Source organism: Pontibacter pamirensis, assembly GCF_010015475.1.
Lineage (GTDB): Bacteria > Bacteroidota > Bacteroidia > Cytophagales > Hymenobacteraceae > Pontibacter > Pontibacter pamirensis.
In genome coordinates, this window is record NZ_SSNI01000008.1 from 1 (window position 1) to 57,671 (window position 57,671).

Consider the following 57,671-nt stretch of genomic DNA (forward strand, 5'->3'; position numbering starts at 1 on the left):
GAAGCGCTTTGACAGTTCCGCCAGGCTCTCCCGTTCTTTCAGTGCCTCTAGGACTACTTTGGCCTTGAAGACCGCGCTGAATTTCCTTCTTGTTCCTTTCATTGTTCCACTAAGTTAAATGTTATACGTCAATTAAAGTAGTGGCCCTAAATCAAGGGAGTATTATACTCTTCTTCCAGTTCAGCAACGGTACACTTCTTTGCTATGACTAAGGCTATACGTCTAGTTTCATCATTGACACCGTTGTCTGTGAAGTACGATTGTAACGTTGAGGCCATATTGTCATAGCAAAGCCTGTCCAAATATTTGTAGTCTTGGTACCCGTGGAGTAGTTCAAAACTAGAGGAAAGCTGGAGAATATGTTTTACAAACTCTCTTCTCTCGCATGAAGTAAAAGGTCTATATCCTTGTAGAAGAGTCAATGGGTCTGTCGGTAGCAGGATGTCAAAAGCTTCTTTGTTTAAGGTCGTAAACCAAAGCGCTGTTTCCCGAAGTTGGTTTTGAACCTTTCCTGTGGCTGCGGGAGAGGTAATGAGCTGTATAGCCTGCTTAATAGGGATGCCGAGTTCGTTTAAGTGCCATGCAGCTAAGTATTCAGCGTATGTCCTGTGTCTCCAAGTGAGTCTACTTTCAGTTGTACCAAGCGTAAATAAGCCTGTGTTTAGAACCTCCTGTAGCCGTTCCTGAGTTATTAAGTCTTTGTAGGTGCTAGATAAGGTGAATTCATTACTAACAAGGTGGTCAATCTGTAAATCATCCTCAAGAGGTATAGAAGTGAAAGAGGGTTTGAATATGTTAGGTAAATTAGAAAATACTGTATAAACGGCAATGCGGGATGCAATGCGAAGGCGTTGTTCAGGTGCCAAAGTTGCCCTACCGCTGTAAGTGGAATTTACCCCTCGGCACAAATGCAAGCAGCCTTGATAAAAAATGCTACTTCTGTTACTCTCCTCTTCATGTAACTGACCGCTCTTGTAGGCCTGTATTAAGAATTCCAGTGCTACTGGATCAGCGCAGAAAGCAGCCAATTCTGCTCTTATAACTGACGCAATGAAAGCATCCGCATCTATTTCATTCTCCCTTGCAGCTAACGCCACATCTTTCTTCTGAAGAGGTGCAAGCTCTAAGACTTGTAACTGCTTGCTGCCAAAGATGCTTTCTAGCTGCTCTTTGTATAATTCATGCCATATGGCAGAGCGGCAAGAGATGCGCAGGTAAAGTTTGCGGGAACTAACCTGTATATTTACTTCCTCACTTTCCTCAGGTTCAGCATTGTCGGGATAAATGTGGAACCTGTCACTGTTGTCATGCAGCCAATCTGTGACAGCTTCCAGAACAGTTCTTATATTCAAAAGAGCTTCATCAAGGCTATCCAGATAAAGATAAAAAGGGCCATCATTTTTTAACCATTGAGTGAATTCAGGTTTTCTTTCAAGGGAGGTGATAAGCGCTTCTTCTGATGAGCGCGAGTTAAGTGAAAAGTACAATTGATGAGTACTGTTCTCATTATCCTTATCCTTTGCTGAATCGGCTTCGAGTTTAAGTTCGGTTGTTTTCCCCATACCAGGCTCACCGAGAAGCACTAAACATCTGACATCTTTTAACTGAGCAAGTGTAAATGCTTGTCTATGTTCACTACCCCAGTGGATTTGGTCAAAGGTCGCAAATCCATTGACATCTTTTCTATAAGTAGTTCCTTGTTGTAACCAAAGTCGTTGCCAAGGATAGTTGTTAGCAGGCATATGTTAGTAGAATATTTCATAAAGATACTAAAGTTGCATTTTGGCTGCTAAACAGGTCTATGAACTTATAGTTATATATGGCTGTCTTCTCGCTATGTAAGATAGGAGCTATGCCTGTCTTGTTTACATGCTGGATAATTTAACTAACATAAAGTTAAATTTAGTTAAAAATGAATAGGTGGGACCTTTGTAAGTAATAAAGGGAGCTAGCGCATGTATGCAAGCTTTATGAATTTGCTATGATGATTAAGGGCCATCAAAGTAGATTTTAATACTAAAGTTCGGCTCAGATGAGATACTAATAAGCCTATTAGAAGGAAGTGTACAGCTTTTAGTGTCCGAATAGTGTCCGAAGGTCATTAAAAAAGGGCCTCAGCTGCTGCTGAGGCCCTTACATGTAGCCCGTAGGGGAATCGAACTATAGTTTTTTAAAAAAGAACCTTTTATTTGAAGTCTAAGGACTTTGGCAAATCATCAGTACCGTCTATACTTCTTACTTTTGATTATATGTTCCTGTGCTTCCAACCGCAGTTCATCCGCGGTTCTCTTTCTGCCTCCTTTGATCCATTCCTCCAGCTCAGATCTGTAAAAATAAAGCCGCTTGCCCCTTTTGTTTACCGGCAATTCCTGGTTACAGACCTTACTGTACATGGTGGCAACAGACACGTTGATAAATGCCGCGGCCTGGGCCGTGTTAAAAATTTCGTCTGGCTTTTGCTGCTCCTGCCGCTCCAGCAGGAGTCGCTCAATCTGGTTTAGTTTTTCATGCAGCAGGCTCACGGCCTGCGGCAATTGTTCAAATGTGTACGTTTCCATAACTGACTTAATTTAAAGTTAAAATTGCATTGGTAATATCCTTATTGCGATAGCTGCGGCTTTCTCACCCTTTCCAGCTGATGCTGTGGCATTTCCTGGCTTCCGGGAGTGTGACTGACAAAAATCTACATCGTGATAACTGAAGGTATTAGTTAAATTGGTGGCAGGATTTCTGGCTACAGCCAATCAGCCTGAACTTAACGAGCCGCCACTCATTCTTCCTGTTGCATATAATTACTGTTCTCATTAAATTTTTTCAAATGTCCAGCCTGATTTTGTCAGCCGCTTCCCGTTTCACTTTGTCTATGACTTTAGCATAAATTTGGGTCGTCTTCAGCTCCCGGTGCCCCAGGAGCTTTGATACCGTGTAAATGTCTGTCCCCAGGGATAGCTGCAGGGTGGCATAGGTGTGGCGGAAGCAGTGGAAGGTAATATACTTGGTGATTCCTGCTTCTTTCACCCATTCCCTTAGCAGGGTGTTGTTGTAAGCGGAGTATTCCAGTCCCTTGAATATTCTTTCTGTTGGTGCCCCCTTCTCGCCTAATAGGCGCACAGCCTGCTCCGGGATGGGCAGGACTTCTACGCCTTTTGTCTTTTGCTGCCTGAACTGCAGGTAGTGTCCTTCAGCCTTACTTTGCTGGAGCTCCCCCCATTTTAAATTTTGAATGTCTGAGAACCGCAGTCCTGTGAGGGCCGAGAAGACTGCGGCCTGCTTCAGGAGAGGAAGGGAGCATTCGGTATCACAAAGAGCCTGCAGCTCCTCCAGTGTCAGGTATTCCCGCTTCGTTTCGGCGGCCCTAATGGACGAAATCTTGAAGTTCAGGTCTGTCTTGAGCAGGTCATCTTTGTATGCCTGGCGCAGGGTAGCCTTGAACTTATTGAAATAGGAGAGGGCCGTATTCCGGGATAGGGTTCTTTTCCGGCTGCGCTGGCTTTTGGCGGTGAGCAGGTATTGTTTGTAATCATCGCAGGCGGCCACATTCAGTTCGGAGAGCTTGACCCCCTCATTGAAAAACTGCTCTACATAATAGATGGAGCTTTGCCAGTTGCCGCTGTTCGACCCTGTTCGCTTTTCAGCTTGCTCCCTATAGTAGTCCAGCAGCCTCCGGTTCCGCTGTTCGGCTGATAGGAAGCCATACTGCCTGTGCTGCACTTCCAGTTGCCGCTGGGCTCGCACATTCTCTGCTAAAAGCAGTGTTTCCTTGTTGTGCTGCTTGTCAAATGGGGCCTTTGGGTTCTCGTACACGTAAAGGCTCAGAAACTCACGGCGGGTCAGCTTGCCCGTGTCAGGGTGCGGGATGGGAGGGTAGAAGTCCAGGTAGAGCGTCTGGCGCCCCTGGGAGATGGGCTTGCGGCGTAGTTTTACTTTTGTCATGGCTCTCTTGTTTTTGTTTCCTTATCTGGTTGCGTTCCAAGCAAGCTCTTTACTTGAGCCTTGGGCACATAGGCATAAATCCCTTGCTTATACCTGGGGATACTGTTGCGTTTGATTAGTTCATGCAGGGCTTTCTCCGAAATGCGGTAAAGGGCCTGTACTTCCGACAGGCTGTAGCAGTCGTCCGGGTTGAAAGTATCCTGGTCAGGCGACTCGGCGGGAAGCTGGAGCGGGGTGAGCTGGAAGAGGCGGTCAATGTCAGACCGTTTTATAATTGTCTTTCTTTCTGAGAGATTCACGGCTTGCAGAATGTTTTTTCTGATGAGGTTATAGACAGTCTGCCTGCTGCAACTCAGGAGCGTAGCTGTGTCCCTGATTGTCAGAAACTCTTTGGCCTTCAGGTCCTCCATCGGCTTCTCTTTAATGGCCTTTGTCTGCCGGTTGCTGGTTTCCACCTTGGCTGCCTTTTGCCTTGCCTTATACGCCCGCTTAGCGCAGGCATCCCCGCAGTACTGCGTGACTGTGGTCCTGGCGGTGAACTCCTTTCCGCAAAGCTGGCATATCCGCTGTATCTTTATGTTCGAACTCATGTTCCGGTTAAGTGCTACTAAAGTTATTTTAGTAGCATTAGTGTTAATTATGTCAAGTAATTTCGCCTAATTGTTATTTTGAGGTACAAAATTCCTGTACCTGATACAAGCGAGGTACAGATGTAGTTGAAATATACGAAGATGGCAGGAATTCGGATATGTGTTTTAAGTACTAAAAAAGACCGAATACGAGCCGTATACGGTCTTTTTTAGGTAGTAGTGTTTTGGTATATTTTGAGGTCTTATTTGCCGATGCAGAACTTAGTAAAAATATTATCCAGCAAATCATCTGTTGTAATCTCGCCGGTTATCTCTCCTAAGGTATAAAGGGCGCGGCGGATATCGGCGGCTACGAGGTCATTGCTGACGCCGAGGGTGAGGCCGTTGAGTACATCATCGAGGGCAGCGTAGGTTTTGTTCAGGCTGTCTACGTGGCGGAGGTTGGTGACGATGGTCTGGCTTTGAGTGTTCAGCTTGCCTAGGTTCACTTTCTCCACCAGTGCCTGTTTCAGCTCTTCCAAATTGGCACTTTCTGAGGCGGAAATGGTAATTAGCCCTTCTATACTTTCAAAAGCAGCGACTTTATCCGCAGGGGCACGGTCTATCTTGTTGGCCACTGCTACTAAGGGCAACTTCTTCGGGTTGAGCCTTTCCAACTCTGCCTGTACTTCTTTGGCTGTTACTTCGGTGATGTCGAAAAGGTAAATTATCAGCGACGATTGGCTGAGCTTCTGCATGGTACGCTCTACCCCCATGGCTTCCACCTTATCAGTTGTTTCGCGGAGGCCGGCGGTGTCGATGAAGCGGAAGGTGATTCCTTCGATGTTAATTTCATCTTCTATAAAATCGCGTGTAGTGCCAGGTACATCTGACACGATAGCTTTCTCCTCATTCAGCAGCTTGTTCAGGAGCGTGGATTTTCCAGCATTCGGGTTGCCCACAATCACGGTTGGAACCCCGTTCTTGATGACATTGCCCAGTTCAAAAGATTTCAGCAGCTCGCGGATAATCGCCTGTATGTTCAAAATAAGTGAGCGCAGCTGGTCACGGTCGGCGAACTCCACGTCTTCTTCTCCAAAGTCAAGCTCCAATTCTATCATAGAGGCAAAATGCACCAGTTCCCCGCGCAACCGCTTAATTTCCTGCGAAAAGCCGCCACGCATCTGCTTCATGGCTACCTCATGGGAGAGGGCAGAGTCAGACGCAATTAAATCGGCTACGGCTTCGGCCTGTGCCAGGTCGAACTGCCCGTTCAGGAAAGCGCGTTTCGTAAATTCCCCGGCATTGGCCAGGCGGGCACCCTGTTTCAGCAGCAGCCGGACTATCTGCTGCACGATAAAGTCGGAGCCGTGGCACGAAATCTCCACCACGTTCTCTTTGGTATAGGAGTGAGGCGTCACAAACAGCGACACTAGTACTTCGTCCAGCACCTTGTCTTCGTCGCGTATGGTGCCGAAGTGGATTGTGTGGCTGGCCTGACTACTCAAATCCTTTCCTTTAAAGACCTTATTCGTAATGGAAATGGCCTCAGGACCGGAAAGCCGTATAACGGCTATAGCGCCCACTCCCGGCGCTGTGGCGACGGCTACTATTGTATCGCTGGAAAAATGTTGGTTTATCAAATCAGTGTATTAATCTTTGTTCAAAGTGCAAATTTACGATTTTAATAAGGGATATAATAGGGGAGCTATTACCTCTCCCCAACCCTCTCCTAAAAACAGTAGAGGGAGTCATTGCTAGTATTTTAGGCAAGGATGCGTTGTATAGGTGCCAATTGACAGATTTTAAGCATTCAAAAAAACTGCAAGCAAAAAAACACCCTCTCCTGTTATTAGGAGAGGGCCGGGGGGAGGTTAATTCTTTTTCTCATACTCCTGCCAGGTCATCTTCTTGTGATGATCTTCGCCGAAGTAGCGCAGGATGGGTGTGATGCTTTCGGCATCAAGGTAACCGGGGACTGGTGTGAGCATGTTCATCTGCTCGTCCAAGTATACCGTTGTCGGAAAGCTCATCTGGCCATTTAACAGCGCTACGGCCAGCTCGTGTGCTTTATACTCGGGCTTGAATTTGAAGGTGTGGCCTTTTAACTCAATCGGTTCCCTGCCTTCAGCGTCAAGCTTTACGGCATAGTAATATTTGTTGATGATAGCGGCCACTTTCGGATCGGTGAAGGTGTTCTTGTCCATTTTTTTGCACCAGCCACACCAGTCAGTATACACATCGACCAGGACTTTGCGCGGCTCCTGCTTCATTTTTTCAGCTGCCTGTTCTATCGTCAGCCACTGTATTTTTTCTGCTGCTGTACTGGCCTCAGCTGATGCAGTAAAGACAGCTGGTATAATTGTTTCATTTTCTGCACCTGCTAAACCTGCAGTTAACTGTGTTTGCTGCTGGCAAGCCGAAAAAAGGACGGTAGCTAAAATGGGAAGTAGAAATGACTTTATTAACATAAGTTTATAGTACGCTATAATATCTTCTTGATTTCTAAAACTAAACACGCCATGGTTGTAAATTGAGCTACTACAGTGATATAAAAATTCTATTTTTCAGCTCATACGGTAAAGGGTGCTTTAACCACAACCAATTACTTTTCCCTTTACTCATAAATCATGCCTGAAGCTATGAAAGAGTTTTGCTTACAGAATCTGCTTGATTGATGTTAACAGGCTGCACCTTTCTTCGTAGCAATATGCCTCTTGCTGGTGAAAATAAAAACGCCAGTAGAAACTCAAATCCAATAAATGTTGCAATTGCTCCTGCAATAGAGCCATCCATCCAGACGGCGAGGTAGTATCCTGCAAAGGAAGCCAAAATACCTGCTAACACAGAAAGCACCAGCATTGTTTTAAAGTTGTCGGTTAATAGGTAAGCTGTGGCAGGAGGGCCTACCAGCAGCGCCACCACCAGAATAGCACCCACTGACTCAAAAGATGCCACGGTCGTAAGGGACACAGCTGTCATGAGGGCATAGTACCAGGCAGAGGTAGAAATGCCAATAGCTGCGGCGTAGCCAGGGTCGAAGGCGGTCAGGAAAAGTTCTTTGTAACCTAGCACGATGAACAGCAGGATGAGTAGCGCTACCACCCCCAGTGTCCACACGGTGCGGGGACCGAAGCTCAGGCCGTTTTCTGTAATCCAGAGGTCGAGGGGCACGTAAGCAATCTCTCCATAGAGTACGCAGTCCTGGTCAAGGTCTACCTGGCCTGCAAAAACGGATAGCAGGATAATGCCGATGGCAAAGAGCCAGGTAAAGGTGACTCCAATGGAAGCATCTGCCTGCACACGGGCGTAGCGGTGAAAGAATTCTATCAGGAGGGTGGTGAGCACTCCTAGGAGGCCTGCGCCAATCAACATTGGCACAGTGTCTCTGGAACCAGTCAGCAGAAAGGCAATCACAATGCCTGGGAGTACGGCATGCGAAATAGCATCGCCCACCATTGCCATGCGGCGCAAAATTAAATAGCAACCTAGCAGGCTACAGCAGGTGGCTACTAAAGAACCGGTTAATATGATCCAAAATGCGTTCATGTTTCATTTATCAATTAACATGGGTCAATTATCAGTTTAAGGTTGTTTGTTCAGAGTCTGTTGTAGTTGTTTCTGTTTTACCGGATCCAACCACCCCTGACCCCTCCTGGGGGTGCAGGGGGCACTTTTAGAGTCTAAGGTGGGGAATCTGCTTGACTAGTTTGCCTATTGCCTTTTTCATTGTAATTCCTACTTCCTTACTGTGTCTTTTAACCAGCAAGCAAAACTTATTTAGTTAGCAAATCATTTTACACTTGCTGAAATTTACCTTTTGGAAGGGGTAGGGTGGGTTTTTATCTATTTATTATTTTTAAAAAAAAATCATCCTTTGTCTTTCCTCCTTTGTCCTTGCTCCTTCTTCTGTCATGGGATCCGTGAGCTGTGCGGGTCCAGCACCGGGAAGCTTAGCTCTTCCATAAGTTTTTGCTCCAGTTCCGGAGTGATAATATGTTCTATTGTTTCGGCGTCCTCGTGCACGTGGTCTGAGGCCAGGTGCAGGTACTGTGTGAGGTAGAGTTCCCAGAGGCGGTGCAGCCGGACTACGCGTTGGCCGCGCCGCTGGCCCTGTGTAGTGAGTTGCCAGCCTTCTGGTAATTTTTTTACATAGCCCTGGTTTCTGAGTTTATGTAGGCCTGCTCTGGCCTGTTTTTCTGGCATGGCCCGGCGTTGCAACAGCTCCTGTAACGTATGAACTGCAGTATAAGCCTGCTTTTGTTCTCCTAAGTGATAGAGCAGCTTCAGCAGGTTCTCTTCTAGCATCTGAGAACGATTACGGCGCTGCCGGATGATGCGTGCTACCCAGCCTTTGCTTGGAGCCAGCGCGAAAGAGAGAATGGCTATCATAGAAATGATGAGCACGATCCAGGGACCTGTAGGCATGGCCGGGGCAGTATACGAAACAAAGGCACCTGCTATACCGGAAAAAGCACCCATCAGCGCAGAGAGGACGAGCATGACCGGAAGCCTGTCTGTCCAGAAGCGAGCGGCGGCGGCAGGTGTAATGAGCATGGCGGCCATTAGTACCACGCCTACTGCCTGTATACCTACGACCACTGCAAACACAGTAAGCGTAGTGAGCAGCAGTTCGAGTGCCCGCACCGGAAAGCCGATGGTTCGGGCATAGGCCTGGTCAAAGCAAAGGAGTGTTAATTCTTTGTAAAACACGATGGTGGAAACAAGCAGCACCACAGCCACAACACTAAAGGCAATCAGGTCTTCCCCTACAAGGGAGGCTGCCTTACCGAACAGAAACTTATCCAGACCGCTTTGCGCCGCGTTTCCAGAATGCTGGATGGCGGTGAGCAGAAGTATGCCAATGCCGAAGAAAACCGATAGCACCAGGCCAATGGCCGTGTCTTCTTTAATGCGGGAGCGGGAGGTGATAAAGTCAATGCAGATAAGGGAGAGCCAGCCGGTGATGAAGGCACCGATGAGCAGAATGAAGGGGTTTTTAGTGCCGGAAAGTATAAAAGCTAGGCATACCCCTGGCAGCACGGCATGGGCAACGGCATCGCCTACCAATGCTCTTTTCCGGAGGTAGGTAAAGCAGCCTACTACAGCGGAACTGGCAGCCAGCAGCACAGAGCCAATCGTGACGTACCGCACATTGGCATCTGCAAAAGAAAAGAATTCCAAAAACGCATCCATGGCCGAATTAGCTTTTTACTTCTCTGGAAGGAAAATCCTGCTTCCGCAACAAATCCCCTACTTTAGACAGCACTGTAAGCTTTCCACCATACGTTTGCTCCAGCAGCTCCTGTGTAAGGGCAACCCCCGTGGGGCCAGAGGCTACAAGGCGCATGTTCAGGAGCACGACCCAGTCAAAATATTCAGCCGCGGACTGCAGGTCGTGGTGCACCACGATGACTGTTTTGCCCTGTTCCCGCATAATGCGGAGCAGCTCTATAATGGCTGTTTCAGTGGCGATGTCTACCCCTGCAAAAGGCTCATCCATAAAGTAGATGTCTGCGTTTTGGGCCAGGGCCCTGGCCAGGAAAACGCGCTGCTGTTGCCCACCGGAGAGCTGGGAAATTTGCCGTTTGGCAAAGGATTCCATCCCTACCTTTACAAGCGCCTCCATGGCAGCGTCTTTGTCTGCTTTGCGGGGGCGGCTGAAGAGTCCTAACTTGCCGTAGCGGCCCATCAGCACCACATCAAAAACAGAGGCCGGAAAGTCCCAGTCCACCGACTCCCGCTGCGGCACATAGCTGATACGCTTGCGTACCTCATTTATAGACTTTCCAAAAATGCGTACATAGCCACTGCCAGTTGGAAGCAGGTCCATCATGGCTTTCACCAAAGTGGACTTACCGGCGCCATTTGGACCGATAACACCTACCAGTGAACCGGCAGGCAGTGTCAGGTCAATACCCCAGAGCACCGGCTTGCGGTCGTAACTCACGGTGAGATCATGGACCTCTACTACCGGATTATCTACTTGAAGTATCATAATGCTATACTTTAATTTAAGGAAGATACAATCGTGTTCACGTTGTGCCGGACCATACCTGTGAATGTGCCTTCAGGTGTACCCCCCTCACCTAAAGCATCGGAGTATAAGGTGCCCCCGATTTTCAGCTGATGCCCTTTTTGTTCGCTCCCGATGACTACTGCTTCTATGGCTTTGGGAGATACAGAAGACTCCACAAATACGGCCTTCACCTTGTTGTCCACAATAAAATTCACGAGCGAGGAAACATCCTGAAGGCCAAACTCAGACACTGTAGAGATACCCTGCAGCCCCCGCACCTGGATGCCATAGGCATCGCCGAAATAGCCAAAGGCATCGTGAGCTGTAATAAGGATGCGCTGCTGCTCAGGAATATACTGTATCTGTTGTGTTACCCATGTATCCAGTTCCTCCAGTTCCTGTATATACGCCTGCGTGTTCTGCTGGTAGATTATGGCATTGGCGGTGTCCTTACGCTGTAGTTCCTGGCTCAGGTGCTTTACCACCTCCTGCCAGAGCTCCACATCAAACCACACATGCGGATCGTGGCTGCTCTGGAACTGCGCTGACTTGCGCAGCGAAGCTTCCGGTATGCCCGCGGTAGCTGTCACAATTGTTTTCTGGCGGCCCAGTTTCTCCATCACTTCCCCCATTTTGCCTTCCAGGTGCAAGCCATTGTATACGATGACATCGGCATCTGTCAGCTTTTGCAGGTCTCCCTGAGTCGCTTTATATAAATGCGGGTCTACGCCGCTCCCCATAATGGAAACCACATCGGCCGCATCTCCTGCAATATGTTGCACTGCATCTCCCAGAATACTGGTAGTGGTCACCACTTTCATGCGTGTACCAGCAGGAATAGGAGCTTTGCTGTCTGTTTGCATACAGGCACCACATAGCAGGCTGACGAGTAGCAGAAGGAGGTAAGTTGGTTTCATATTAGGTGCTGATATATGTCATTGTTGCCCTCCTTCAAAAGAGGACTTTTCTCTCGAATATTAACTGTTAAGATGTCAATCAATATTCCGTTTCCTTATGCTGATAAAAAAATGTTTTTTGTCACTTCGCTGGAAAGCAGCAGGTTTCTATCATCTTCCAGGATGATCTCGAAGGAGTTATCATAGGCAATCCGGTCAATTACCTTAATCCTGGAGCCGAGGGATATGCCCATCTTATCCAGGTACTGCAGGAAAAGCGGCTGCGAATCATTCACGCCCACTACTACGCCATCTTCGTTCACGTCCATTTCTGCTAACAGCCGCTGCTTTTTCTGTTTTATCTCCCCGTTTTCAGATGGGATGGGGTCCCCGTGCGGATCGAACCGGGGGTATCCCAGGAACTCATCGAGGCGTTGGGTGAGCAGGGGAGAGCCTATGTGTTCTAATTCTTCCGCCACCTCATGTACCTCATCCCAGTTAAACTTCAGTTTCTGCACCAGGAACACTTCCCAGAGCCGGTGCTTCCGAATCACCTGCAATGCCACCCGCTCGCCTTCCTTCGTCAGCGACACGCCCCGGTACTTTATATAGTGCACCAGATTTTTTGTGCTCAGTTTGCGGAGCATGTCCGTAACGGAAGCCGCTTTGGTGTCCAGCACCTCGGCTATGGCATTCGTATTCACCTCCTGCGTACCGTTGACAGAGAGCTTGTAAATAGCCTTGATATAATTCTCTTCTGTAAAGCTGTGCAAAGTTGCTGCAATTATGAATTATGAATTATGAACCATGAATGGCTCTTTTTTATAAGGAGGTACATCCACTATTCATAATTCTTAATTCGACATTCATCATTCTTTAAACTACCAGCGAATCAGAGCGGAGGCCCAGGTGAAGCCGCTACCGAAAGCGGCCAGACATACTAGGTCACCTTCTTTAATACGGCCTTCCTCTACAGCTTCGCTCAGGGCAATAGGCACAGAGGCAGCCGTGGTGTTGCCGTACTTGTGAATGTTACTCATCACCTTTTCGGATGGCAATCCCATTTTTTGCTGTATATAGGATGTGATGCGCAGGTTAGCTTGGTGCGGCACAAGCATATCAATATCCTCAGGCTTGTAACCGTTCTTCTTCAGCGCCTCTTCTATTACCTCCGGAAAGCGGGTAACTGCATGCTTGAATACTGTATTACCATTCATATAAGGATAAATGGCGCCGCTGTCGATCATTTCGTGTGTCAGTCGCTCTTTTTTATTTGTGTCCGGTGCTAATACGGCCAGTTCTTCTGCAAACTCGCCGTCCGCGTGCAGGTGCGTTGACAGGATTCCTTTGTCATTGCTTTCCGCTGGCGTCAGCACCACAGCTCCGGCACCGTCACCAAAGATTACGGAAACACCACGGCCACGTGTAGAAAAATCAAGCCCGCTGGAGTGGATTTCAGCGCCTACCACCAGCACCTTGTTGTACATACCAGTTTTGATAAACTGGTCACCAACTGACAAGGCATAGATAAAGCCGGAGCACTGATTGCGCACGTCCAGCGCCGGAATTTCTTTCAGCCCCAGCTCACGCTGCATGAGTACGCCGGAGCCCGGAAAAATATAGTCGGGGCTAAGGGTGGCGAAAATGATCATGTCAATATCCTCTGCCTCAACGCCAGCATTTTTTAAGGCTCTACGGGCAGCCTCGGCACCCATGTTGGCTGTTGTGTCTATTCCTTCCTGAAAATAACGTCGCTCGACAATGCCTGTTCGCTCCCGGATCCACTCATCTGAGGTATCCATGATTTTTTCTAAGTCCTTGTTGGTTACCACGTTTTCAGGTACATAGTGGCCTACACCTGCAATTTTAGAATTACGCATATGGGTCTTATTTATAAAACAAATATAATGGTTTAAATGAATTTAGACAAGTCTAAAAATAAAATTAAGTTATCACCTTTGTTAGGTTAAGATGCCTTTAATAAGCTGAAAGAGTTTTGTCTCTTCGCTCTCCCAAAATACGCCTGCAGGTACACCGGGTTCATAAAATTGAAGATTCCTAATTTTCTGGAGCAGCTGAAGTGAGTCCGGGCGTATATAATCAATGGAAACTCCAGCCTGATGTTGCTGTAGGAAAGCATGCCAAAGCGGGTTGTGTTGCACAAGCATGGGCAGGGCATGCGCGGCGTATTCATAGAGTTTTGTCGGGATACAGCGGAAGGTGCTCTCGTTGGGCTGATACGGCAGCAATCCAATATTGCTTTCTTCTATAGCTGCTATTATCTGCTCGTGGGGCACAAGCCGGCTGCCCCCAATCAATGAAATAAAAGGCTTGTGCTGCACCTGCTGCAGAACCTCCTGGTATGTTGCCTTATCGGCACAATAACCTATAATGGTGAGGGTAGTATGGGGCTGTAACTGGTGTAATTGCTCTGCTACGGCAATGGCTTCGAAAATGCCATACAGACGGCCAATGGTGCCTGAGTAGAGCAGGCGCAGGGAGTCGTGCTGCAGCATTACTGGAGTGGCGGGGGGAGTATATCCTGCTGCTGGCTTGTACTTATTTTCTATGACTGTATATCTGTTCCCCAAAAACGGTAGCTCCTCCGCATAACTGCGTTCAGCCAACAAAAAGTGGGAAATGTGGCCGGAAAGTCCTTTTTCAATGTTGCGAAGCCCAAAGGCCATGGCTTGCTTGAGCAGGGGCGGATAGTTGTCCTGAGCTCTGATATTCAGCGAAAAATTCTCCTGCACATCATACACCATTTTACAGTTATGTTGGCGGCAATAGAGGTGGCTTGCCAGCAACAATTCGTGTGTGCAGGCAATGACTAAATCAGGCTGGAGCTCCTGCAGTAGCTTGTAATAGGCTGCCTGTGCTTTTGCCCGACCAAAGCTGAGGCGGCTAAAGCGAAAGGCAGGATGAAATGAAACAGCCGCAGGGGCATTAGTGGGAGTAGGGGCTTCATAACCGCAGACATGCACCTGCACCCCCGGAAGCTTGCTCAGCGACACTGCCAGCTTTTCGTACATGCGGGTGTCGTTAATGGGCTTCAGCAGCGAAGCAATCAGGATTCTCTTTTCAGACATCGCTTAAATTTAATACTTTTGCCCTTATTCTTTATTAAAACAACCAGATATGGAGCTTAGACAAATTATAGAGCAAGCCTGGGACAACCGGGAGTTACTGAAAGAAAAGAATACAGTAGAGGCAATTCGGTCTGTCATAGAAGAACTTGACAGGGGCCGTTTACGTGTAGCCGAGCCAAAAGGCGAGGAGTGGCAGGTTAACGAGTGGGTGAAAAAGGCTGTGCTGCTTTACTTCCCTATCCAGCAGATGAAAACCATTGAAGTGGGTCCGTTTGAGTTTCATGACAAGATGGATCTGAAGCGCAACTATGAGCAGCTGGGTGTGCGTGTAGTGCCGCATGCGGTGGCACGCTATGGTGCTTTTCTGGCTAAAGGTGTCGTGATGATGCCTTCGTATGTAAACATCGGTGCTTATGTTGATTCAGGAACGATGGTAGATACCTGGGCTACGGTCGGTAGCTGTGCACAGGTAGGCAAGAACGTGCACCTGAGTGGTGGTGTGGGCCTTGGTGGTGTGTTGGAGCCAGTGCAGGCTGCCCCGGTTATTGTTGAAGATGGTGCCTTTATCGGTTCCAGAAGTATTTTGGTGGAAGGCTGCCACATTGGCAAAGAAGCGGTGATTGGCGCTGGTGTTACTATTACAGGAAGCTCCAAAATATTTGACGTGACAGGCACCGAGGAAAAAATATACAAAGGGTATGTGCCACCACGCTCTGTGGTTATTCCAGGTTCTTATACCAAGAAGTTCCCTGCAGGTGATTTCCAGGTGCCATGCGCCCTCATCATCGGCCAACGTAAAGAAAGCACAGACCTGAAAACATCGTTGAATGACGTGTTGCGCGACCATGCAGTAGCGGTATAGTTATTCGTTGTTCAAATCTAAATATATAAGAAGCCTCTGCTGGTGACCCGGCAGAGGCTTCTTATTTGTCTGAATCAGGATTTTCAGGATGAATAAAAATGTACTGGATTTAGGATTGAAAAATCCTCAGATTTGTTGCTGTTCGTCCTGCCAATCTAACATATCCTAGAATTTTAATCCTGAAAATCCTGACAAATCTTAAAATCCTGATTCAGATAATTATTTCTTAAACCTGTCTGCCACCACAAGTTCTTTTGTGCCGTGGGACCAGGAATAGAAGCCATTGCCTGACTTGATGCCTTTGTGGCCGGCTTGTACCATGTTTACCAGCAGCGGGCATGGTGCGTATTTCGGGTTGCCAAAACCATCGTGCAGCACGTTCAGGATAGACAGGCACACATCCAGGCCAATAAAGTCAGCCAACTGGAGCGGGCCCATCGGGTGTGCCATACCTAACTTCATGATGGTATCTATCTCCTCTACACCAGCCACACCTTCATATAAACTGTAGATAGCCTCGTTAATCATTGGCATCAGGATACGGTTTGCCACAAAGCCAGGATAGTCGTTTGCCTCTGCAGGAACTTTGCCCAGCTTTTTCGACAATTCAATAATTCTTTCAGTTACCTCATCAGAAGTAGAGTAGCCGCGAATTACCTCGACCAGCTTCATCACTGGTACCGGGTTCATGAAATGCATTCCAATCACCTTATCAGGGCGATCCGTTACTGATGCTATTTTGGTGATAGAGATAGAGGAAGTATTGGAGGCAAGTATGGCCTCTGGCTTGGTGAAGCTGTTGAGGTCGCGGAATATTTTTAGCTTCAGGTCAACGTTTTCGGTGGCGGCTTCCACCACTAGGTCCACGTCCTGCACGCCTTCCTGCATGTTAGTATAGGTGGTGATGTTTTGTAGCGTCTGCTCTTTTTGTTCCTCCGTCAGGTTGCCTTTGGAGATAATGCGGTCGAGGTTTTTTGAAATAGTTCCGATGGCCTTTTGCAGTGCTTCTTCAGAAATATCTATAAGTGAAACAGGAAAACCATTCTGCGCAAACACATGTGCGATGCCGTTTCCCATGGTTCCAGATCCAATAACTGCAATTTTCTTCATATTGCTCTATATAATTAGGTTTGGTTAGGTATACAAAGCTAATAGAAATAGAGGTATTTTGAGGACAAGGCTAAGGCATCTTTGAAATCTTAAATTTAAGATTTAGCCAAGCAATTGATAAAATTGTTTCAATAGAAGTGCAGGAATAGCATTATTTATTATTTATAAGAAAGTAGTAGCTAGTCTGTAAATGTTTAACTTGTTGTAAATCAATTTGTTTAAGGTCATTATAACCTCGATTATTCTCAATTGATTTTAAATGTTCTATAAAGTAATTGAAAATTACAAATCTTTTATATAGGAGCCTCGTAAAAAGCCTTATTAATTTAAAGTACAAGAGATGCTGCCTGTTATTTTGACGAAAACGTGGGAAAGCAAGTAGTTAATCTGAACAAAAACTAAAATAGAACAATGGGAAATTTACTTTATTTAATAGCTGTAGTACTAGTGATTTTCTGGCTGATCGGGTTCTTAGGATTTCCGAGCGCTGTTGGTGGTATTATTCATGTACTTCTGGTGCTAGCCGTTATCGCAGTATTGCTTCGTCTTATTCGGGGTTAACTTCAATAAGCGAATTTCGTAATATCTTTTGAACACACTAAACAAATAAAACTATGGGAAATTTATTGTATATTATAGCAGTGGTACTAGTGATTATCTGGCTGATTGGTTTCTTAGGATTCCCTGATGCTGTAGGTGGTCTGATCCACATACTACTTGTAATTGCAATTATTGTGGTCTTATTAAGACTCATAAGAGGCTGATAATACCTTTGTAGAACATAAAAAAAGCGGCTGCCTATTACTGGCAGCCGCTTTTTTTATGTTAACCTTTTACCCTTACCTGCTGGTGAAAGGAATGTTGAATCCCACCCTGAATACAGGGTTGTTGTATGGGTTACCGATCACATTGTCGTTCACGTTATACAATAGCAGCATGTCTACTGACGCTTTGTCGCTGATGCGCTGCCTATAACCTACACCCACCAAAGGAAGCGTGATGTTGGTGCGGTCGTTGCTGAGGCCCCCGTAGATGTCTTCGTATCTGGTGTTGAGAAGTTCGACCTCAGCATGTCCTAAAATCGCACCGTCCCCGATGTTAAAAAGCTCTAACTGCGTAAAGGCACGGCCGCCATAGCTGCTGTAAGAATACCCTCTGAATTTAGAGTAGTGGTATACAGCGCCCACACCCATACTGAATTTATCCGTTAGCCTATACCCAAGTATAGGCAGCAGCGATATGTTTGTGTAAGTGCCGAACTGCAAACCAAAGCTGCCACCAAAGTACATGCGGTCAATTGGCCGGAGGGCTTGCTCCACTACTTGCTCTTGCTCTCCGGGGAAAGGTAATCGCGCTGGCTGCTGCGTTGGCCGTGGCTGCACCGTTGGCTTTTGCTCCTGCTGTTGTTCTACTGGCCGTGTCCGTTCTGTAGGCATAGGAGGCCCTGTGGGCAACACAGGCTTGGTTCGTTCTGTTGTGTCGGGCTCTACCTGCGCCTGTGCTTTATTGCTAGAGAACAACAAGAACAGGAGCGAGCAGAGAATGCTATAAAATAAGCGCTGATGTTTTAGCATATTCAGGTTTAGAGATGTGACAAGTTTATTTATTACACCATTTCAGTGGCATACATCTTCTTGCGCAACTCCCTTATTGTGTCATCAGACAAATACTCTTCATATGTCATACGCTTATCGATGATACCATTAGGAGTAAGTTCGAGAATACGGTTTGCAATCGTATCCACGAACTGCAGGTCATGCGAAGAGAAAAGGATTGTGCCATCAAATTCCCTCAGTGCATTGTTCAGGGCCGTAATGGACTCCAGATCCAGGTGATTGGTCGGCTCGTCAAACAGCAGCACGTTTCCGGACTGAAGCATCATTCTCGAGAACATGCAACGTACTTTCTCACCACCCGACAGCACATTGGCTTGCTTCAGAGATTCTTCTCCAGAAAAGAGCATACGGCCAAGGAAGCCGCGGATAAAGCTCTCGTCTTTTTCTGTGGAGTACTGACGAAGCCAGTCTACCAGGTTCAGGTTTGTATCGAAGAACTCCTGATTGTCTTTCGGGAATAGAGAAGCCGTTATGGTGGTTCCCCAGGTATATTCACCAGTGTCCGGCTTTTCCTCACCCATCACAACACGGAAAAAAGTAGAGGCAGCAATATCGTTACGGCCTATCACCGCAATCTTATCCCCTTTGTTTACCATCAGGTTCACATCGCTGAAGATAGTTACCCCGTCAACTGACTTGCTGAGGTTTTCAATGTTCAGTAATTGGTTGCCTGCTTCGCGTTCCGGCTTAAAGGCAATATAAGGATACTTGCGCGACGAAGGCTTAATATCATCCACTGTTAGTTTCTCCAGGAGTTTGGCACGTGAGGTAGCCTGCTTTGACTTGGAAGCGTTAGCGCTGAAACGGCGGATAAACTCTTCCAACTCTTTACGCTTGTCTTCTGTTTTCTTGTTTGCGTCTGAGCGCTGCTTGAGTGCCAGTTGGCTGGACTCGTACCAGAAGCTATAATTACCGGCATAGAGCTGAATTTTTCCAAAGTCAATGTCAGCCACATGCGTACATACTGAATCCAGGAAGTGGCGGTCGTGAGACACCACAATGACAGTGTTCTGGAAATTATCCAGGAAGTTCTCCAGCCATATAATGGACTCTGCGTCCAGGTGGTTAGTCGGCTCATCCAGCAGCAGGATATCCGGGTTTCCGAACAGGGCTTGGGCCAGCAACACACGCACTTTCTCGCTACCGCTCAAATCCTTCATCAAAGCATAGTGCAGGTTTTCTGTAATACCCAGGCCGCTCAGCAGTTCTGCTGCCTCGTACTCTGCATTCCAGCCTTCCAGATCAGCAAATTCACCCTCCAGTTCGGCAGCACGCAAACCGTCAGCCTCTGAGAAGTCGAGCTTTGCATAAATGAGATCTTTCTCCTGCATAATACCGAACAGGCGCTTGTGGCCCATAATAACAGTTTGCAGCACCTGCGCTTCATCGTACTCAAAGTGGTTCTGCTTTAACACAGCTAAGCGGGCATTGGCCGGAATATCTACAGTACCTGTGTTAGGATCAATTTCTCCGGAAAGTATTTTAAGGAAAGTAGATTTACCTGCACCGTTGGCTCCAATCAGGCCGTAGCAGTTACCAGGAACAAACTTTATTGTTACATCTTCAAATAATGTGCGCTTGCCGTATGCCAAGCTGACATTGTTCGTACTGATCATAAAGGTTTATGTATGAATATGAAAACTAGATTCGCATGCAAAGTTACGAAATAAAAGCGTGGTTTGGCATTTAACTCCAATTCCTCTATTCCGGGAGGTATCAATTTAGTGCCTCGCATATATTTAGCATTCAGGTGCTTGAGCTTTCTGTTTTAAAAAACATTCGGCAAACCACAACACCAAGCCTCTTTCTCTAGTATATAGTTTTAGTAATATACAGGTAGTGAACAGGATACGATGCATTTGATGACTTCGCATTATAAATTGTTAACCAATTGTACAGCTAATCTGTTCATTATAAATAAACTATTGAAAAACTTAAACTGAACATAATATGGCATCATCTAACGTATCATACCAAAACATCGCAATCAAATACGGGATTTTGGTAGGGATAGCTCACATTGTTTATTTCCTGATTATGTGGGCAATTGGAGTACTTGAAATAATCGAACTGTCATTCTTAAGCGGCTTGTTTCTGATAATAGGTATAGTAGTGGCAATTTCGAGTTACAAGAAGGCAAGGAGAGGCGGTATCAGGTATTTAGAGGGATTCGGTATAGGTGCTACAGTAGGAGTGGTGTCCTCTGCTATCTTAGCGCTTTTTCTGGTGATTTTCTTAAGTGCATTCAGAACGGGTTATCTCGAAAACCTACAGGCAAGCGCCCTGTTTCCACAAGGTCTCACCTTGCTGTCTCTGTTTGCTCTGACTATTCTGTACGGTACCATACCTGGTGCCTTAACTGCCTTCATAGCCATGCAGTGGTTTAAACGCGAGGATCATAATACAATGCCAAGCCAGGACTAACAACCTTAGAAAAATCTCAAGCACATTTATAAAGGAACTCACTGATATTTATGGAAAAGATAGGCCTCAAGTACGGCTTTCTGACAGCTGTTGGTTTAATCCTGTATTTTTTCTTAATGAAACTGTTAGACCTCATTCATATCATGGAGCTGCGCTTCTTGAACGGTGTGATCATGGCTGTAGGGGTTGTACTTGCCATCAGGTCCTTTAAAGCTGTAGCAGCAGGGGATTTCAGTTACTTCAAAGGGTTGGGAACCGGTGTTATTACAGCTGTGGCAGGAACTGTTCTCTTTGCTGCCTTTATGGTAGTTTACGTTAACATAGCAGGAGATGAAATGACAGACATGTTAAGTTCAGAGCGCTATTTTGGTGGAAGGGTAGAAGAGACTCCCGGCATCGTGGTTTTTTCTGTGCTGATGCTGGAGGGGCTAATCTCCGGATTTATGATTTCTTTTATTGCGATGCAGTTTTTCAAAAGAGATGATTACAAATCCCCTAAAAGTCCGTGAGCTTTTTGCTCTAACTTCCTGCGGTACACTAGTAGGCACAAATAAAGCCGGCTACATTAACTATGTAGTCGGCTTTATTTGTGCCTGTCAAGCTTGGGCTATTTTATAATGTGGTCAGGTCTTTGTATGATCTGTACAACCACCTCATGCACGTCCCCCTCTTTGTCTTCTAAACGGTAAATAACCATAGGGTTATCTGCGTCTAATACCGACTCTATTTCAATTACCCGCTCTCCTTCATCAAGTTTACTTTCCAACTGCGGGGTCAGATCTTCCAGAGCCTGTGCAAATTTAACTTCAAGTGTACTCGGGTTGTAATACGTTGTCCTCATGTTGTTTTATTTAAATCAGAACCACATGATATGTTCGGGTTCTGCAGTTTTACTTATTAAAATTCAATTTAAAGCTTTATATAAGTATACCCCCTAGAACGGCTATTGTTGCATAAAAATGGTGATACTTAGCTAAAACAAAAGGCTATGAGTTCGATAACAGTGGTATTAATACAGAATTTTAAATAAACTATATATTTTATTTAAATAGTATTAAATATTGCCAATTGCCATCAACTTGTCGCGTCAGAATTCGTTAAAGAATAAGGTTGAAGTTTAACAACACTATGGTTTAACCTTAATGCACCCTATGAAGAATACTTTACTTATACTAATTTTTCTTGCTGTTGTGACCGGAAGTTCTGCCCAGAGCATGGGAGTGACAGATGACGGCCTTGATAAGGTGGTACTCGCTGTGGACCTGGATGGTCTTGCTATGGCAAACCTGGAGATGAAGCGGGAGTTGAAGCTAACGGAGGACCAGTATAATAAAGTGGCGCGTGTAAACGAGCTGCGATTTACTAAAATGGTAGAAGCAGAGCATACCTACGCTGCTAATGATATACTTCGTTCAAATTCTGTTCGTAAAATCCATATACAATGCGACCAAACGCTGAAGGATGTACTGGATGAACAGCAGATGCGTCAGTTTCTGGAGTTGGAAGGTCGCTTCCATATGCAGCTTATGTCTGAAAACGAATAAGAGTAGGTTGTAGACACATGATTTAAAGCAGCAAAGGCCGAGTTAATCGGCCTTTGCTGCTTTATAAGGTTCTTTATAGGTTACTTCCGATACTTTGCCCAAAGAATTGATTCGTACTTCTACACGGTTTGCTTCCGATAAAGCAGATCTGTCAGCGCATTGCGTGCCAGGTTCAAGATAATAATAATAAATACGCTGGCTCCGCTCCAGTAATTCCTCACTGTCAGGCTTTCCTAACAAATTCCGCAGTACGTACTCTTTCTGGCCATATAGTTCTTTTCTGATTTCTTCGAAGTCATCTGCCAGATCTCCGCGTTTCCCCTCACAGCCATAACGATCTTCTTTCCAGGTGTCGCTGTCAAAACTTTGCAGGTTCTCTGGAGTTCCGCAGGAAATTAAAAGCCCCAACACAACTAATGCAGGAAAGATAAATTGTTGCTTTAACATAAGTTTGATTTGATACCATAAAGTTGCAGCCTGAAAATTTGCCACACAAGCTAATTGCTAAAATTGTGAATAATTCAGGCGATATGTAAAGATATACCGGCTCTAAAAACTGTAAAAAAGCCCGGTAAGACTTGATTTTATAATTACTTGCCCTTACTTTGCAGATAGCAGTAACCAAAACTTTAACAATTTGTTCACCAGCAGCGGAACAATTATCGTCTGCTTGCCTGTTGCATAGCTTAACGTATCAACTGAAGCCAAAGAAACTTATGTTAAGAGTAACCCTAACTTCATTAGCCCTCGGTTTATTATCTTTTACCTCTCCAGTTTCCAGTACTGGCGAAGCTGCCCTTGAAACTCTAACGGTAGTGCCAGAAATGGCTTCAATAAATCGTACTACAGCTGTCACAATTGCAGAAAAGCAGTCTGCTTTTAATGACCATCTGCTTAGCATTTACAATGATGCTGATCTTAAGAACAAAGGACTTGCTTTCGAAGTCTTTGAAAAAGGCATGGTTGGCTTTCATAATTTCAAGCAAAAAGGCTTGGTAGCTCCTGCTAAATCCATCCTTACATTAATTGATTTTACAAAATCCAGCAGAGATAAGCGTCTTTGGATTATCGATTTGAAATCAAAGAAAGTTCTTTTTAATACGGTTGTGGCTCATGGTCGCAATACTGGCGAGGACAAAGCTATCAGGTTCTCTAATAAGCCAAATTCCTATATGAGCAGCCTTGGCTTTTATTTAACTGATGCCACCTACTTTGGCAAGCATGGCCTATCGTTGCGGTTAAGTGGAAAAGATGGAGCTTTCAACTCAAATGCTATGGCACGCGCTATTGTCATGCATGGGGCTGATTATGCAACTCCAGCTTTTGCTAAACAACATGGCCGCTTAGGCAGAAGTTTAGGATGCCCTGCAGTGCCACGCGAACTTTCAAAGGAAATTATACTGGCTATAAAAGATAAAACCGTCATGTACATTCATGGCAACGACAGCAACTATAAATCAGATTACCTGAACGCAACTTTGGCCGTCGAAGCTTTTACCCCCGAAATTTTGCCAGAAACAGTTGCTACGTTGTAAATATTTCATACCCGTAATAAACAGAAAGCCCCTGCTCTAGCTAGAGCAGGGGCTTTCTGTTTATTACGGGTATGTAGCGGGTCTACCTGATCTCTGTTTATTTTAAATTTATACCAGTGGAATTTAATTATCAGGTGCCTGACCAGCCCTAGCGGCATCTAACAGCAACTTCATAGAAGACTGTACCGTTCACTCTCATACTACAGCGATCTGCTGTACATGCTATAAAAGTATTAGATTCATGAAGGTGGTTTTAAAGTTTATCGTGGCTTTGCTGCTGGCGGCAGTGTCGCTGATTACGTACTGGTGTAATACACAGGAAAATGAGTTTACCGGCGAAAAGCAGCATGTGGACATGACCGTGGAGCAGGAGATTGCACTCGGGCTTCAGGCGGCCCCGGAGATGGCACAACAATATGGCGGCCTCCACCCGGACAGGGAGGCGGCGCAGGCAATAAAAAATATCGGGCAGCAGCTTGTGCAAAGCTCACGTGTAAGCAATACGCCCTATAATTTTGAGTTTCATCTGCTGGCAGATGAGCAAACTGTTAATGCCTTTGCCTTACCGGGAGGCCAGATCTTTATCACAGGCGGCTTACTGAAACGGCTTAATTCAGAAGCGCAGATAGCAGGAATACTTGGTCATGAAATCGGGCATGTAGTAGCAAGACACTCAGCCGAGCAACTGGCAAAAGCAAAGCTGACGCAGGGCCTGACAGGTGCTGCCGCCATCGCCACTTATGACCCGGAGAACCCTGCAAGCCAGGGAGGAGCCGTTGTGGCAGCTATGGTAGGTAAGATGCTGAATATGCGGTATGGGCGTAACGATGAACTGGAGTCAGATAGACTGGCGGTGCAGCTAACAGGTTCCGCTGGTTACGACCCTAGAGCCATGATGGAAGTGATGCGGATTTTAGATGAAGCCAGTGGCGGGGCAGGTGGCCCTGAATTTCTACAGACGCATCCTAATCCGGGAAACCGTATCAGTCAGATTGAGCAGGCTATTCAGGAGGAGTATCCGAATGGCTTGCCGGAAAACCTAAAGCAATAAGCGCATCATAAGTCATTAGAGTTGACATGCTGTTGGAGTAGATTCAGTGCGTGGAACAGCCATTGTTCCTTGTCTAAATAAAGGTAAAACCGGCTTATTTTACCTGGCTGCACAGCGTGTTCTTCTTTTTCACAATCACCTTATCAACATTTCAACGTATCAAGAGGCACGTACACAAGTACAATATGCAGATTATGGAAACACGAAAGCTCAAGAACCTTCTCTTTGTTATTAATCCTATTGCCGGCGATATAGAAAAAGATGATCTGGAGGAAGAAATTGTGTCTATCTGCAAAGATCATGAAATTAGGTATGATATCTACCGGACATCCGGTGAGAAAGACAAGGAAGTTATAAAAGCCAAAATTGCCGAAAGCCAGTATGATGGTGTTTTTGCGGCAGGAGGAGACGGCACGGTTAGCATAGTGGCTTCGTTGCTGATCGGAACATCTATTCCGTTAGGTATGATACCGCTTGGCTCAGGAAACGGCCTTTCAAAGGATTTAGACATACCACAGGACACAGAAGAGGCGCTGGAACTGATACACCACAACATTATCCGTAATATTGACACAATTACGCTTAATGGTAATCCGTCTATTCACTTAAGTGACTTAGGCTTTAATGCCCTCGTTGTAAAAGGCTTTTGTGAAGGCAGCACCCGTGGGCCCGGTTCGTATGCCCGCGTTGCCATGCAGGAGTACCTCGGGTATGAGTCTAAAATGTACCGTATCGAAACTGATGTAGAGACCTTTGAGGGCAAGGCTTTCATGGTGACCATCGCAAATGCCAATGCCTTCGGGAGCAATGCCAACATCAACCCAAACGGTGTATTAAACGACGGCCGTTTCGAAATATGCCTGATAGAGCCTTTTCCTAAAGCGGCAGGTATTGCCATTCTGTATAAACTGTATACCGACAGCATCGACACATCCGTTTATACCCGCCGTCTTTCCTGTAGAACTGCTACCATTCACAATCTCGAACATGAAGTTATGCACATCGATGGGGAGCCTGTAGACCTGGGAGATAAGGTTGAAGTGCAGATGCACCCTAAAAGCCTGAAGGTCATCCTGCCGGTGTACCAGGACGAAAAGGAGATTTAAAAGCTAGGCATCGGCAGTTATTTGCCGCTTTGGCTGCAATACGCTGTTGAGTTTCTTCCTGAAAACTACCATTTCTTCGTCTGCCTCGGCCACGGCAAGTGCTTCCATCCATACTTCACCATTGCTGTAGTAGTTGATCACAAAAAAGCCAAGTTCTTCCAGGGTAAAGGTTGCTTTGCCTCCTTTTTTCACAAATGCTGTTTTGCTGCCTGATCCGCTTACGATATAATGGTTTTGCTGTATCTCGAAATGTTGCAGGTTGTGGTCATGACCCGCAACATAAATCACGTTACTGTACCTGTTCATGATGCGCACCAACCGCTTTCGCATTTTTTTATAGGTGCGGTGCGACATGTCTTCGTATGCGCCGAATAATTTGCGGTAAAAGGGGTACAGTGAGCCGAAAACAGGCAAAGGGATGTAAAAGCGCTTATGTGCCGCCGTAAGCGGGAATATGTGCTGCTTCATGGTAAACTTGCCACCATGCATGGCATTGCTGTAGAGCGGGTGGTGTGCCGCTACTAATACCCGCTGGTGTTTGTTTTTGCGCAGTACGTCGTTAAAGCTGATGAAAAATTCCTCTATGTCGGAATAAGGACAGTCGTATTTGCTTCCCAGTGGTTTTTCGCCCCGCTGCACGAACCATTGGGTGTTGATGATGACCAGCAGCAGCCCTTCTGCCAACTGCATGCTAACAGGGCCAGGGCAGCCATTCCGGGGGAGATAACTTTTTTCGTCCTGTGTTTTTTCCACTATGTAGCGCTCCTGGCGCAGCATCTGCTCATACCCGCCTTCTCTGCCTTTCAGCCAATCGTGGTTACCGCTCAGGAAAATACCATTGCCCGGAAAATCAACGACAGTCTCCAGCAGCACATCAAGGCGTTTAGCGGCATTCTCTCGTAAGCGGTGCCCTGGCGCAGGTAAACCAATAGGGTATAGGATATCACCTAGATAAACGATAGTGCCTGCTTCCCCGGCTCTGTCTTTCCATACCTCCAGCAACTGTAGTACAGGGTCGCTGCCATCGATGGCCACAGCTCCCGGGTCTCCTACCATCGCCACAGAGTGTACCAGTGTATCATCCGCGGGCGGCGTATAGCGGTGCCAGCCTACATCAGCTAACTTGTAAAAAGGCTTACGCCGGTACTTTCGCTCCTGCCAATAGCTGAATGCTATAAAGAAGAATATCAGTGTCGGGATGATGATAAGAAAGTATGTCAGCATAATTTTTTATGTCGTACGGCAAGAAGCTACTTGGAATAAGGTTAAAAGATAAAGAGCACTAGATGAAGGACAAAGGACCCACTGACAAAGGACAGGGAGCCTGGTTCCTAAGAAACAGTAGCCAAAGAGATGTCCCTATGCCTTTGTAAATAGATTTTTTTGTGCAATGGCTTTTGTCTTTCATCTTTTATCCATTTTCTAAAAGTCAGGCGGCATCAGTTGCTTAAAGTGGCCGTTTAGCTTCACCCTGTCTTTTAGCCGCTCTGTTTCCTGTACTACAGGTAAAATCTGTTGCAGGTGCAGGAAAATAGCCTCCTGGCGCTCTGTTTCGCTTTCCAGTTGCAGCAGGGCGTATTCCTGCTCCGTTGTCAGTCCAAGGTGGTGTGCAATGTCAAAGCTTTTATAATTTTCCGGCAGTTCCAGGAATAATTTACTGATACCAAGGGCTTCATATAATTCCTTCAGGCTCTCTGTTATGTTCAATTTAGTGATGATGTCTCCGTCATCCTTGTTCTCCACTTCCTCCACTTCGCCACCGGCATACAGTCTGCCTGGTGCCATTCTGTCGAAGTGCAGTATCTTGAAAAATTTCAGGCCCTTTGTCCGTATATCCATCTCACCGTTGTCATATCTTTTTTCGATGTTGAGGATTTCTACTTCGGTGCCATACACGCCTACGCCGCTCTGGATGTAGGTGGGTATACCAAAAGTTTTCTCATTTTCCACACAGTCCAGCACCAGTTGCTTATATCGAGGCTCAAAGACATGCAGGTTCAGTTTCTCACCCGGAAACACGACAATACTTAACGGAAAAAGCGGGAGGTACTTACTCATGTATGCGGTTTTCTTATAGTGTAACAAAACATTGCCTTTTGTGTTTGCCAGGTCTGTGTTTTAAATTCCCTTACGCACACAGTGCGGTAGTGTTAGCGAAATGCAAATGGCATTGGGCTTATCCGGCTTGATTAGTATGCTAAACTCATTACCTTTGCGGCCTTAGAATAAATGTACAAAAATGGCTAAAAAGCGTTTTGGGTTCAGGGCGGTGAAGTTGCTTTTCGTGAAGCTGATGTTGTGCCTGTTCCTGCTCAGTGTAGTGTGGGTGCTGCTGTACAGATGGGTAGCGCCGCCTGCTACTTTGCACATGCTGCAGCGCCGTGCCGAGGCAGGTTTAGCAAGCAAAGAGGACCCGCAGATTCGCTACAGATTTGTACCCCTGGAAGAGATGTCGGAACAGCTGCCTTTGGCAGTGGTGGCCTCAGAGGATCAGCGCTTCCTGATACATAGCGGCTTTGATGTAGATGCCATTCTGGATGCCTTCCAGCGGAACCGCAAAGGCGGAAATATTCGGGGCGGCAGCACTATCAGCCAGCAGGTGGCCAAGAATGTGTTTCTGTGGCATGGCCGCAGTTATTTCAGAAAAGCAATAGAAGCTTATTTCACCATGCTGATTGAAGTGCTTTGGGGGAAGGAGCGCATTATAGAAGTGTACCTGAACATAGCAGAGATGGGGGATGGCGTATTTGGCGTAGAAGCTGCTTCACAAAAGTTTTTTAAGAAGCCGGCGAAAGAGGTTGGTCGCCAAGAAGCGGCCTTGTTAGCAGCCGTGCTTCCGAACCCTATCCGGTATTCTGCCCGAAACCCATCAGCCTACATCCGGAAACGCCGGGGCCGTATTGTCCGTGCCATGGGGGCGTTGGGCGGAACTGTATATGTGAAGGCTATACTTCCAGAGAAAGATGAGAAATAAACTGCTGCTTTTGCTTGGCCTTTGCCTTGCCTTTACAACTGCCTGCACCCGCAATCATACACCTCAGGCCTCCGCTGCTGCTGCTAAAACTGAGATACGCGGTGTACTGGAGGAGCAGAGCACCTGCTGGAGCCGCGGTGATTTAGAATGCTACATGCAAGGCTACTGGAAGTCCGATTCTCTGTTGTTTATAGGCTCGCGCGGATTAACCTATGGTTGGCAACAGACTTTGGAGAACTACAAGCGCGGTTACCCGGATGCTTCCGCTATGGGCCATCTCACATTCGACTTAAAAGAAATGCGGCAGCTCTCGCCGGAGACGATGCTGGTGGTAGGGAAGTGGCACCTGAAACGTGATGTAGCTGCGGGAGATTTAGAAGGCCACTTTTCTGTCATCTTCAGGAAATTTGCTGAGGGCTGGAAAATCATTGCCGACCACTCCAGTTAAAAAGCTTCTGCACTTCCTAAACCGTGGGCTGTAGCTGCCAGAAGCACCGAATCAATTTATAAGGCTGAACAGGCGACTCCACCTGATTTTGTCGAGCAGTCCATGACCTTCCGGATCCATCGACAACCATACGAAAACTGCCTTACCCACCACATGATCTTCCGGTACAAAACCCCAGTAGCGGGAATCGAGGGAGTTGTGGCGGTTGTCGCCCATCATGAAATAATAGTTTTGTTTAAAGGTATACTGGCTGATTTCTTTGCCATCGATATAGAGTTTTCCATCGTGTAGCTTTGCATTTTCGTGCTGCTCATACCTTAGTATAATGTGTTTGTACAGGGGAAGCGTTTCCGGTGTGATGGCAACAGTAGCTCCTTTTTCGGGGATGTATAAAGGGCCAAAGTTGTCTTTGTTCCAGCTGTAAAGTGCAGGTTCATTCGGAAATATACCTGGCTCTGCAGTTCCCGGAAGTTCCTGCTGCAGTATCACCTTTTTTATTAAATCCAGAGAAGCCAGTTGCTCCGCTCTTTCAGGGTTTAAGAAAGCCACATACCCTTCGTGCGTCCGGTAAACCTCTGTCATGTTACGTTCCCTGAAGAAACTTTCATTCAAAATCCTATCTGTTTTCAGTTAATAGGAAAACTGTCTCTCTTCAGAATTTTCCAAGGCTTTGCCGTTGATGTACACCTGCGTGTTCTGAATGGCAATTGAATCCCCGGCAACACCTACACAGCGCTTAATATAGTAAGTCTTTAAATCCGTAGGGCGGGCTTCCTCAGCAGGGTAATTGAAGACAACGGCATCGTTGTTTTTGACCTCTGAGAAGCCTGGCAGGCGGAAGGTTTTTAGTTGAATAGCATCAGAATAGGAAGGAATATCTGTGCCCCAGATAGTCTGGTGCGTGAGCGGTACCTGCAGTGGTGTGCCGGGTGTACGGGAGCCATAATGCAATTTGCTTACAAAAAGATAATCACCCACCAACAGCGATTTTTCCATGGAGGAAGTCGGGATAGCATAAGCCTCAAAAGTAGCCCACCGGATAATACTGGCAAAAACCACTGCAAACATAATGGCGTCACCCCACTCTCTTGCAAGGCTTTTTTTTGCAGGCACTGTAGCTGAAGGCTTTTTCTTTTGGAAAGTTAGCTTCATAGTATAAAGGGTGAGTGTTCTTTGATATATAGTTTCTATATATAACAGCTTTTGCTCCCGTTAAAGTATATGCAGCAGAATAAAATTTAGCACCCCTGCTATGTCTATCTGCACCGGGGAAAATTATACATCGCCTTCTTCATCAATTTCTACTTCCCGTCTCACTTCCTGCACCTGTTCTGTGAATATAAATCCATTTTCAGCGGCGTGCTCAGCGGCGGCGGCAGTGTCTTTTACCAGTAGCAGCTCTACTTCACCACTCTGCTTTAGCTCATCTAAAATTGTTGTGACGGCTTTAGTTCGGTTTTCAATGTTAACGTCCCGGATGTAAATAGCCATGATACGGCCCGGGTGGTTTTTTACCACCTCACTGTAGATTTGAGCGTCCTGCTGTCCGCTGTCTCCAATCAGAATGAAGTTGAGCTTCGGGTAGGTAACCAGCAGGTTTACAATTTCTTTATACTTGTGGCTCATGTGGTCAGAAGACAGAAACTTCTTTTCATCAATACCAAAGTCCCGAAGCAGGAGCGGACCCTGCGGAATTTCATTCAGCTCGAGGAAGTGGTATAGTAAATCATAGGTGTTCCAGGGGCTGCTGGACACGTAGAAGAAAGGGTTATTCCGCTTGCCGTTTCGGCCCAGCTGCAGCGACCGGTAAAACTGCGACACCCCATGGAATGGAATGCGTGTGTGGGCGTTGTTCAGCAGTACGTTTCTACCTGTTTCCAGCAGGCTGGTTGCCCCGGTGCGTACAATGGTGTCGTCAATGTCGGAGATGATGCCATACTCTGCGTCCGGGGGCGGCACCAGTACATAGGCTGGTTCGCTTACATCGCCTTCAAATTCAACTGGTGCGTCAATAAGCCTGATGTCAATCTTGTGCCAGATGTCATCCAACTGCAGCGGCACCTTTGGTTCTATGTTCAACATAAAATAACCTTCCACATCAGTGGTTATCTCATGGTGCTGTCCCTCTTGGGTGAGCTGTACCCGCGCATTCGGAATCTCATCACTCTCAAACCGGCGGTACATGTTCAGAATGTTCTCCCAGAGCGTATCATTTTCCTCGGATCGGGTTATCCCTTTGTTCACCAGCACACGTCCCTTTACATAAAGCCTGGTGGGGGTTCCGTAACTCCGGTAAGTCACAATGTGCAGGGGGCGGTTTAAACCCAGCCTGTTCTTTAGCTCGAAGGTGAGGACATCAATTTTTTCTTCTACCTTCAGTATGGATTGGATAGCTTTTTTCTTTATGTTCTTCATTCTTCTCTCAAAAATGCCCACTGGTTATGCAAGCGTTCATCCTTTATAGGTTCAGTGCTTTTTTCAGTTGGTTAAAGTCCTTGTCAGGAGCAGAGTTGGTCTTGCATTCTTTTTGTGTCGCCATCTGCTCAATGTTCTGGATGCGGTTGCCTGGGTTAGGGTGTGTACTCAGAAACTCCGGTATGCCACCCTGCTGCTGTGCCTCCTGTTCTAATTTGATAAAAAAACCGGCTGCGCCATCACAGGCATAATAATCTGTGCCTCCGAGGTATTCTACAGACAGGTTATCGGCTTCGGTTTCAGCGTCTCGCCCAAACTTAAGCCCGGTCAGGTTGCCGGCCAGTTGGGCCGCTATCTGCTGCAGCATACCGGGGTCGTTTCCCAGGGCCACAGAGAGCAACAGCGATATGCCATAATCGCGCTGCAGTTGTTTTACACTGTGTCGTCTATCAGCGTGTGCAATTTCGTGGGCTAGTACACCGGCAAAATGGTCTTCATCCTCTAAATAATCTATTAGCCCGGTGTAAACATAAATATATCCGCCTGGCGTGGCAAAAGCATTCAGGGTTTCATCTTCCCTGATGATTTTTACCGTCCATGGAAACTCCTGTTGATATTTTACAGCTCCGGAAGTAAGGATGCGGTTTACAATGCGGTCAAGGTTCTGGTAAGCCTGAGCATTGCTGCTGTTGCGCTCTAGAAGCTTGCCTTGTGCCCGGTACGTAGAGTCTACTTCCTCCGATACCTGCTGGCCCAGGTTTATATCGTCCTGTATCGAGAAAATGACGCCGTCATTGTCTCCGCAACTGCTGAACAGGAACATGACAAGGATAGCAAGAAAATAAAAAGTATTCGTGTTATTTTTCATCATAGATTTTTGGCGTGTTTTAGTGCAACGTTCCGCATGCCTTTGCTCTTATAGTTTTAGTGATCAATTTGTAGCTATAAGAAAGTAGCTGAACGTGCTTCCTGAAATACGCCTGTTTACGCCTGAATGGTTACATCTGCGCTCCTGGCACTGCCGCAAACACTGTACAAAACAAAAGAGCCCTTGCGGAAACAAGGGCTCTTTTAAATAAATACAGGAGTGAACTATTTCAGCGATGAGCTCCCGATTGGTTTGCCATCCGCATCCAGCTCAACTACCTCATATGGAAGTGCCTCTAACTTAGGCAGCACTGTTTTCTTGTCACCCACCACTACGATGTGCATGTTTTCTACAGGCAGATTTTTAGCTGCCAGCGCATCAATTTCATTTTTAGTGATGTTGTTCAGTATAGTAGTCTGCTTTTTAACAAAGTCCTTCTCCAGGTTATACTCTATGATGTTACCCAGGAAACCTGCTTTCTGATAAGGTGTTTCGTACTTGCGTGCATCAGACTGGCCGATAGAGCTTTTCATGAACTTGATTTCATCTTCAGAAATTCCTTCGTTTTTGAAGTTCGTTAGTTCTTTTATGAATTCTGTTACTGACTCGGCTGAAGCATCGGCACGAACACCGGCAGAGGCTGTGAAAGGACCGGCATACTGGCTGCCACCAAAGTAGGAGCGAGCACCATAGGTATAGCCTTTGTCTTCCCGCAGGTTCAGGTTAATACGGCTATTAAATGCACCCCCTAAAACGTAGTTCATTAAACCGGTCTTGTAATACTCACCCGTTGCGTCGAATGGCATGGCCAGGTAACCGATTCTGATTTCAGACTGCGCTGCATCCGGCTTATCAACAAAGTAGATGCGGGTCTTTTCGATCTGAGGTGCTGTTTTGTCAGCAGGAAGCTTTACGTCCTTCTTCTTCCAGTTCTTTAGGAAAGCGAGCTTTTTCATGATCTCTTTTTCAGAGATGTCACCCACTACCACCAGGTTAGATACAGATGGAGAATAATTCTTGTCGTAATAATTCTGCACGTCCTGCAGTGTAATGTTTTCTACTGTTTCAGCTGTGCCTGACGTAGGTACGGCCATGATGTTGCCTTCACCATAAAGTAACTTGTTATATACATTGCTGGCAATAGCAGTCGGCTGCGTCGACTGGTTAGCGATGCCTTCCTGTTGCTGCTTCTTCAGGCGGTCAAAATCGTCCTGGTTGAATTTTGGCTTGAACAAGCGCTCCTGCAGCAACACCAAAGTCTTGTCCAGGTTCTTCTTCAGCGATTGCACCTGTATGTACGTTTCTTCTGTGCCTGAACCAATTCGGATAGATGAACCCAGCTTGTCGAGTTCATTACTGAATTGCTCTGAGGTATAGTTCTCCGTATCCTCGTTCATCATGTCGGCAGTCAGGGCACTAATACCTGCTTTACTTGGGTCTGTAGCAGAAAGGCGGTGGCCTCCCTTCATGGTGAGTTGCAGCGTTACAGTCGGGATTTCATCGGACTTGGAGCCTATTACCTTTAAGCCGTTCTTTAATTTGCTGGTATAGAAGTTGGGAACATTGATAACCGGGTTAGCACCAGCGGCAGGGCGCACAGAACGGTCGAAGGTATCTACTGCTTTGGTATATTGCAGGCCGCTGTACTCGTCTGCGCCAGGCGTATACCCTTCTTCAGAGATGGTATAGTTGTTTTCTTTGGCCAGCAATTCGGTTTTACCCTTCGGTACAACACTCAGGATAACGCTGTTTTTGCCTTTGATGTACTGGTTGTACACCCGCATTACATCCTCCTTCGTTACCGACTGAATACGCTTCAGTTCTTCCTGGATGTAGTTCGGGTTATCGCGGAAGGTTTCGTAATGCGCTAGCTGAGACACTTTCCCGCTTACGCTGGCCATACGGTTGACAAGGCTGGATTCTGCAGAGGCTTTAAAGCGTGTCAAGTCCTCGTCGTTGATGCCGCGTGCTTCAAACTCTTTCAGAGACTCACGCACCAGGGCTTCTGTTTCTGCCAGGCCTGTAGTAGGGTAGGTCATTACCGTAATACCAAACTCACCTGCCAGCTCAGAAGTTGAGTTATAGGTAGAGGCATTCATTGCCTTCTGGGTTTTTACAAAGTTTTTGTAGAAGATAGAGTTTTTACCCTGCCCCAGCACTTCTGCCAGCACATCCAGCGCCGGCTCGTCCTTATGACCTGCCTCTGGTGTAGGATAGGTCATGCGCAGCATCGGGAAACGGATGTTATCTTCGTAAGACACATAGCGGTCCTGGTTCAAGACCGGCATCACCGGCTTCATGTCCTGCACGGCCGGACCGGCAGGTATAGATCCGAAATATTTTTCAGCCAGCCTCACCACCTCTTCCGGTTTCACATCGCCTCCTACTGTTAAAGTAGCGTTGTTCGGGCCATACCAGCGCAGAAAGAAATTTTTAAGGTCATTTAAATCTCCGCGGTTCAGGTCCTCCAGGTAACCGATGGTGGTCCAGGAGTAAGGATGGCCGTATGGATAGAGATTTTTTGAAGTCATCTCGTAAACCAAGCCATACGGGCGGTTATCGTAGTTCTGGCCACGCTCATTTTTAACCGTCTCACGCTGTACCTCAAACTTTTGCTGCGTTACGGCATCAAGTAAAAAGCCCATACGGTCTGCCTCCAACCACAGAGCAGTCTCCAGTTGATTGCTCGGTACTGTCTCATAGTAGTTGGTGCGGTCGCGGTTGGTAGAGCCGTTCAGCGTACCGCCAGACTCAGACACTATTTTGAAGTGCTCTTCGTCAGCTACGTTATCGGAGCCCTGGAACATCATGTGCTCAAAAAAGTGTGCGAAACCTGACTTGCCTACTTCTTCGCGGGCGGAGCCAACGTGATAAGTCACATCCACGTGCACTACCGGATCGGAATGATCTTCGTGTACTATCAGGGTCAGGCCGTTTGCCAGTTTATACTTACTGTAGGGAATCACCAACTCATCGCCTTGCCTGGTCACCTTTTCTACGAGTTTTGTCTGAGCTTCAGCCGCACTTACCAGACTTGCTGTAAGTACCATACTCAAACCAATTTTCTGAATCATGTTTGTTTTGTTATGAGTGGAGTTGAATTAACAAAACAAGGTAGGCTTTGAGTTGCAGAATCGAAAACTTTATAGACGAACGCCTATTTTGTCTCTCTCAACACCTGTTTGCCGAACATCACAGAAACAGCCAACGTCAGGAAAGCAATAACCAGCATGGCGGTAGTCAGAAGAAAAGCCATGCCTGCAGTTTCTGTGGAAAGTGAATTCTGAGGCTGCTGCATCATTCCGAGCAGACTGAGGAAGTAAGTGGCTGCCCGCCAGCCAAGAATCAGCGTCAAAAGGCCGGCTTCTGTGGCACCTAATATAAAGCCCCAGCGTTTGCCCCTGTTCAGAAAATGACCGGCGGTTAGACCTATGAGTCCGCCTGCTGCACCTGTGATTAGGGCGGTTATGGCTTGTTCACCGGCCAGATCTACGGCCACAACACCGCAGGCAAGCATAAAAAAGCCGAAGAAGGCATAGAGGTAGGATATGTTTTTGTGCATGGTATCAGCTATACATTTTTTCATAAAGTGCAACAAAGATAAGGCAAAACTAAAACTTGTTGTGTTTGCAAAGCGAAAGCCGCTGTAATTGTACAACTTTTGCCTAAAAGAAAAGTATGATGTGCAGGGGTGAGCGAGAAGAGGAAGCCTCATAGGATGGCAAAGAAAAACGAATTTCATGAATTATACGCCGATCCATCCAAATCTGCAGCATGGGCCGGCCTGCGTTATACCACAGATGAAAAGCCTGGCTTTACCCGCAAGGGTGCCGGGAAAGGATATTTTTATCTGGATGAAAAAGGGGAGCGCGTAACCGACGGAAAAATACTGGAGCGCCTGAAAGCGCTTGTTATTCCGCCGGCCTGGCAGGATGTATGGATCTGCAAGTCACCAAAGGGGCACCTGCAGGTGACGGGGCGCGATGAAAAAGGGCGCAAGCAGTACATTTACCACCCGGACTGGCAGAAGGCCCGCAGCCTGACCAAGTTTGGCCGCATGATTGAATTCGGTGAGCAACTGCCAAAGCTGCGGGAACGTATTCAGCAGGATATTAATTCCTCTAAACTGAACCGGCGCAAGGTAACAGCTCTTGTCCTTACGCTTATGGATAATGCGCTTATCCGTATCGGTAACCGCCACTATGCTAAGTCAAACAAGTCGTATGGTCTCACCACTTTGCGTGACAAGCACGTGAAGATAAACGGCAACAATATACGCTTTGCTTTTAGAGGTAAAAAAGGGGTGGAGCACGAGATAGAACTAGAGGACAAGACGATGGCACGCCTTGTGAAAAAGTGCCGCGATATTCCGGGCTACGACCTCTTCCAGTACTATGATGAAAGCGGGGAGCGTCAGACGCTGGAGTCAGGAGATGTGAACGAATATCTTCGGGAAGCAACGGAAGAGGATTTTACAGCCAAGGACTTTAGAACTTGGGGCGGTACTGTGCGAATGGTAGAGTGCCTGGAGAACGTGTTGGAAGAAAAGCCGGAACTGACCAAGGAAAAAAGTATCAAAGAAGCCGTGAAAGAAGTAGCGAGGGGCTTGGGTAATACCCCCAGTGTCTGCAATAAATATTACATTCACCCCGAAGTAGTAAACCTCTTCCGCGAAGATAAACTCCTAAAGTACCTGAAGCGGCACGATGCCGAAGAATCGGAATCAAAAAATATCTCTGCAATCGAAGAACTGGTCTTGAAAATGTTAAAACGCGTTGCAAAAGAGAAAAAAGCGGGTTGAAGTTAGAGAATTTGGGAGTTAGAAAGTTAAAGGGGTAGTAGCAGTCTGTTGTTCAGCTGTTTCTACCCCTTTAACTTGTTGTATACTTTCACAGGCGAGCCTACACTGTACGGGATGGATACCTGTCGCCAAACCAGATGGCGAGCAGCAGTTGCTGTTGTAACTTTTAGTAAGGTGTGAAAATGCCACCTTAACTCTCTAACTCAGTTTCCTTCCCTGTCATAGGCGTGTACCCGCACATCGCGGGTGGTGCGGTCTTGTGCTTCGGAACCGAAGTATATTTCGTTGCCGCGTTCGGTGTCATAGATTTTTGTCATTTTTTTTAAACCTGCTACTGAGGAACTGTCTGCAATATTGTCTTCGCCTAAGCCTCCATATATTCTAAGCGGAATAGCATCATCTACGTTTCCTTTTACTAGAAAAACGTCATCATCTGCCAGTCCGCGCAGGATAATCTGATCTGTTTCTTCCCGGAAGAAGATGCGGTGGTAAAGCTGCCTGGGTGGAATGCCGTTGGAAGCAGGCCGCCTCACAGTAACTTCAGTCCGGCTGTTGTCGAGGCGATTTACAAAGAAATGCTCCTCCTCATCAGAGCCTGCCACAGTTACTTCTTTTGCTAAAATGCTGTACATCCTGTTGGCAGCTTGTAATAGTAGATCCCGACGGCTTTTCAGGTTGTGTTGCAGGCTTTCTCCGGTGAGGCTGTAGATAGGGGCAGGAAGCTGACGAACGGCCTTTTCTATCACCTCATCCGTTAGCGCCACCTGTATATCTTTGGCTATCTGCTGCCACTCCTGCAGAGAAAGCTCATGCAGAAACCGTTCATCCACAAATTCAGCATTAATCATATAGGCTTTTACATCGCTAAAATCATCATCATAAGAATGAAATTTGCGCACCAGCAATTTACTGGTAGCAATCGCAGGAATTAAACCATCACCCATCTCCAGGAAAACCTGGTCTCTGTCTTTCGGAATAGGAACAAAATATGTATCTGCCCCTTTTTTCTGAACAGCCCATTCCCACTGTCCTTTATGGCGGTCCCAGTCCCCCACGAGCAGGTCCAGAAGCCTGGCCCGTGCAAATTCTTTCTGAGCAAAGTGGTTCGTGTTCGATTCAAAACGGAGGCGCAGCGCTTTTTCAGTTCCTACAAAATCATCTGCTAGTGGAAAGTCTGTAGTAATGTCAGGCGGCTTTTTATACTTCTCCTCAAGCATAAAAACCTTCCCTTGTACATCGGGTGCATATTCACCAAAGCTTTCATCCTGGCGGGGGACATAGTACATTTCAGGATGAGAGTGGTGCACACCTACAGCCTCCGCCAGAACAGGTACTATAAGTGCCCCATATGGATTTGCAGCAGACATCTGGTCACGCAGCACATTGGCAACAAAAGTCTTGCGCCAGAACGGGGGCACTACTTCAACGGGATCTTTATCTACAGAACGAAAAGCCCACAGGCGTCCGGCGCTGTCCTGTAATTCAAAGCTGGTCGTTTGAAACCCGCCGCCTTTATCAACCACCTTGAGTCCTCCTTTTATGGAGTCCAGCTTAAAAACCGGAAGCTTTACCGGGGTAGCCCAAATTTCACGGTTGTGGTCGCCCCAGAAAAAGCGGTGAAAGACACTGCGGTCATAGTGGCGTCCTGGCACCACCCACACACTATCAGGACCTGCCGGGGCTTTGCCTTCCAACTCAGCTTCTATTGCCAGCGCATCTTCCTGAATAAAATCTTCGTCAACGCAGCCACTCAAACTTAACAAGGTGAGGAGTAGCAACAACAGACGCTCTGTTGTTCCCTGCAGAATTTGTTTAATAATAGTGTTAGGATAGGTTTGAAACATATAAGCGAGGTATGCCAGTTTTCCTAGCATACCTCGCTTATAACGTGTCACGTCCGTACTTGTTAGCGGTTATTACGGTAGTATTTGATTAATCCTGCTGTAGAGCTGTCGTGGCTGGCTTGTTTGTCCTGCAACAGCTCTCCTTCTATAGTGCCTGCCAGCTGCTTGCCTAGTTCAACACCCCACTGGTCGAAGCTGTATACATTCCAGATAACGCCCTGCACAAATGTCTTGTGCTCATACATCGCAACCAGGTTGCCTAAAGTATAGGGTGTTAGATGCTTGAACATGATTGAAGTGGAAGGTTTGTTTCCTTCAAACACTTTGTGCGGCACCAGTTGCTCCAGCTCTTCGCTGCTCATGTTTTTCTTGCTTAGCTCTTCCCGCACTTCTTTCTCTGTTTTACCTTTCATCAGCGCCTCTGTCTGAGCGAAAAAGTTAGAGAGCAGCAGCGCATGGTGCTGGCCGATTGGATTTTGGCTTATGGCAGGCGCAATAAAATCAGAAGGTATCAGCACGGTGCCCTGGTGAATGAGCTGGAAAAAGGAGTGCTGGCTGTTGGTGCCGGCAGCGCCCCAAACTACAGGCTGCGTTTCGTATGAAACATGTTGGCCGTTGCGGTCGGTGCTCTTACCATTACTTTCCATCATCAGCTGCTGCAGGTAATCAGGCAGCAGGCGCAGGTACTGGTCGTAAGGCAGCACAGCATGTGTCTGGCAGCCGAAGAAGCTAGTGTACCAGATACTTAGCAGGGCCAGTTGTGCTGGTATGTTCTGGCGCAGCGGTGCCTGCCGGAAGTGCTTGTCCATGGCTTCGGCGCCTTTCAGTAGCTCCTCAAACCTATCGTAGCCCAGAGCGCAGGCAATGGATAGGCCAATGGCAGACCACAGGGAGAAGCGGCCACCCACCCAATCCCAGAAACGGAAGATGTTTTCAGGGGCAATGCCAAATTCCACCACCGCTTCCACATTCGTAGACAGTGCCACAAAGTGTCTGCTGACATGCGTTTTGTCTTCCGCTTTCTTCAGGAACCACTCACGCGCAGTTTTCGCGTTGGTAATGGTCTCTTTGGTAGTGAAAGTTTTGGAGGCAATAATAAATAGCGTTGTCTCCGGGTTGAGCTGGCGCAGCGTTTCAGCAGCATCTGTGCCATCTACATTTGAGATAAAGCTGATTTCTATGTTTTCTTTTTTATAGCTCTTCAAGGCTTCACATATCATCTGTGGGCCCAGGTCTGAACCGCCGATGCCGATGTTTACCACATGATTTATCGGTTTACCAGTATACCCCTTCCACTCGCCACTGTGCAGTTTCTTGCAGAAAGCCTTCATCTGCTGCTGCACCTCGCGCACATGCGGCAGAATGTTCTCTCCGTCAACTTCTAAAGACTCGTCAGAGAAATTTCGCAGCGCAGTATGCAACACGGCGCGGCCCTCTGTCGCATTAATCGGCTCACCCTGAAACATGCTTTCTATAGCGGCAGGCAATTCCATTTCCTCCGCCAGTTCCGTTAACAAGGAGAGCGTTTCTTCCGTGATGCGGTTTTTAGAAAGGTCGAACAGCATGTCGTCCAGCTGCAGCGAAAATTTCTCAAAGCGTTGCGGGTCCTGCGCAAAGAGCTCCCGCAGGTGCTTTGGCGCTATCTCCTTATAATGCTTTTCGAGTTTCTGCCAGGACTTTGCCTGGGTAGGGGAATAGTTTTTCAGCATAATGTTTCTTTTTTCAATGTTGCTACAAATCACCTTTTCTATTCTGAATACGACCAGAAGGTTGTGTCGGATACCATATAATTCTTATCTGCAATGATAGCTTTATAAGGGTAAAGAATCAAAATTCGGAAAATAAATAACACAGGCATTTTCCCGAGAGTGTTATTTTCGTTACATAATCAAAATAAAGCTCGGCCCGTAGATATAGGCTATACAGCGAAATGAGATAAAAGTACAGAGATGGAGAAAAATAAGAAGCATCGTGAGGGGAAGGAGAAAGTAAGCGAATCGAAAGAGGATAAAGTGCCCACACAACCTGAGGCACCGGTTGGTAACATCACCAGTAATGATGATCCGGCAAGGCTTCCTGATCACACACTTGATACTCCCCCGGATGAGCAGACCAAGGGGAATCCATGATTTGCCATCTTCGCCCTTTTTCTTGTGCAATTTGCCGGCTTTAAGCTACATTATTGGCATGTGAGGCAAAATCCTTTGTCATTTCGCGATGAGAAATATTATACATTAAAAATTCACCGCCTGTGTATTCTGCCTTGCTATTAAACTCCTGTTATTTTTTCAGGCAACCTTCTATACCTATTATTTGATAGTATAACAGTGCGACTATTTAGCCACCTTAAGCAAGGGTGAAGTGGCCTAGCTATTGATTATTTAAGGTATACATCTTAAAACATGTTGTAGGTAGCTTATTTTCTATGGAACAAAGCCACATTTAAATTAATATCTGCTTATATTTGGTTTGATAGCAAACGAGGTAACATACTTCCATCTTCCTTATGGTAAAGCAGCCGGAGTGTAAGCAGAAAAAATGTAAAGTGCTTTAGTTGGAGGGATAGCAGAGCTTTTACTGCCTCTGCTAACAACCTAATGAAAGAAATGATGTAAAGCATCATAACAAAGCTAAATCCCAAGCCTCCTGTTGGTAGGATGTTAATCGCGCGCCACTTGGTGATGCTATCTTATACAGAGATTATTTTACTTGGGGCGAAATTGATTGGAAAAGAAAAAATAGACAAATATGAGTAACCTGAGCAATCTTATAAAGGAAAAAAACATCAAAGCCCTTATCCTTGACATGGATGGCGTTGTGACCAACACGGCTGCTTTACATGCTGAAGCATGGAAGAAGCTATGTGATTCTTATTTGAAGCAACGTGGCGAACAGGATGGTAAAAATTATGAGCCATTCAATTTCATGGAGGACTACCGTACTTTTGTTGACGGCGTACCCCGCCTGGATGCGATGCGTAATTTCATGAAGTCACGCGGTGTTGATGTGCCTGAAGGAAGTCCGGATGATGATGAGAACCAGAACACGATTGTGGGATTGGGGGAGCGTAAAGACCTGTACTTTCACGAGCTGTTGAAGCAAAGCGGCGTAATGGTATTTGAAAATGCAGTGATGTGGATAAAGGAGCAACAGGAGAAGGGCATGAAAACGGCCATTGTCTCTGCCAGTAGAAACTGCCTGACCATCATACGGCGAGCCAACCTGGAAAGGCTTTTCGAGGTGCGGGTTGACAGAGTAGTGGCTAATGAGCTCAAGCTCAAAAACAAACCTAATCCGGATATCTTTCTGGAGGCGGCACGGAAATTAGGAGTGCAGCCACAGGAGGCCGCTGTTTTTGAAGATGCCGTTGTTGGTATAGAAGGCGCCAAAGCAGGCGGCTTCGGGCTCGTAGTTGCCGTGGACCATGGCTTTAGAAAAGAATCGCTGGAGGAAAGTGGCGCTGACCTTGTTATTAAGGGTTTTGCCTCTGAGGTAAAAGTAGAAGACGAGACGACTATTAATTCTTAGAAGATTTTTTACTTGCTTTCGAATCTAAGCGAAAGCACTTTATACTAAATACTAACAGACAAAGCCTCCTTCTATAATGAGGCTTTGTCTGTTTATAGGCTTTTGATGCCCAAGGCGCAGCTGTTTAATTGGTACTGTTTGTAGTGAGGAAAATAGCTTGTAACAACTTTAAGGGTATAAAACAGGTACTAACTAACTGAAGTGAATGTAAAGAAAATTACCAGCCAAGATTAGTATATGCCTCCATCCACTCTCTCACAACTGCTTTCAGAAAGAAAAATTAAAGCCCTGATCCTGGATCTGGACGGGGTGATCACGCAGACAGCGAAGGTGCATGCGAAAGCCTGGAAGAAGATGTTTGATGACTATCTGCTGCAGCGTGGAAAACAGGAGGGTGTTGTATACAAGCCGCTGGAAATAGCCACAGATTACAGAGAATATATAGACGGCATAGCCCGCTACGATGGCGTGAGAAATTTTCTGGCGTCCCGCAATATTGTGCTACCGGAGGGAACAGCGGCTGATGCCCCAGGTAAAGAAACAGTGGCTGGTTTGGGGAACCTAAAAAACAATTATTTTCAGGAGGTGATTAAGCAGGACGGCGTACAGGTGTATAATGACACGGTAGCTTTTCTGAAGCAGAAAATAGAACAGGGATTTCGCACAGCAGTCATTTCAGCCAGTAAAAACTGCCAGCCTATTCTTGCGGCTGCCGGCCTGGAGGAACTCTTTGAGGTGCGGGTGGATGGGGTTATGTCCGTCGAACTGGGGCTGAAAGGCAAGCCTGCCCCGGACGTGTTCACTGAAGCCGCCCGGCAGTTGGGCGTGCAACCAAGTGAGGCTGCCATTTTTGAAGACGCGCTGGCGGGTGTGGAGGCGGGCAAGGCAGGTGGCTTTGCCCTGGTGGTGGGCATAAATAGAACAGACGAAACAACAGAACTTTTAAAACACGGTGCCAACCTGGTACTGGAAAAATTTCCAACAGAATAAAAACCTATGAAAAACCAATCAACTAAAACTGTTCAGAAGCACGAGGCAACAGAACTCCCTTCTGCCTTGAAAGATATTCCCCAACTGATTAACGGCAAAAAGCCTGCTGTTTTCCTGGATTATGATGGCTGCCTGAGTCCCATTGTAAAGGACCCTGACAAGGCGGTAATGACGCAGGAGATGCGGGACACCCTGCAGCGGCTGGCAAATGTATGCAGCGTTGCCGTGGTAAGTGGTCGCGACCGTGCCAACGTAGAAAATCTGGTGCAGTTGGACAATCTTTACTATGCCGGTTCCCATGGCTTTGATATTTCCGGCCCGAATAACATGCACACAGAACCTGGTGGTGCCAGTGAAGCAGTGCCAGCCCTTGATAAAGCCCAGAAAACACTTGACGAGCGGCTGAAGGATGTGGAGGGGGTGCTGGTAGAGCGAAAGCGCTACGCTATTGCCGTGCATTACCGTAACGTGCCTGATGAGCAGGTAAGCAAGGTGCTGCAGGTAACAGAGGAAGTGATAGGCCAGCATCCGGAGCTAAAAAAAGGGCCCGGCAAAAAAATAATGGAACTGAAGCCAAACCTGGACTGGCACAAGGGCAAAGCCGTGCGGTGGCTGATGGATGAACTGGATTTAAACAAGCCTGATGTTGTGCCGCTTTATATCGGGGATGATATTACAGACGAGGATGCTTTTGCTGAGCTGCAAGGCGAGGGCATTGGCATTATGGTGGGCGAGCACGATGATAAAACAGCTGCTGAGTATAGACTGGAGGATGTTACAGACGTACTCGCTTTTTTGGAAGCGCTCACGCAAACAATAAAAAGTCAGCAGGATGTATGATTGGAAAGTTGCATATGACACCTGGGCTCCGGAAGAGCAGCCACTACGGGAGGCACTCTGCACTTTAGGCAATGGCTATTTTGCGACACGTGGGGCCTTTGAAGAGGCCGATGCGGACCAGAAAACCCATTACCCGGGCACCTACCTGGCTGGTGGTTATAACAGACTTGTATCTGAGGTAGCAGGCAGGCAGGTTGAGAACGAGGACCTGGTGAACTGGCCGAACTGGCTGCCACTTACCTTCCGTCACACAAATGAAGAATGGTTCGATGTAAGTCGGGTAGAAGTTATCTCCTTCAGGCAGGAACTGGATATGCGGCAAGGTTTACTGGAACGCAGAATGCGCTTCCGCGATGGCAGCGGCCGCGAAAGTACGCTTTACAGCAGGCGGCTGGTTAGTATGGCAAATCGCCATGTGGCAGTTATAGAATGGGAACTGACACCGCAAAACTGGTCTGGCGAGATAGAGATAAAGTCTGCGCTGGATGGCCAGGTTGTCAATAGTGGCGTGTCCCGGTATCGTGATTATGAAAGCCAGCACCTCGAGCCACTCCAGCAGGGGCAGCATAACGAAGAAACCATCTTCCTGAAAGTTCAAACGGTGCAGTCCAAGATCCAGATGGCCCTGGCAGCGCGTACGCGCATCTACATGGAGCCTAAAGGCAATGAAGTAGTGCGCACACTGCAGACAGAAGATGGCTATGTGGCGCAACATCTCAGGGTAAAATGTGAGCATAAGCGGCCTCTCCGGGTCGAAAAAGTGGTGCAACTGCAAACCTCCCGGGATAAGGCCATATCAGAGCCGCTGCAGGATGCCTGCAGAAACAGCGAAAGACAGGGTAGTTTTACTCACTTACTGGAAAAACACAGGCTGGCGTGGCAACGCCTATGGAACCGAACAGAACTGCAGATAGCCTGCAACAGCAAAGCCCAGTCCATCCTTAGGCTGCACATTTTCCACCTGCTGCAAACTGTTTCTGCCAATACCATAGGAATGGATGTAGGGGTGCCGGCAAGGGGGCTGCACGGCGAGGCTTACAGGGGGCATATTTTCTGGGATGAACTGTTCATCTTTCCTTTCCTGAACATGCACCTGCCGGAATTAACCCGCGAACTCCTGTTCTACCGCTACCGTAGATTGCCCGAAGCGCGATATGCTGCCGCAAAGGCTGGTTACAGGGGAGCTATGTTCCCGTGGCAGAGTGGCAGCAATGGGCAGGAGGAAACCCAGCAGGTTCACTTAAATCCTCAATCTGGAAACTGGCTGGTGGATAATACACATCTCCAGCGGCACATAAATGGTGCTATTGCCTATAATGTGTGGCAGTATTATCAGACAACAGAGGATATGGAGTTTCTCACTTTTGTGGGAGCCGAGATGATTTTAGACATCGCCCAGTTCTGGTCTACTATTGCTGAGGTTAACACAAAGACAGGCCGTTTTGAAATCCATCATGTGGTTGGCCCTGACGAATACCACGCTGATTACCCGGACTCTGAGGAACCGGGCCTGAGTAATAACGCTTATACCAACGTCATGGCGGTGTGGGTGATTCAGCGGGCGCTGCAATTGTTTGGAATATTGGATGACTCCCGTGTGGAGGAGCTACTCCAGAAGCTAACAATTTCGGAGGCAGACATAGAACGCTGGCGCGATATCAGCCATAAAATGTATGTTCCTTTTATTGGCCAGAGCAACATCATGGCGCAATTTGAAGGCTATGAGCAGCTTGAGGATTTCCCGTGGCAGGAGTATAAGGAAAAGTATGGAGAGTCGATGCGCCTGGACCGTATTTTAGAAAGTGAAGGCGACAACGTGAACAGGTATAAGGCCAGCAAACAGGCGGATGTGCTCATGCTTTTTTACCTGTTCTCTGCAGAGGAATTGATTCATATATTTGATTTGCTCGGTTACTCCTTCAAACCAGAACACATACATGAAAACATTGCCTATTATGAGGAGCGCACCTCTCATGGCTCTACTTTGAGTAAGATTGTACACTCGTGGGTGTTGGCGCGTTCAGACCGGAAGCGGGCGTATAAGAACTTTCAAGTAGCTTTGGTAAGTGATGTAGAGGATGTGCAGGGAGGCACCACTCCCGAGGGCATTCATTTAGGAGCCATGGCAGGTACCGTGGACCTGGTGCAGCGGGGTTTTACAGGATTGGAGATACGGGACAATGTGCTGTGGCTGGCACCTGCTTTACCAGAAGAGATAGGTTGTCTCAATTTTCAGCTACGCTACCGCAGCCACTGGATCTCGCTTAGCTTTACCCATGACAAACTGTTGATTGTTATCGACAGAGGCTGGGCTAAAGAAGTACAGATTGGCGTAAACGGCACCGTATATACTTTTCAGACAGGTGACCGGCGGGAATTCGATATAAGCCGATAAATTTAAATACTTAGGCAGTAAGCAATTAATAGGCATATGCATTGCTGCGTCTCAACTAAAATATAACATTATGCACGATATACTCACTATAACACTCAATCCTGCTTTAGATAAAAGCACTTATACAAATCGGGTACAGCCTGAGAAGAAAATTCGGTGCAGCACTCCCTACTATGAACCCGGTGGGGGAGGCATAAACGTTTCCCGCGCCATCAAAAAATTAGGGGGAAATTCCTGTGCATGGTTTTTATCAGGAGGTCCTTCAGGTGAGAAGCTTTGCAGTTTGTTGAAAGAGGAAGGTATTAGTTTCAAGGCTATGAAAGCCAAAAACTGGACCCGTGAAAACCTTATGGTAATGGAGGAAAATACCGGTAACCAGTTTCGCTTTGGTATGCCAGGCCCTGAAACGTCCGAGGAGGAGTGGAAGCAGTGCCTAAACAAGTTAGATGAAATTCCTGATAAGGAGCTGCCAAAATATGTTGTAGCCAGCGGGAGCCTGCCACCAGGTGTTCCAGATGATTTTTATCTGCAACTGGCTCAAATGGCAAACCGGCGTGGTTTCAGGTTGATAGTGGACACGTCAGGAGACGCCCTTTTAAAAGCGGCAGGAGAGGGAGTGTACCTGCTGAAGCCAAACCAGAATGAATTTGCTGCATTAGTTGGAAAAGAGGAGGTGTCGGCACTGGAACAGGAGCAGATCGCAGTGCAGATACTGGAAGAAGGAAAATGTAAAGTGCTGGTGGTGTCGCTGGGGCCTCGTGGAGCCATGGTAGCGTCCAAAGAAGGCGGTATAAGTTATATCATGACGCCTCCCGTAAAGCAGAAAAGTGCAGTGGGCGCTGGCGACAGCATGGTAGGAGCCATGGTCATGAGCCTGCTGAAGGGCAATATGAATATGGACGAAGTAGTGCGGTACGGCGTGGCAGCCGGTACAGCCGCAACCATGACCCCAGGCTCGGAGCTTTGTAAAAAAGAAGACACAGATAAAATTTACCAATGGCTCCTGGAGCATCGAGAACTTACAAATATCTAAGTTAGCGATACATTAGATCTTCATTTGAGTTTAAATAACTGGCGTTACGCAGGAGTCCCAGCGGGACGACCGGTAGATAGTAAACATTTAGGGCTTCATTAGCTCCGGAGGAGCGACCTGTGGGGTATCTTTACAGGCCGCTCCGCTGGAGCTAAGGGCGGTTTAAGGCCCTCAGTCTATGAATAGGTCGTCCCGCTGGGAATAAAAACAAATTTTTAACTTGTGTTGCGTAACGTCAATTAAACAGAAAAGGTGGAGCCCCAAAGCTCCACCTTTTCTGTTCATGTATGGTTAAACTTACGCGTTTCGGTTGATAGCGTTCAAATCCTCGAACGCTTCTTTCAGGCGCTTCGTGAAAGTTTTCTCTCCTTCACGCAGCCAAACACGTGGGTCATAGAATTTCTTGTTAGGCACGTCATCACCCTCTGGGTTGCCCAGCTGAGTTTGCAGGTAATCCTTCTTAGACTCGTAATAGTCTCTGATGCCCTCCCAAAAAGCCCACTGCATGTCCGTATCGATGTTCATTTTGATAGCACCATACTCAATCGCCTCAGTAATTTTTGCCTTTTCAGAGCCGGAACCACCATGAAAAACAAAATGAACCGGGTTTTCAACAGTGTTGTGTTTCTGCTGGATAAACTCCTGAGAGCTCTTTAGGATTTCAGGGCGAAGCTCTACGTTACCTGGCTTGTATACACCGTGCACGTTACCGAAAGCAGCTGCGATGGTGAAGCGGTGACTAATCTGGTTCAGCACCTCATAGGCATACGCCACTTCTTCCGGCTGTGTATACAGGCGGGCGCTATCTACATCAGTGTTGTCTACGCCGTCTTCCTCGCCACCAGTTACGCCTAGTTCAATTTCAACGGTCATTCCCATTTTATCCATACGCCTTAAGTACTCGGCGCAGGTCTCAATATTTTCCTGAAGATCCTCTTCAGATAAATCCAGCATGTGCGAGCTGAACAAAGGCTTGCCATGCTCGGCAAAGAATTTCTCACCGGCATCTAACAGGCCATCAATCCAAGGCAGTAGTTTTTTAGCTGCGTGGTCGGTGTGCAATACAACAGGTACGCCGTAAGCCTCCGCCATAATATGCACGTGGCGCGCACCGGCAACGGCTCCTGCAATAGCAGACTTCTGTAGTTCGTTTGCCAGGCCTTTGCCTGCATTAAATTGCGCACCGCTATGGGAGAACTGGATAATGACAGGGGAATTTACATCTCTTGCTGTTTCCAGCACCGCATTGATAGAGTTAGAACCAATAACGTTAACAGCCGGGAGGGCAAAGTTATTTTCGTTGGCATACTTGAAAAGCTTTGTTACTTCGTCACCGTGCAGTACGCCAGCTCTGAATCTTGTTTTAGTTTCGCTCACAGTTTATCTTAATTTAATGTACATTTTCGATCTTATCTTAAGCTTCTTTACGAGGCTGAGATAAAACCATCTATCAGTAAATTTACTATATAGTTTAGAATTAAGAAAATCAGCACACGATATATCTTGTAAGTAGCTGTACTTCATCCGTTGAAACAGGTGCTCAAAGTGTAAGCTGAAGTAATGTTAAGGGCAGTAACTGGCTTAAGGGTTTAGGTGATTTTTTAAATCAGAGATGCTGCGGATGTTCAGTTTTGCGGCCTGCTCTTCCCGCATCATCAGCGCATAGGTATTGTTAAACCCCAGTGGCGGCAGCCAAATAATGTTATACTGTTCCTGAAACCGGTCAGCCACATACTGGTATACCTTTTCATTCTCTTTAGATAATCTATCTACCACCGTTTGAGGTGTGTTGAGAATTACTTGCAATCCGGTACCCGTGTACTCCGGATAAATATCTATTTCGCCAGCCGTTAGTGCATCGAAGCATATTTTAGTTCCGCCCAAACCTGTCCGCGCCGACACCTGCAGGTTAGTATAGCCCCGTATCAATTGGGAAAGCATCTCTGTGAGAATGTACTGTTCGGTAAAGATCTTTGAGCCTAGTTGGATGGTTTCGCCAGTACCATTCTGCGAAGGCCGCCAAAGCCCCTGCTGCTTCAGAAAAGCCTGCGCCACCGCTGCCGGAGCAGCTTTATCGAAATCTACCTGGTAATTAAGGGCTGTCATGGTGGAATCGTTGATGGTGCCGCTGAGCATCTCCAGCACTTCCCGCAGCTCCGGGTGCCGCAACAGAACCGGCTCCCGTACCAGAAGAGCCGCGTGATAGGGTGGGAAGGAGTTCTGGTCATCCTCCAGCACACGCAGGCTGTATGTTTTAATTTTGCCGTCAGTGGAGTAGCCGTCTATCACATCCACGTCTCCTTCATATACTGCCTTGTACACCAGCGCTGGCGCCATGATAACCGTATTCAGGTCGAGACCATAAGTCTCTTTCAGCCCGGGATACCCGTCGTCCCTTCCGGCAAATTCCGGACTTAGCCCTGCCTGGAAGCCGCTTCGGTTCGGCAACAGGTAAAAGGAAGATAGCAGGGGCAAAGCCAGAAACAGCAGCAATGCTGTCGGGCGCAGCAGCGGCAGCCGCAGGTGTTGGAGGCGCGCCAGTAGAAAGTCGATGCCCACGGCTAACAGAGCTGCCGGAATAGCGCCGGCCAGAATCATAGGGGTATTGTTCAGGGCGATGCCGCCAAAGATAAACTCGCCCAGACCGCCCGCCGCAATATAGGCTGCCAGTGTTGCCACACCCACATTCAATACCGCTGCCGTGCGGATACCGGCAAATAGCACCGGCAGCGCCAGCGGCAGTTCCACCCGCGTGAGCAGTTGCCAGTCGGTCATGCCCATGCCGCGCGCCGCTTCTTTCACCTTTGCATCCACCTGCGTCACGCCTGTAAAGGCATTGCGAATAATAGGCAGCAGCGAGTAGAGAAACAGTGCAAATATGGCGGGTTTCGGGCCAATTCCCAGTACCGGAATCAGGAAGCCCAGCAGCGCTATGCTAGGAATTGTTTGCAGTACGCCCGTAATGCCAAACGTTGGCCCGACGCCTCTTTTATACCTGGTAATGAGCAGGCCCACCGGCAGCCCGATGAGTATGGCCAGGGCAAGGGATATGAAAGTAAGGCTGATGTGCTCCAGTGTCTGCTCCAGCAACGTGTCGGCCTGTAGCTGCAAAAAATCCCAGAGGTCCAGAACATTAGTCATTTGCGTAGCGTGAGGGTTAGTTGTTCTACAGCAGCCATCAGGTCCGCCACGGTAGCTGCCTGTGCAGGCGCGGCAGTAGTTGCATTCAAGGTGAGGCATTGTTGCGGTGCGCCGGTGGCTGTTAATATTTGTATGGCCTCCAGCACACTTTCCATTTCGGGTATAGCGATGGCATTATGAATATTAGAAGGAGAAACAGCAGGCAGGTAAGGCCTTAGGTGCTGCAGTTGCAGCACCTGTAGCTGTAGCTGGAAAAGTTGGTCTTGCAGGAACCGCATTACAAAACCATTTGCAGGACGGAATACCAGTTCCTGTGTTGTGCCCAGTTGCTGAATTTTTCCGTCGTCCATCAGGCAGATGCGGTCGCCCAGTTCAAAAGCTTCCAGCACGTCGTGCGTCACCAGTACCTTGGTTTTATGCCGCAGCGCCTCGATATTTTTAAATTCACGCCGGATGCTGATGCGTGTAAAGGGATCCAAGGCCCCAAAAGGTTCATCCATCAGTATCACGGGCGGGTCCGAAATAAGCGCGCGGGCCAAGCCTACCCGTTGCTGCTGCCCCCCACTCAATTCATGCGGATATTTTGGAAGGTACTGCTGCGCTGATATTCTGAGCAGATCCAGCACTTCCCGTGTGCGGGCTTCGATTTTCTCTTTTGACCAGTGCAGCAGGCGCGGCACCACTGCGATATTCTCTTGAACGGTATAGTGCGGAAACAGCCCTGCGCCCTGTATCACATACCCCATCTGCCGACGCAGTTCCTCCGGTTTCTGATGCTGTATATCTGTTCCTGCTACTTCAATAGTGCCTGCGGTGAGTTCCTCCAGCCGATTGATGAGTTTAAGGGTGGTGGTTTTGCCGCAGCCACTGGTGCCTAGCAGCACAAGCGTTTCACCTTCTTTTACATCCAGTGTCACGTCATCAACCGCCAGCAGTGAACCGAATTTTTTTGTTACGTTACGGAGGCGGATCATGGTACTTTGGGTGCTGCTTTGATCATCATCCTCCTTCTACGAAAATATGCCGTTTTCGCTGACTTGAGTTTAAAACCTAGTCAAACACGATCACCTTATCTTTATGCTTGCCGCGCATGTGGCCTCTGATAATCTGCTGCACATCTTTGTTGTCGTTATAGCGCTTGATGGCTCCTTTGAAATCCTCAAGGTTACGAGCGGAGAAAGTCTCATCGACAAAGCCGAAGCCGAGGTAGGTGCCATGTTCTATTACTACCAATGATTTTTCGCCGGGTTCGCGCCCTTTGCCCACAATAACGAAGCTGTTGTGTTCAAAGGAAAAGGATTCTATGGCGGCATCCACCCGCTTGTTATACTCCTCCGGGCTCTCTTTGCCCACGCAGGCACCTTGGCACTGGTGCACCTGGTAATCGAAGCAGGCACCGTTTGTCTTATACAGGTCGCAGAGTTTCTGGCAGAGGTTGTATTTGCCCACCTTGTGGTACAGGAAGCCCTTCGCCTTAAACTGATTCGATAAAGCGATGATCGGCGTCATGTTCACGTTATCGGCTTTATTTACGCTACCGAAAGTCAGGCGCTTATAGCCGCTGCTATCTTCATACACATAAATGCCGGTGTTGAACACAGAGCGGCGCTGTTGCCTGTTGTACTGGGGCTTCATCCGCTTTATTTCAGCAGATTCAAACAGTAGCGCCACCAGTTCATTGCCCATGGTCTCGTAGGTGATGTCGGAGATGCTGTTCTTGAAATCAAGCGATTTTCTGCTTTTATAGTCAATGTTAAAGTGCTGAATAATACGCTTTTTGATGTTGATACTCTTGCCGACATAAATGACTTCACCCGCTTCATTATAGAAATAGTACACCCCTGGCACCATTGGCAGCGCATCCACCTGTTCTTTCCTGATATTGGGAGGAAGTAGGGAGGTTTTGATTTCTTCTTTAAGTACCTGAGTGGTGTTGTCGGCAGCCATTTGCATGTTGCCATCTACAACAGGCCTATCTATTTTAAGAAGCTTATCAAAAAGAACAGCCGTTGCCTCAGCATCGCCAATAGCGCGGTGGCGTTGTGTCAGCTCAATATCGATGCTCTTGCAAAGCTTACCCAGGCTATAGGAGGGCAGGCCGGGAATAAGTGCCCGGCTCAGACGTACCGTGCACAGGGTTTTGCGCTGAAAAGTAAAGCCTAAGTCAGCAAATTCTTTTTTAATAAAGGAATAGTCGAAGCGTACGTTGTGGGCCACAAAGACTTTACCCTCAGTAAATTCCACAATTTCTTTGGCTACCTCATAGAACTTAGGAGCATCCTTTACCATCTCGTCCGTGATACCCGTTAGATTAGATATGAAGTAGGGGATGGGGCGCTGTGGGTTTATCAGCGTATTGTACTTGTCTACTATTTTCTCTCCGTCATGGATGAAAATGGCGATTTCTGTTATTTTATCCTGAGCAGGCTGTCCGCCTGTGGTCTCAATGTCTATGATAGCGTACAAAATGCTAAAATTTAATGCCTGTGGGTTAAGTGCCATGGCGGGTGCCATGAGCTTCCTCTACAACCAAAAATTTTAGTATTATGTTTCAAATCCGCCTTTTTCTAAGGTAAATAAGCAAACAGTATTAGCAAAACCTATTTACGTGATGTCGTCGTTTTTCTTTCCCCGGCCAAGTCCGTTTACAATTTCATCAAACCAGTTCTTGATGCGTCCGGGCTTTTTAGGTTTTAGATCGTCTATGTCAGCGAGTAAAAACCCGAATGGCCGCGTGGGGGGGTAAGCATCAAAAATGACTTTTAGCATGGCAATTACAGGAATGGAAATAATCATACCGGCTGCTCCCCATATCTCTCCACCAATCAATAAGGCAATGATGGCAGCAAAAGGATTAATACTCACTTTTGAACCAACCACAAAAGGTGTGATAAAATTACCCTCCAGGAACTGAACAAACATGAAGATGAGCACGACCACCACCGCATTTAGGAAATTACCCGTGGTGGCGAGTATAAACAGAGCAGGTAGTGAAGCCCCGATTAAGATACCTATATAAGGAATGACGGTTAGAATAGAGGCAAACACACCAAAGAAAATAGCATACTTCACGCCTACTATTAACAAGCCGGCAGAGTTTAGCAGTGCCACTACTACAATCACAATCATGAGGCCGGAGATATAACTTTGCACCACGTGCTGTATGTTGGTCATGGCCGTGGTAAAGTCGCCCCGATGATCTTTGGTGGTAAATTTAAATATAAACTGCTCGAGGTGGTCGCGGTAATAGAGCAGGCAGAACACAAAAATGGGTACGATAGTGATAAGTGTTAAAGCGCCTGTTGTAACGGAGATTGTACTGCCTAGGAAAGTGGCAGAAATATCCTGTATACTGCCAATGGCGTTCCGGATAATCTGGTTTCTGTTGGAGGGAGGAATTTCAAAATGCCTGTACAGGAATTCCTGAACGTTTGCCAGGAGTGTCTCCAGGTTTTGCCCCACTGTATCCAACTCTGATGTCAAACTCATTAACTGCATCGACAAGAACCAGATAACCATACTGAGCACTATAATTACCAGCACAATGCTCAAAAGAATAGCCAAGGGGCGCGGTATTCCCCACCTTTCCATATCCCTGTTTAGAGGCAACAGCAGCAGGGAGAAGAGCAGCGCAAAGGCCAGTGGCATTAAAATAGGCTTGAATGTTTGCAGCCCTAAAATTAACAGCGCCAGCGCCAGTAGTATAAGTGTAAATTTAAAGTACTTGGGTAATTTTATTTCCATTTAATTGTGCTGTCTTCTCCTTTCACAAGCTCCTGAGGTACAGTTATTGTACCAAGTTGTTAGCAAATGTAAGGTAATAGGATTCAATAATTTTTATATTTATATGCTAAAAATATTAGCTTAATTAGCTAGTGATTTTCTTTCGCTAGATGAACTTCTACCCTTAATTAAGAGTTATTAATTGACTATTAGCCTCTAAATTTGTATATTTGGCTAATATATTTAGTAATATTGAAACGAATAGGGTGTATAGTATAGGAGTCGGAACTTTAGATGGTGTCTATACTCTTATTATTTTCTATATTTCCGGTTGAATTTACCACAACATCTACACTTACGCTTAAAGAATGGCAGAGTTAGTTCAAAATAACTACAACGAAGACAGTATTCGGTCGCTGGAGCCGCGGGAGCATATCAGGCTGCGCCCTGGTATGTACATTGGTAAACTAGGCGATGGGTCATCGGCTGATGACGGTATTTATATCCTGGTAAAAGAGGTGATTGACAACTCCATTGACGAACACGTGATGGGGCATGGCAAAACCATTGAAGTCAAAATCTCTGACCATAAAGTGCAGGTGCGAGACTATGGCCGTGGTATTCCGTTGGGTAAGGTGATTGATTGCGTAAGCAAGATCAATACTGGCGGCAAGTACGACAGCAAAGCTTTCCAGAAATCAGTTGGTCTGAACGGTGTGGGTACAAAAGCTGTGAATGCCCTTTCCAGCCACTTCAGGGTGCAGTCGGTGCGCGACGGGCAGATGAAGGTGGCTGAGTTTGAGCAGGGGGTACTGGTGCAGGATCATGACCTGCAGGAGACAAGCCAGCGCAACGGTACGCTTACCTCCTTTGTGCCGGACGAAGTTATCTTTAAGAACTTCCAGTTTAACCCGGATTACCTAGAGAACCAAATCTGGAACTACGTGTACCTGAATGCCGGGCTTACGGTAAACTTTAACGGCAAGAAATTCTATTCTGAGAACGGCCTGCTGGACCTGCTGCGCAATAAGGCGGACGAAGAAAGCATGCGCTATCCGATCATACATTTAAAAGGGGAGGATATAGAGCTTGCGATAACCCATGGCAACGATTATGGCGAGGAATACTATTCTTTTGTTAACGGACAGTATACTACTATGGGCGGTACGCATTTGGCGGCTTTCCGTGAGGCGGTAGTGAAGACGGTGCGCGATTTCTATAAAAAAGATTATGATGCCGCCGACATACGGGGCTCTATCGTCGGTGCCATCAGTATACGCGTGCAGGAGCCGGTGTTTGAGTCGCAGACTAAAACAAAACTGGGTTCTATCGAAATGGGGCCTGAGGGCCCGGCAGTGCGTGCCTTTATCAACGACTTTGTAAAAGAGCACCTCGACAACTACCTGCACAGAAACACAACCACAGCCGAAGCGCTGAAGAAGCGTATTGAGCAGAGTGAGCGCGAGCGTAAGGACATGGCAGGCGTGAAGAAACTGGCCAACCAGCGTGCCAAAAAAGCGAACCTGCACAACCGCAAACTCCGCGACTGCCGCATGCATTTTAATGAGGACAAGCATGAGAACGCCCTTCTTTCTACACTCTTCATTACTGAGGGTGATTCGGCAAGTGGTTCTATCACCAAGTCACGCAACGTGGACACAGAGGCGGTATTCAGTTTAAGGGGAAAGCCGCTCAACTGCTTTGGCCTGAAAAAAAAGGTGGTATATGAAAACGAAGAGTTTAACCTGCTGCAGCACGCCCTGAACATTGAAGAGGGCTTGGAAGGCTTGCGTTACAACCGCGTGGTAGTAGCCACGGATGCCGACGTGGACGGTATGCACATTCGCTTACTGCTGCTTACGTTTTTCCTGCAATTCTTCCCTGACCTGGTGAAGAACGGACACGTGTACATATTAGAGACGCCATTATTCCGGGTGCGCAATAAGAAGGAGACGATCTATTGCTACAACGAGACGGAGAAGCAGGAAGCAATCAATAAGTTGGGCAAGCGGCCAGAGATTACTCGTTTCAAGGGTTTGGGTGAGATTTCTCCAGACGAGTTCGGCAAGTTTATCGGTGACAACATTAAGCTGAAGCCGGTTATCCTGCATAAAGACACCACTATACAGAAAATGCTGAGCTATTTTATGGGCAAGAACACGCCGGAGCGACAGGGTTTTATTATCGACAATCTGAAAATTGAAAAAGACATAGTAGAGGAAGTGTATGCATAACGACGAGTTGAATAACGAAGAATTAAATCACGAAGACGAGTTGGAAGTAACCTTCAACGATGGGGAAGGAGAACTGATCCATAACGTAACGCCTGTAGCCGGCCTTTATGAGACCTGGTTCCTCGACTATGCTTCTTATGTTATTCTGGAGCGTGCGGTGCCAGCCATTGAAGACGGCCTGAAGCCGGTGCAGCGGCGCATTCTGCACGCCATGAAAGAGATGGACGATGGCCGCTTTAACAAAGTAGCCAACGTGATAGGGCAGACCATGCAGTACCACCCGCACGGCGACGCCTCAATCGGGGACGCCATGGTGAACCTTGGTCAGAAAGATTTGTTGATTGAAACGCAGGGTAACTGGGGTGATGTGCGCACCGGCGACAGCGCTGCTGCCCCGCGTTATATAGAAGCCCGGCTTTCTAAGTTTGCGCTGGATGTGGTGTTTAACCCGCAGACTACTTTATGGCAGCTGTCTTACGATGGTCGTAAAAATGAGCCGGTGACACTGCCTGTGAAATTCCCGCTGCTGCTGGCGCAAGGTGTGGAGGGGATTGCCGTAGGATTGTCTACTAAAATTATGCCGCACAACTTCCGCGAGCTGATCAAAGGGTCTATCGATGTGCTGAAAGGCCGCAGTACACAGCTGCTGCCAGACTTCCCGAACGGCGGCTTGGTAGACGTAA

53 protein-coding genes (1 of these 53 running past the window's edge) are annotated in these 57,671 nt (G+C 47.1%); 20 read left to right on the forward strand and 33 right to left on the reverse strand.

Annotated elements, in window-relative coordinates; translation table 11 throughout:
* Positions 1-146: 146 nt before the first annotated feature.
* The 13 genes from E1919_RS08785 to E1919_RS08845 form a co-directional block, all read right to left on the reverse strand.
* A complete protein-coding gene (locus tag E1919_RS08785; protein WP_162052992.1) occupies positions 147-1,742 on the reverse strand; it encodes an NACHT domain-containing protein in 1,596 nt (531 codons plus the stop codon).
* A 474-nt stretch (positions 1,743-2,216) separates the two neighbouring features.
* Positions 2,217-2,558: a helix-turn-helix domain-containing protein gene (locus E1919_RS08790; protein WP_162052993.1), complete on the reverse strand. Its 342-nt coding sequence runs from the start codon at positions 2,556-2,558 to the stop codon at positions 2,217-2,219.
* A 256-nt stretch (positions 2,559-2,814) separates the two neighbouring features.
* Positions 2,815-3,933 carry a site-specific integrase gene (locus E1919_RS08795; protein WP_162052994.1) on the reverse strand — a complete coding sequence of 373 codons (1,119 nt, stop codon included), beginning with the start codon at positions 3,931-3,933 and terminating at the stop codon, positions 2,815-2,817.
* Entirely contained in the window at positions 3,930-4,523 is a 594-nt protein-coding gene (locus E1919_RS08800; protein ID WP_162052995.1) for a helix-turn-helix domain-containing protein, read from the reverse strand. The genes E1919_RS08795 and E1919_RS08800 overlap by 4 nt, the downstream gene beginning before the upstream one ends.
* A gap of 242 nt (positions 4,524-4,765) precedes the next feature.
* Positions 4,766-6,145, reverse strand: a complete 1,380-nt coding sequence (mnmE, locus tag E1919_RS08805) for a tRNA uridine-5-carboxymethylaminomethyl(34) synthesis GTPase MnmE (RefSeq protein ID WP_162052996.1) — start codon at positions 6,143-6,145, stop codon at positions 4,766-4,768.
* A gap of 231 nt (positions 6,146-6,376) precedes the next feature.
* Entirely contained in the window at positions 6,377-6,973 is a 597-nt protein-coding gene (locus tag E1919_RS08810; RefSeq protein ID WP_162052997.1) for a thioredoxin family protein, read from the reverse strand.
* A gap of 169 nt (positions 6,974-7,142) precedes the next feature.
* Complete coding sequence (locus tag E1919_RS08815; RefSeq protein WP_162052998.1) at positions 7,143-8,051, reverse strand: metal ABC transporter permease; 909 nt, start codon at positions 8,049-8,051, stop codon at positions 7,143-7,145.
* 363 nt (positions 8,052-8,414) lie between these two features.
* Complete coding sequence (locus E1919_RS08820; protein WP_162052999.1) at positions 8,415-9,698, reverse strand: metal ABC transporter permease; 1,284 nt, start codon at positions 9,696-9,698, stop codon at positions 8,415-8,417.
* Between the two features lie 7 nt (positions 9,699-9,705).
* Entirely contained in the window at positions 9,706-10,500 is a 795-nt protein-coding gene (locus E1919_RS08825; protein ID WP_162053000.1) for a metal ABC transporter ATP-binding protein, read from the reverse strand.
* An 11-nt stretch (positions 10,501-10,511) separates the two neighbouring features.
* Positions 10,512-11,438 (reverse strand): metal ABC transporter solute-binding protein, Zn/Mn family, encoded by a 927-nt coding sequence (locus E1919_RS08830; RefSeq protein ID WP_162053001.1) that lies wholly within the window; start codon positions 11,436-11,438, stop codon positions 10,512-10,514.
* Between the two features lie 95 nt (positions 11,439-11,533).
* A complete protein-coding gene (locus tag E1919_RS08835; RefSeq protein WP_162053002.1) occupies positions 11,534-12,190 on the reverse strand; it encodes a metal-dependent transcriptional regulator in 657 nt (218 codons plus the stop codon).
* A 108-nt stretch (positions 12,191-12,298) separates the two neighbouring features.
* Complete coding sequence (locus E1919_RS08840) at positions 12,299-13,297, reverse strand: 3-oxoacyl-ACP synthase III family protein (RefSeq protein ID WP_162053003.1); 999 nt, start codon at positions 13,295-13,297, stop codon at positions 12,299-12,301.
* A gap of 81 nt (positions 13,298-13,378) precedes the next feature.
* The gene (locus E1919_RS08845; RefSeq protein WP_162053004.1) at positions 13,379-14,506 is read right to left on the reverse strand and encodes a glycosyltransferase family protein; all 1,128 of its coding nucleotides are present in this window, start codon (positions 14,504-14,506) and stop codon (positions 13,379-13,381) included.
* A 49-nt stretch (positions 14,507-14,555) separates the two neighbouring features.
* Here E1919_RS08845 and E1919_RS08850 point away from each other — a divergent pair, with 49 nt between their 5' ends.
* Positions 14,556-15,368, forward strand: a complete 813-nt coding sequence (locus E1919_RS08850; RefSeq protein ID WP_162053005.1) for a 2,3,4,5-tetrahydropyridine-2,6-dicarboxylate N-succinyltransferase — start codon at positions 14,556-14,558, stop codon at positions 15,366-15,368.
* 219 nt (positions 15,369-15,587) lie between these two features.
* On the opposite strand, the gene E1919_RS08855 is transcribed toward E1919_RS08850, so the two are convergent.
* The gene (locus tag E1919_RS08855) at positions 15,588-16,478 is read right to left on the reverse strand and encodes a 3-hydroxybutyryl-CoA dehydrogenase (RefSeq protein ID WP_162053006.1); all 891 of its coding nucleotides are present in this window, start codon (positions 16,476-16,478) and stop codon (positions 15,588-15,590) included.
* Positions 16,479-16,889: 411 nt separating this feature from the next.
* Between E1919_RS08855 and E1919_RS08860 the strand changes: the two genes are divergently transcribed.
* Positions 16,890-17,039 carry a lmo0937 family membrane protein gene (locus E1919_RS08860; RefSeq protein WP_115566705.1) on the forward strand — a complete coding sequence of 50 codons (150 nt, stop codon included), beginning with the start codon at positions 16,890-16,892 and terminating at the stop codon, positions 17,037-17,039.
* Positions 17,040-17,092: 53 nt separating this feature from the next.
* Entirely contained in the window at positions 17,093-17,242 is a 150-nt protein-coding gene (locus E1919_RS08865) for a lmo0937 family membrane protein (RefSeq protein WP_115566706.1), read from the forward strand.
* Between the two features lie 75 nt (positions 17,243-17,317).
* On the opposite strand, the gene E1919_RS08870 is transcribed toward E1919_RS08865, so the two are convergent.
* A complete protein-coding gene (locus E1919_RS08870; RefSeq protein WP_162053007.1) occupies positions 17,318-18,052 on the reverse strand; it encodes a hypothetical protein in 735 nt (244 codons plus the stop codon).
* Between the two features lie 32 nt (positions 18,053-18,084).
* On the reverse strand, positions 18,085-19,710 hold the full coding sequence (locus E1919_RS08875) for an ABC-F family ATP-binding cassette domain-containing protein (RefSeq protein ID WP_162053008.1): 1,626 nt from the start codon (positions 19,708-19,710) through the stop codon (positions 18,085-18,087).
* A 334-nt stretch (positions 19,711-20,044) separates the two neighbouring features.
* On the opposite strand from E1919_RS08875, the gene E1919_RS08880 reads away from it, so the two are divergent.
* Entirely contained in the window at positions 20,045-20,518 is a 474-nt protein-coding gene (locus E1919_RS08880) for a DUF4199 domain-containing protein (protein WP_162053009.1), read from the forward strand.
* A gap of 50 nt (positions 20,519-20,568) precedes the next feature.
* Positions 20,569-21,027 carry a DUF4199 domain-containing protein gene (locus E1919_RS08885; protein WP_162053010.1) on the forward strand — a complete coding sequence of 153 codons (459 nt, stop codon included), beginning with the start codon at positions 20,569-20,571 and terminating at the stop codon, positions 21,025-21,027.
* A 98-nt stretch (positions 21,028-21,125) separates the two neighbouring features.
* On the opposite strand, the gene E1919_RS08890 is transcribed toward E1919_RS08885, so the two are convergent.
* The gene (locus E1919_RS08890; RefSeq protein ID WP_162053011.1) at positions 21,126-21,359 is read right to left on the reverse strand and encodes a hypothetical protein; all 234 of its coding nucleotides are present in this window, start codon (positions 21,357-21,359) and stop codon (positions 21,126-21,128) included.
* A 310-nt stretch (positions 21,360-21,669) separates the two neighbouring features.
* Here E1919_RS08890 and E1919_RS08895 point away from each other — a divergent pair, with 310 nt between their 5' ends.
* A complete protein-coding gene (locus E1919_RS08895) occupies positions 21,670-22,062 on the forward strand; it encodes a hypothetical protein (protein ID WP_162053012.1) in 393 nt (130 codons plus the stop codon).
* 42 nt (positions 22,063-22,104) lie between these two features.
* Here the strand turns inward: E1919_RS08895 and E1919_RS08900 are convergent, their stop codons facing one another.
* Positions 22,105-22,554 carry a hypothetical protein gene (locus E1919_RS08900; protein ID WP_237144184.1) on the reverse strand — a complete coding sequence of 150 codons (450 nt, stop codon included), beginning with the start codon at positions 22,552-22,554 and terminating at the stop codon, positions 22,105-22,107.
* A gap of 224 nt (positions 22,555-22,778) precedes the next feature.
* Here E1919_RS08900 and E1919_RS08905 point away from each other — a divergent pair, with 224 nt between their 5' ends.
* The 3 genes from E1919_RS08905 to E1919_RS08915 all read left to right on the forward strand — a co-directional run bounded on the left by E1919_RS08905 (position 22,779) and on the right by E1919_RS08915 (position 25,754).
* Positions 22,779-23,597: a murein L,D-transpeptidase catalytic domain family protein gene (locus tag E1919_RS08905; protein ID WP_162053013.1), complete on the forward strand. Its 819-nt coding sequence runs from the start codon at positions 22,779-22,781 to the stop codon at positions 23,595-23,597.
* Between the two features lie 241 nt (positions 23,598-23,838).
* A complete protein-coding gene (locus E1919_RS08910; RefSeq protein ID WP_162053014.1) occupies positions 23,839-24,648 on the forward strand; it encodes a M48 family metalloprotease in 810 nt (269 codons plus the stop codon).
* Between the two features lie 194 nt (positions 24,649-24,842).
* Complete coding sequence (locus E1919_RS08915) at positions 24,843-25,754, forward strand: diacylglycerol/lipid kinase family protein (protein WP_237144186.1); 912 nt, start codon at positions 24,843-24,845, stop codon at positions 25,752-25,754.
* A 3-nt stretch (positions 25,755-25,757) separates the two neighbouring features.
* Here the strand turns inward: E1919_RS08915 and E1919_RS08920 are convergent, their stop codons facing one another.
* Both E1919_RS08920 and E1919_RS08925 read right to left on the reverse strand, forming a co-directional pair.
* Positions 25,758-26,978, reverse strand: a complete 1,221-nt coding sequence (locus E1919_RS08920) for a metallophosphoesterase (RefSeq protein WP_162053016.1) — start codon at positions 26,976-26,978, stop codon at positions 25,758-25,760.
* Between the two features lie 198 nt (positions 26,979-27,176).
* Positions 27,177-27,812, reverse strand: coding sequence for an LON peptidase substrate-binding domain-containing protein (locus E1919_RS08925; RefSeq protein WP_162053017.1), 636 nt, complete (start codon positions 27,810-27,812; stop codon positions 27,177-27,179).
* 181 nt (positions 27,813-27,993) lie between these two features.
* Here E1919_RS08925 and mtgA point away from each other — a divergent pair, with 181 nt between their 5' ends.
* Positions 27,994-28,728 (forward strand): monofunctional biosynthetic peptidoglycan transglycosylase, encoded by a 735-nt coding sequence (gene mtgA, locus E1919_RS08930; protein WP_162053018.1) that lies wholly within the window; start codon positions 27,994-27,996, stop codon positions 28,726-28,728.
* Positions 28,718-29,176: a YybH family protein gene (locus E1919_RS08935; protein WP_162053019.1), complete on the forward strand. Its 459-nt coding sequence runs from the start codon at positions 28,718-28,720 to the stop codon at positions 29,174-29,176. Before mtgA ends, E1919_RS08935 begins: the two co-directional genes overlap by 11 nt.
* Positions 29,177-29,227: 51 nt before the next feature.
* On the opposite strand, the gene lepB (E1919_RS28025) is transcribed toward E1919_RS08935, so the two are convergent.
* The 6 genes from lepB (E1919_RS28025) to E1919_RS08960 all read right to left on the reverse strand — a co-directional run bounded on the left by lepB (E1919_RS28025) (position 29,228) and on the right by E1919_RS08960 (position 36,021).
* A complete protein-coding gene (gene lepB, locus E1919_RS28025; protein ID WP_317168206.1) occupies positions 29,228-29,788 on the reverse strand; it encodes a signal peptidase I in 561 nt (186 codons plus the stop codon).
* Between the two features lie 18 nt (positions 29,789-29,806).
* The gene (gene lepB, locus E1919_RS28030) at positions 29,807-30,328 is read right to left on the reverse strand and encodes a signal peptidase I (RefSeq protein WP_317168207.1); all 522 of its coding nucleotides are present in this window, start codon (positions 30,326-30,328) and stop codon (positions 29,807-29,809) included.
* A gap of 123 nt (positions 30,329-30,451) precedes the next feature.
* Positions 30,452-31,591 (reverse strand): App1 family protein, encoded by a 1,140-nt coding sequence (locus E1919_RS08945; protein WP_162053020.1) that lies wholly within the window; start codon positions 31,589-31,591, stop codon positions 30,452-30,454.
* A 43-nt stretch (positions 31,592-31,634) separates the two neighbouring features.
* Positions 31,635-32,462, reverse strand: coding sequence for a M48 family metalloprotease (locus tag E1919_RS08950; protein ID WP_162053021.1), 828 nt, complete (start codon positions 32,460-32,462; stop codon positions 31,635-31,637).
* Positions 32,463-32,683: 221 nt separating this feature from the next.
* Positions 32,684-35,533 carry a M16 family metallopeptidase gene (locus E1919_RS08955; RefSeq protein WP_162053022.1) on the reverse strand — a complete coding sequence of 950 codons (2,850 nt, stop codon included), beginning with the start codon at positions 35,531-35,533 and terminating at the stop codon, positions 32,684-32,686.
* Between the two features lie 83 nt (positions 35,534-35,616).
* Positions 35,617-36,021, reverse strand: a complete 405-nt coding sequence (locus tag E1919_RS08960; RefSeq protein WP_237144188.1) for a hypothetical protein — start codon at positions 36,019-36,021, stop codon at positions 35,617-35,619.
* Positions 36,022-36,177: 156 nt separating this feature from the next.
* On the opposite strand from E1919_RS08960, the gene E1919_RS08965 reads away from it, so the two are divergent.
* On the forward strand, positions 36,178-37,260 hold the full coding sequence (locus tag E1919_RS08965; protein ID WP_162053024.1) for a DNA topoisomerase IB: 1,083 nt from the start codon (positions 36,178-36,180) through the stop codon (positions 37,258-37,260).
* Positions 37,261-37,463: 203 nt separating this feature from the next.
* On the opposite strand, the gene E1919_RS08970 is transcribed toward E1919_RS08965, so the two are convergent.
* Together E1919_RS08970 and pgi are read right to left on the reverse strand one after the other, a co-directional pair.
* On the reverse strand, positions 37,464-39,134 hold the full coding sequence (locus tag E1919_RS08970) for a hypothetical protein (RefSeq protein ID WP_162053025.1): 1,671 nt from the start codon (positions 39,132-39,134) through the stop codon (positions 37,464-37,466).
* A 32-nt stretch (positions 39,135-39,166) separates the two neighbouring features.
* Entirely contained in the window at positions 39,167-40,813 is a 1,647-nt protein-coding gene (gene pgi / locus E1919_RS08975; RefSeq protein WP_162053026.1) for a glucose-6-phosphate isomerase, read from the reverse strand.
* Between the two features lie 240 nt (positions 40,814-41,053).
* On the opposite strand from pgi, the gene E1919_RS08980 reads away from it, so the two are divergent.
* The 6 genes from E1919_RS08980 to E1919_RS09005 all read left to right on the forward strand — a co-directional run bounded on the left by E1919_RS08980 (position 41,054) and on the right by E1919_RS09005 (position 47,890).
* Positions 41,054-41,233 carry a hypothetical protein gene (locus E1919_RS08980; RefSeq protein WP_162053027.1) on the forward strand — a complete coding sequence of 60 codons (180 nt, stop codon included), beginning with the start codon at positions 41,054-41,056 and terminating at the stop codon, positions 41,231-41,233.
* 619 nt (positions 41,234-41,852) lie between these two features.
* Entirely contained in the window at positions 41,853-42,632 is a 780-nt protein-coding gene (locus tag E1919_RS08985) for a beta-phosphoglucomutase family hydrolase (RefSeq protein WP_162053028.1), read from the forward strand.
* A gap of 237 nt (positions 42,633-42,869) precedes the next feature.
* Positions 42,870-43,622 (forward strand): beta-phosphoglucomutase family hydrolase, encoded by a 753-nt coding sequence (locus E1919_RS08990; RefSeq protein WP_162053029.1) that lies wholly within the window; start codon positions 42,870-42,872, stop codon positions 43,620-43,622.
* Between the two features lie 6 nt (positions 43,623-43,628).
* Positions 43,629-44,462: a trehalose-phosphatase gene (otsB, locus tag E1919_RS08995; protein ID WP_162053030.1), complete on the forward strand. Its 834-nt coding sequence runs from the start codon at positions 43,629-43,631 to the stop codon at positions 44,460-44,462.
* Positions 44,455-46,857 (forward strand): glycoside hydrolase family 65 protein, encoded by a 2,403-nt coding sequence (locus E1919_RS09000; protein WP_162053031.1) that lies wholly within the window; start codon positions 44,455-44,457, stop codon positions 46,855-46,857. Before otsB ends, E1919_RS09000 begins: the two co-directional genes overlap by 8 nt.
* A 70-nt stretch (positions 46,858-46,927) precedes the next feature.
* The gene (locus tag E1919_RS09005) at positions 46,928-47,890 is read left to right on the forward strand and encodes a 1-phosphofructokinase family hexose kinase (protein ID WP_202915883.1); all 963 of its coding nucleotides are present in this window, start codon (positions 46,928-46,930) and stop codon (positions 47,888-47,890) included.
* A 297-nt stretch (positions 47,891-48,187) separates the two neighbouring features.
* On the opposite strand, the gene fbaA is transcribed toward E1919_RS09005, so the two are convergent.
* The 5 genes from fbaA to E1919_RS09030 form a co-directional block, all read right to left on the reverse strand.
* Entirely contained in the window at positions 48,188-49,267 is a 1,080-nt protein-coding gene (fbaA, locus tag E1919_RS09010; protein ID WP_162053032.1) for a class II fructose-bisphosphate aldolase, read from the reverse strand.
* 204 nt (positions 49,268-49,471) lie between these two features.
* Complete coding sequence (locus E1919_RS09015; protein ID WP_162053033.1) at positions 49,472-51,031, reverse strand: ABC transporter permease/substrate-binding protein; 1,560 nt, start codon at positions 51,029-51,031, stop codon at positions 49,472-49,474.
* Complete coding sequence (locus E1919_RS09020) at positions 51,028-52,005, reverse strand: ABC transporter ATP-binding protein (protein ID WP_162053034.1); 978 nt, start codon at positions 52,003-52,005, stop codon at positions 51,028-51,030. The genes E1919_RS09015 and E1919_RS09020 overlap by 4 nt, the downstream gene beginning before the upstream one ends.
* 76 nt (positions 52,006-52,081) lie before the next feature.
* Positions 52,082-53,533, reverse strand: a complete 1,452-nt coding sequence (locus tag E1919_RS09025; RefSeq protein WP_237144195.1) for an exonuclease domain-containing protein — start codon at positions 53,531-53,533, stop codon at positions 52,082-52,084.
* 102 nt (positions 53,534-53,635) lie between these two features.
* A complete protein-coding gene (locus E1919_RS09030) occupies positions 53,636-54,775 on the reverse strand; it encodes an AI-2E family transporter (RefSeq protein ID WP_162053035.1) in 1,140 nt (379 codons plus the stop codon).
* Between the two features lie 347 nt (positions 54,776-55,122).
* Here E1919_RS09030 and E1919_RS09035 point away from each other — a divergent pair, with 347 nt between their 5' ends.
* Together E1919_RS09035 and E1919_RS09040 are read left to right on the forward strand one after the other, a co-directional pair.
* The gene (locus E1919_RS09035) at positions 55,123-56,988 is read left to right on the forward strand and encodes a DNA topoisomerase IV subunit B (RefSeq protein ID WP_162053036.1); all 1,866 of its coding nucleotides are present in this window, start codon (positions 55,123-55,125) and stop codon (positions 56,986-56,988) included.
* Positions 56,981-57,671 carry the 5' end (the start) of a DNA gyrase/topoisomerase IV subunit A gene (locus E1919_RS09040; protein ID WP_162053037.1) on the forward strand. The gene runs 2,072 nt beyond the window's last position, so only the first 691 of its 2,763 coding nucleotides appear in the window; its start codon is at positions 56,981-56,983; its stop codon lies off the right edge, out of view. Before E1919_RS09035 ends, E1919_RS09040 begins: the two co-directional genes overlap by 8 nt.

Coding starts and splice junctions, on each gene's coding strand:
- E1919_RS08880 (WP_162053009.1), top strand. CDS start 20,045: ATGGCATCATCTAACGTATCATACCAAAACATCGCAATCAAATACGGG.
- E1919_RS08845 (WP_162053004.1), bottom strand. CDS start 14,506: ATGTCTGAAAAGAGAATCCTGATTGCTTCGCTGCTGAAGCCCATTAAC.
- E1919_RS08815 (WP_162052998.1), bottom strand. CDS start 8,051: ATGAACGCATTTTGGATCATATTAACCGGTTCTTTAGTAGCCACCTGC.
- E1919_RS09035 (WP_162053036.1), top strand. CDS start 55,123: ATGGCAGAGTTAGTTCAAAATAACTACAACGAAGACAGTATTCGGTCG.
- E1919_RS08860 (WP_115566705.1), top strand. CDS start 16,890: ATGGGAAATTTACTTTATTTAATAGCTGTAGTACTAGTGATTTTCTGG.
- E1919_RS08955 (WP_162053022.1), bottom strand. CDS start 35,533: ATGATTCAGAAAATTGGTTTGAGTATGGTACTTACAGCAAGTCTGGTA.
- E1919_RS08875 (WP_162053008.1), bottom strand. CDS start 19,710: ATGATCAGTACGAACAATGTCAGCTTGGCATACGGCAAGCGCACATTA.
- E1919_RS08945 (WP_162053020.1), bottom strand. CDS start 31,591: ATGAAGAACATAAAGAAAAAAGCTATCCAATCCATACTGAAGGTAGAA.
- E1919_RS09005 (WP_202915883.1), top strand. CDS start 46,928: ATGCACGATATACTCACTATAACACTCAATCCTGCTTTAGATAAAAGC.
- E1919_RS08820 (WP_162052999.1), bottom strand. CDS start 9,698: ATGGATGCGTTTTTGGAATTCTTTTCTTTTGCAGATGCCAATGTGCGG.
- E1919_RS08920 (WP_162053016.1), bottom strand. CDS start 26,978: ATGCTGACATACTTTCTTATCATCATCCCGACACTGATATTCTTCTTT.
- E1919_RS08895 (WP_162053012.1), top strand. CDS start 21,670: ATGAAGAATACTTTACTTATACTAATTTTTCTTGCTGTTGTGACCGGA.
- mtgA (WP_162053018.1), top strand. CDS start 27,994: ATGGCTAAAAAGCGTTTTGGGTTCAGGGCGGTGAAGTTGCTTTTCGTG.
- E1919_RS08870 (WP_162053007.1), bottom strand. CDS start 18,052: ATGCTAAAACATCAGCGCTTATTTTATAGCATTCTCTGCTCGCTCCTG.
- E1919_RS08980 (WP_162053027.1), top strand. CDS start 41,054: ATGGAGAAAAATAAGAAGCATCGTGAGGGGAAGGAGAAAGTAAGCGAA.
- E1919_RS09025 (WP_237144195.1), bottom strand. CDS start 53,533: ATGGCACTTAACCCACAGGCATTAAATTTTAGCATTTTGTACGCTATC.
- E1919_RS08830 (WP_162053001.1), bottom strand. CDS start 11,438: ATGAAACCAACTTACCTCCTTCTGCTACTCGTCAGCCTGCTATGTGGT.
- E1919_RS08790 (WP_162052993.1), bottom strand. CDS start 2,558: ATGGAAACGTACACATTTGAACAATTGCCGCAGGCCGTGAGCCTGCTG.
- E1919_RS08865 (WP_115566706.1), top strand. CDS start 17,093: ATGGGAAATTTATTGTATATTATAGCAGTGGTACTAGTGATTATCTGG.
- E1919_RS08840 (WP_162053003.1), bottom strand. CDS start 13,297: ATGCGTAATTCTAAAATTGCAGGTGTAGGCCACTATGTACCTGAAAAC.
- E1919_RS08810 (WP_162052997.1), bottom strand. CDS start 6,973: ATGTTAATAAAGTCATTTCTACTTCCCATTTTAGCTACCGTCCTTTTT.
- E1919_RS08950 (WP_162053021.1), bottom strand. CDS start 32,462: ATGATGAAAAATAACACGAATACTTTTTATTTTCTTGCTATCCTTGTC.
- E1919_RS08925 (WP_162053017.1), bottom strand. CDS start 27,812: ATGAGTAAGTACCTCCCGCTTTTTCCGTTAAGTATTGTCGTGTTTCCG.
- E1919_RS08850 (WP_162053005.1), top strand. CDS start 14,556: ATGGAGCTTAGACAAATTATAGAGCAAGCCTGGGACAACCGGGAGTTA.
- E1919_RS08965 (WP_162053024.1), top strand. CDS start 36,178: ATGGCAAAGAAAAACGAATTTCATGAATTATACGCCGATCCATCCAAA.
- E1919_RS08910 (WP_162053014.1), top strand. CDS start 23,839: ATGAAGGTGGTTTTAAAGTTTATCGTGGCTTTGCTGCTGGCGGCAGTG.
- E1919_RS09030 (WP_162053035.1), bottom strand. CDS start 54,775: ATGGAAATAAAATTACCCAAGTACTTTAAATTTACACTTATACTACTG.
- E1919_RS08890 (WP_162053011.1), bottom strand. CDS start 21,359: ATGAGGACAACGTATTACAACCCGAGTACACTTGAAGTTAAATTTGCA.
- otsB (WP_162053030.1), top strand. CDS start 43,629: ATGAAAAACCAATCAACTAAAACTGTTCAGAAGCACGAGGCAACAGAA.
- E1919_RS08915 (WP_237144186.1), top strand. CDS start 24,843: ATGGAAACACGAAAGCTCAAGAACCTTCTCTTTGTTATTAATCCTATT.
- lepB (WP_317168207.1), bottom strand. CDS start 30,328: ATGAAGCTAACTTTCCAAAAGAAAAAGCCTTCAGCTACAGTGCCTGCA.
- E1919_RS08905 (WP_162053013.1), top strand. CDS start 22,779: ATGTTAAGAGTAACCCTAACTTCATTAGCCCTCGGTTTATTATCTTTT.
- E1919_RS09020 (WP_162053034.1), bottom strand. CDS start 52,005: ATGATCCGCCTCCGTAACGTAACAAAAAAATTCGGTTCACTGCTGGCG.
- E1919_RS08960 (WP_237144188.1), bottom strand. CDS start 36,021: ATGCACAAAAACATATCCTACCTCTATGCCTTCTTCGGCTTTTTTATG.
- E1919_RS08970 (WP_162053025.1), bottom strand. CDS start 39,134: ATGCTAGGAAAACTGGCATACCTCGCTTATATGTTTCAAACCTATCCT.
- E1919_RS08985 (WP_162053028.1), top strand. CDS start 41,853: ATGAGTAACCTGAGCAATCTTATAAAGGAAAAAAACATCAAAGCCCTT.
- E1919_RS09000 (WP_162053031.1), top strand. CDS start 44,455: ATGTATGATTGGAAAGTTGCATATGACACCTGGGCTCCGGAAGAGCAG.
- E1919_RS08800 (WP_162052995.1), bottom strand. CDS start 4,523: ATGAGTTCGAACATAAAGATACAGCGGATATGCCAGCTTTGCGGAAAG.
- E1919_RS09015 (WP_162053033.1), bottom strand. CDS start 51,031: ATGACTAATGTTCTGGACCTCTGGGATTTTTTGCAGCTACAGGCCGAC.
- E1919_RS08795 (WP_162052994.1), bottom strand. CDS start 3,933: ATGACAAAAGTAAAACTACGCCGCAAGCCCATCTCCCAGGGGCGCCAG.
- E1919_RS08855 (WP_162053006.1), bottom strand. CDS start 16,478: ATGAAGAAAATTGCAGTTATTGGATCTGGAACCATGGGAAACGGCATC.
- E1919_RS08785 (WP_162052992.1), bottom strand. CDS start 1,742: ATGCCTGCTAACAACTATCCTTGGCAACGACTTTGGTTACAACAAGGA.
- E1919_RS08825 (WP_162053000.1), bottom strand. CDS start 10,500: ATGATACTTCAAGTAGATAATCCGGTAGTAGAGGTCCATGATCTCACC.
- E1919_RS08990 (WP_162053029.1), top strand. CDS start 42,870: ATGCCTCCATCCACTCTCTCACAACTGCTTTCAGAAAGAAAAATTAAA.
- E1919_RS08935 (WP_162053019.1), top strand. CDS start 28,718: ATGAGAAATAAACTGCTGCTTTTGCTTGGCCTTTGCCTTGCCTTTACA.
- E1919_RS08885 (WP_162053010.1), top strand. CDS start 20,569: ATGGAAAAGATAGGCCTCAAGTACGGCTTTCTGACAGCTGTTGGTTTA.
- pgi (WP_162053026.1), bottom strand. CDS start 40,813: ATGCTGAAAAACTATTCCCCTACCCAGGCAAAGTCCTGGCAGAAACTC.